Origin of the sequence: Methyloversatilis discipulorum, assembly GCF_018780585.1 — a bacterium.
GTDB lineage: Bacteria > Pseudomonadota > Gammaproteobacteria > Burkholderiales > Rhodocyclaceae > Methyloversatilis > Methyloversatilis discipulorum_B.
Window position 1 is genome coordinate 180,880 of record NZ_JADMJL010000019.1, and the last position, 52,496, is coordinate 233,375.

The 52,496-nt window shown below is 66.0% G+C and carries 30 protein-coding genes and 3 tRNA genes; 28 read left to right on the forward strand and 5 right to left on the reverse strand.

Annotated elements, in window-relative coordinates; genetic code table 11:
• The first annotated feature begins 206 nt into the window (after positions 1-206).
• The 10 genes from rimP (at position 207) to IV112_RS10220 (ending at position 9,222) form a co-directional block, all read left to right on the forward strand.
• Complete coding sequence (rimP, locus tag IV112_RS10175) at positions 207-659, forward strand: ribosome maturation factor RimP (protein ID WP_304003401.1); 453 nt, start codon at positions 207-209, stop codon at positions 657-659.
• A complete protein-coding gene (nusA, locus tag IV112_RS10180) occupies positions 656-2,128 on the forward strand; it encodes a transcription termination factor NusA (protein ID WP_019918077.1) in 1,473 nt (490 codons plus the stop codon). The genes rimP and nusA overlap by 4 nt, the downstream gene beginning before the upstream one ends.
• A gap of 11 nt (positions 2,129-2,139) precedes the next feature.
• Positions 2,140-4,902: a translation initiation factor IF-2 gene (gene infB / locus IV112_RS10185; protein WP_304003362.1), complete on the forward strand. Its 2,763-nt coding sequence runs from the start codon at positions 2,140-2,142 to the stop codon at positions 4,900-4,902.
• A gap of 18 nt (positions 4,903-4,920) precedes the next feature.
• Positions 4,921-5,292 (forward strand): 30S ribosome-binding factor RbfA, encoded by a 372-nt coding sequence (gene rbfA / locus IV112_RS10190; protein ID WP_304003363.1) that lies wholly within the window; start codon positions 4,921-4,923, stop codon positions 5,290-5,292.
• A gap of 1 nt (position 5,293) precedes the next feature.
• Positions 5,294-6,223 carry a tRNA pseudouridine(55) synthase TruB gene (gene truB / locus IV112_RS10195; RefSeq protein ID WP_304003365.1) on the forward strand — a complete coding sequence of 310 codons (930 nt, stop codon included), beginning with the start codon at positions 5,294-5,296 and terminating at the stop codon, positions 6,221-6,223.
• 67 nt (positions 6,224-6,290) lie between these two features.
• On the forward strand, positions 6,291-6,560 hold the full coding sequence (gene rpsO, locus IV112_RS10200; RefSeq protein WP_020164862.1) for a 30S ribosomal protein S15: 270 nt from the start codon (positions 6,291-6,293) through the stop codon (positions 6,558-6,560).
• A gap of 162 nt (positions 6,561-6,722) precedes the next feature.
• On the forward strand, positions 6,723-8,810 hold the full coding sequence (gene pnp / locus IV112_RS10205; RefSeq protein ID WP_304003402.1) for a polyribonucleotide nucleotidyltransferase: 2,088 nt from the start codon (positions 6,723-6,725) through the stop codon (positions 8,808-8,810).
• Between the two features lie 100 nt (positions 8,811-8,910).
• Positions 8,911-8,987, forward strand: a tRNA-Pro gene (locus IV112_RS10210).
• A 29-nt stretch (positions 8,988-9,016) separates the two neighbouring features.
• Positions 9,017-9,093, forward strand: a tRNA-Arg gene (locus IV112_RS10215).
• A 53-nt stretch (positions 9,094-9,146) separates the two neighbouring features.
• Positions 9,147-9,222 (forward strand) — tRNA-His (locus IV112_RS10220).
• Positions 9,223-9,366: 144 nt separating this feature from the next.
• Here IV112_RS10220 and bfr read toward each other — a convergent pair.
• A complete protein-coding gene (gene bfr / locus IV112_RS10225) occupies positions 9,367-9,834 on the reverse strand; it encodes a bacterioferritin (protein WP_020164860.1) in 468 nt (155 codons plus the stop codon).
• A gap of 158 nt (positions 9,835-9,992) precedes the next feature.
• On the reverse strand, positions 9,993-10,889 hold the full coding sequence (locus IV112_RS10230) for a recombination-associated protein RdgC (RefSeq protein WP_304003368.1): 897 nt from the start codon (positions 10,887-10,889) through the stop codon (positions 9,993-9,995).
• 163 nt (positions 10,890-11,052) lie between these two features.
• Between IV112_RS10230 and IV112_RS10235 the strand changes: the two genes are divergently transcribed.
• Both IV112_RS10235 and parC read left to right on the forward strand, forming a co-directional pair.
• Entirely contained in the window at positions 11,053-12,984 is a 1,932-nt protein-coding gene (locus IV112_RS10235) for a DNA topoisomerase IV subunit B (RefSeq protein WP_304003370.1), read from the forward strand.
• Positions 12,985-13,162: 178 nt separating this feature from the next.
• Positions 13,163-15,415, forward strand: coding sequence for a DNA topoisomerase IV subunit A (parC, locus tag IV112_RS10240; protein ID WP_304003371.1), 2,253 nt, complete (start codon positions 13,163-13,165; stop codon positions 15,413-15,415).
• A gap of 105 nt (positions 15,416-15,520) precedes the next feature.
• On the opposite strand, the gene IV112_RS10245 is transcribed toward parC, so the two are convergent.
• Complete coding sequence (locus IV112_RS10245) at positions 15,521-16,897, reverse strand: sensor histidine kinase (RefSeq protein WP_304003373.1); 1,377 nt, start codon at positions 16,895-16,897, stop codon at positions 15,521-15,523.
• On the opposite strand from IV112_RS10245, the gene IV112_RS10250 reads away from it, so the two are divergent.
• The 4 genes from IV112_RS10250 to IV112_RS10265 all read left to right on the forward strand — a co-directional run bounded on the left by IV112_RS10250 (position 16,896) and on the right by IV112_RS10265 (position 36,517).
• The gene (locus IV112_RS10250) at positions 16,896-17,546 is read left to right on the forward strand and encodes a response regulator (RefSeq protein ID WP_304003375.1); all 651 of its coding nucleotides are present in this window, start codon (positions 16,896-16,898) and stop codon (positions 17,544-17,546) included. The two genes, IV112_RS10245 and IV112_RS10250, sit on opposite strands and share 2 nt — an antisense overlap.
• A gap of 229 nt (positions 17,547-17,775) precedes the next feature.
• Positions 17,776-18,384, forward strand: coding sequence for a PEP-CTERM sorting domain-containing protein (locus tag IV112_RS10255; RefSeq protein ID WP_304003376.1), 609 nt, complete (start codon positions 17,776-17,778; stop codon positions 18,382-18,384).
• Between the two features lie 179 nt (positions 18,385-18,563).
• A complete protein-coding gene (locus IV112_RS10260; protein WP_304003377.1) occupies positions 18,564-34,823 on the forward strand; it encodes a leukotoxin LktA family filamentous adhesin in 16,260 nt (5,419 codons plus the stop codon).
• The gene (locus tag IV112_RS10265; RefSeq protein WP_304003379.1) at positions 34,820-36,517 is read left to right on the forward strand and encodes a ShlB/FhaC/HecB family hemolysin secretion/activation protein; all 1,698 of its coding nucleotides are present in this window, start codon (positions 34,820-34,822) and stop codon (positions 36,515-36,517) included. Before IV112_RS10260 ends, IV112_RS10265 begins: the two co-directional genes overlap by 4 nt.
• 293 nt (positions 36,518-36,810) lie before the next feature.
• Here IV112_RS10265 and IV112_RS10270 read toward each other — a convergent pair whose 3' ends face one another.
• A complete protein-coding gene (locus IV112_RS10270; protein WP_304003381.1) occupies positions 36,811-37,146 on the reverse strand; it encodes a cupin domain-containing protein in 336 nt (111 codons plus the stop codon).
• Between the two features lie 251 nt (positions 37,147-37,397).
• A complete protein-coding gene (locus IV112_RS10275; RefSeq protein ID WP_304003383.1) occupies positions 37,398-37,937 on the reverse strand; it encodes a CHRD domain-containing protein in 540 nt (179 codons plus the stop codon).
• A gap of 333 nt (positions 37,938-38,270) precedes the next feature.
• Between IV112_RS10275 and IV112_RS10280 the strand changes: the two genes are divergently transcribed.
• From IV112_RS10280 to IV112_RS10335, 12 genes are all read left to right on the forward strand, one after another.
• Complete coding sequence (locus tag IV112_RS10280) at positions 38,271-38,969, forward strand: CoA transferase subunit A (RefSeq protein ID WP_019918094.1); 699 nt, start codon at positions 38,271-38,273, stop codon at positions 38,967-38,969.
• Between the two features lies 1 nt (position 38,970).
• Entirely contained in the window at positions 38,971-39,618 is a 648-nt protein-coding gene (locus IV112_RS10285; RefSeq protein ID WP_304003385.1) for a 3-oxoacid CoA-transferase subunit B, read from the forward strand.
• Complete coding sequence (locus tag IV112_RS10290) at positions 39,612-40,052, forward strand: hypothetical protein (RefSeq protein ID WP_020164849.1); 441 nt, start codon at positions 39,612-39,614, stop codon at positions 40,050-40,052. The genes IV112_RS10285 and IV112_RS10290 overlap by 7 nt, the downstream gene beginning before the upstream one ends.
• Positions 40,049-40,645 carry a peroxiredoxin gene (locus IV112_RS10295; protein WP_019918097.1) on the forward strand — a complete coding sequence of 199 codons (597 nt, stop codon included), beginning with the start codon at positions 40,049-40,051 and terminating at the stop codon, positions 40,643-40,645. Before IV112_RS10290 ends, IV112_RS10295 begins: the two co-directional genes overlap by 4 nt.
• Positions 40,646-40,668: 23 nt before the next feature.
• On the forward strand, positions 40,669-41,298 hold the full coding sequence (locus tag IV112_RS10300) for a glutathione S-transferase family protein (protein ID WP_304003387.1): 630 nt from the start codon (positions 40,669-40,671) through the stop codon (positions 41,296-41,298).
• 109 nt (positions 41,299-41,407) lie between these two features.
• Positions 41,408-42,034 carry a glutathione S-transferase family protein gene (locus IV112_RS10305; RefSeq protein WP_304003389.1) on the forward strand — a complete coding sequence of 209 codons (627 nt, stop codon included), beginning with the start codon at positions 41,408-41,410 and terminating at the stop codon, positions 42,032-42,034.
• 889 nt (positions 42,035-42,923) lie between these two features.
• Positions 42,924-45,071, forward strand: coding sequence for a hydantoinase/oxoprolinase family protein (locus IV112_RS10310; RefSeq protein ID WP_304003390.1), 2,148 nt, complete (start codon positions 42,924-42,926; stop codon positions 45,069-45,071).
• A gap of 83 nt (positions 45,072-45,154) precedes the next feature.
• Positions 45,155-47,479, forward strand: coding sequence for a hydantoinase B/oxoprolinase family protein (locus IV112_RS10315; protein ID WP_304003391.1), 2,325 nt, complete (start codon positions 45,155-45,157; stop codon positions 47,477-47,479).
• 38 nt (positions 47,480-47,517) lie between these two features.
• Positions 47,518-48,021, forward strand: coding sequence for an acetone carboxylase subunit gamma (locus IV112_RS10320; RefSeq protein ID WP_019918104.1), 504 nt, complete (start codon positions 47,518-47,520; stop codon positions 48,019-48,021).
• A gap of 236 nt (positions 48,022-48,257) precedes the next feature.
• Positions 48,258-49,268 carry a WD40/YVTN/BNR-like repeat-containing protein gene (locus IV112_RS10325; RefSeq protein WP_304003392.1) on the forward strand — a complete coding sequence of 337 codons (1,011 nt, stop codon included), beginning with the start codon at positions 48,258-48,260 and terminating at the stop codon, positions 49,266-49,268.
• A 21-nt stretch (positions 49,269-49,289) separates the two neighbouring features.
• The gene (locus IV112_RS10330; protein WP_304003393.1) at positions 49,290-51,668 is read left to right on the forward strand and encodes an efflux RND transporter permease subunit; all 2,379 of its coding nucleotides are present in this window, start codon (positions 49,290-49,292) and stop codon (positions 51,666-51,668) included.
• Positions 51,669-51,759: 91 nt separating this feature from the next.
• A partial coding sequence (locus tag IV112_RS10335; protein ID WP_368500437.1) for a DUF1302 family protein occupies positions 51,760-52,496 on the forward strand: 737 nt, incomplete at its 3' end.

Sequence of the window (52,496 nt, forward strand, 5' to 3'; positions counted from 1 at the left end):
CCGTCGCCGCTCGTCGGCCAAGCCTGCGACAGGCGGCGGAGAGGCCTGACGACATACCACCGTTGGGCGGGGCCGTCCATCCTTGCAGCTTGAGGGGATGGATGGCCTCTGTTACACTCCTCGGCTTGTTGCGCTGGCCCGGCCGGCGTTTTTCGATGGGCGGTCAGCCCATTTTTTATTTGTACATCCGGAAGTGTGTTGCTGGGATGAGTGTTGCGGAACTGATCGAGCAGGCGGTAACTGGGCTCGGCTACGAATTCGTCGATCTTGAAACCTCGCCAAGAGGCCGTCTGCTGCGTGTCTTCATTGACACCGACAAGGGCATCATGGTGGATGACTGCGTGACGGTGAGCAATCACCTGACCCGCCTTTTCATGGTCGAAAACGTCGATTACGACCGTCTTGAAGTGTCCTCCCCGGGGCTTGATCGCCCGCTGCGCAAGACCGCCGACTTCGTTCGCTTCACCGGGCAGGAGGCGCAGCTGCGCCTGCGCGTGCCGGTGGGCAATCAACGCAATTTCACCGGTCGACTGGCCGGCGTGGCCAACGACCGGCTCACCCTCGAGATCAAGGGCGAAGCCCACGAGTTCGAACTGTCGCAGATCGAACGTGCCCGCCTGGTGCCGGACTTTGAACGCAAGCAGGAGTTGAAACGATGAGTCGCGAGATTCTGTTGCTGGTCGATGCACTGGCACGCGAAAAGAATGTGTCCCGCGAAGTGGTTTTCGGCGCTCTCGAAACCGCACTGGCTTCGGCCACCAAGAAGCGCACCCATGACGACGCCGACGTGCGCGTGTCGATCGACCGCGAAACCGGCGAGTACGAAGCCTTCCGTCGCTGGCACGTGCTGCCGGACGAACTGGTCGAGAACGACGAGGCCGAGATCGGCCTGATCGACGCCCGCGAGCAGATCGCCGACATCCAGGTCGACGACTACATCGAAGAAGCCCTGGAGCCGGTCGATTTCGGCCGCATCGGTGCGCAGGCCGCCAAGCAGGTCATCCTGCAGCGCATCCGTGATGCCGAGCGCGAACAGATCCTGAACGACTTCCTTGAGCGCAAGGACCATCTGGTCACCGGCACCATCAAGCGCATCGAGCGCGGCAATGCCATCGTCGAAGTGGGCCGCCTGGAGGCGCTGCTGCCGCGCGAACACATCATTGCCCGCGAGAACCTGCGTGTCGGCGACCGCGTCAAGGCAGTGCTGCTGCGTGTCGATCGGCAGGCGCGTGGCCCGCAGATCATCCTGTCGCGTACCGCGCCCGAGTTCATCATGAAGCTGTTCGAGCTCGAAGTGCCGGAGATCGAAGACGGCCTCATCGAGATCAAGGGCGCCGCCCGTGACCCGGGCATCCGCGCCAAGATCGCTGTCAAGTCGAACGATCCGCGCGTCGATCCGCAAGGCACCTGCATCGGCATGCGTGGTTCGCGCGTGCAGGCGGTGACCAACGAACTGGGCGGCGAGCGCGTCGACATCATCCTGTGGTCGCCTGATCCGGCGCAGTTCGTCATCGGCGCGCTGGCGCCGGCCGAAGTCGCCTCCATCGTGGTGGATGAGGACGCACACAGCATGGACGTGGTGGTCAGCGAAGACAACCTCGCGATTGCCATCGGTCGCAGCGGCCAGAACGTGCGCCTCGCGTCCGAGCTGACCGGCTGGAAGATCAACCTGATGACGGTCGAGCAGTCGGCCGCCAAGTCCGACGCCGAGAACGCCGCCATCCGCCTGCTGTTCATGGCCAAGCTGGACGTGGATGAGGAAGTGGCGGACATCCTGATCGAGGAAGGCTTCTCGACGCTGGAGGAAGTGGCTTACGTGCCGCTGGCCGAAATGCTCGAGATCGAGGCGTTCGACGAAGATACGGTGAACGAACTGCGTACCCGCGCACGTAACGTGCTGCTGACCGAAGCCATCGTCGACGAAGAGCAGCTGGAGCAGGTCGATGATGCCCTGCTGGCGCTGGACGGCATGGACAAGCAGCTGGCGGCGCAGCTGGCGCGTGCCAATGTGCGCACGCGCGATGATCTGGCTGATCTCGCTGTTGATGAACTGGTCGAGATCGCCGGCATCGATGCTGCGCGCGCGACATCGCTGATCACCACTGCGCGCGCGCACTGGTTTGAATAATTGAGGATGGTATGGCGTTGATGAGTGTTTCCCAGTTTGCGACCGAGCTGAAAATCCCCGCGGCCGCGCTGCTTGAGCAGCTGAAGCAGGCCGGTGTGGACAAGAAGAGCGAAGGCGATTCGCTGACCGAGCAGGACAAGACGCGCCTGCTCGACTACTTGCGGCGTCAGCACGGCGATACGGCGGGAAAGACCAAGATCACGCTGACCCGTCGTCAGACCACCGAGATCAAGGCGACCAATTCGTCCGGTCAGGCGCGTACCGTACAGGTCGAAGTGCGCAAGAAGCGCGTGCTGGTCAAGCGCGATCCGGCCGAACTGCTGGCTGAAGAAGCTGCGCAGGCAGCGGCGACCGAAGAGGTCGCGGCAGACGTCGTGGCGGAGGAGGCGACTTTTGTCCCCGAGCCCGAGCCGACGCCGGTGGTGCCGGAACCGGTGCTCGAAGTGGCGCCGGAACCTGAGCCCGAACCCGAGCCGGAACCTGAGCCCGAACCCGAACCCGCGCCGGTTGAGACGCCCGAGCCGGTGGCCGAAAGCGCCCCGGAAGCCGTGGCCGAGGCCGCTGCGCCGACCGAGCCGCGTCCGCTGACCGCGCGCGAACGCGAAGCCAAGCGCCACTCCGAACTGCTCGCCCATCAGGCGCGTGAGCTCAAGGAGAAGCAGGAACGCGAAATCCGCATGCGCCAGGAGACGGAAGCCCGTCTGGTGCGCGCGCAAGCCGAAGCCGAAGCGAAGGCCAAAGCGGAGGAAGAGGCGAAGGCTGCGGCCGCGAAGGCGCCTGCCGGAACGCTGCACAAACCGGCCAAGCCGGACGACAAGGCAGCCAAGAGCAAGCCCGCTGCGCCCGCTGCAGCCAAGGCCAAGCCGGGTTCGAACTGGAAGGACGACGCCGCCAAGCGCCGTCAGATCAAGACGCGCGGCGACGCCGGTACCGGCGGCTGGCGTGGTGGCCCGAAGGGCCGCAACCATCGCGACCACGATCAGGGCCAGCAGCAGGCGCCGATCGAGGCCGTCGTGCGCGAAGTGCTGGTGCCGGAAACGATTTCCGTCGCCGACCTCGCCCACAAGATGGCGATCAAGGCGACTGAACTGATCAAGGTGCTGATGAAGCTCGGTCAGATGGTCACGATCAACCAGGTGCTGGACCAGGAAACCGCAATGATCCTGGTCGAGGAAATGGGCCACGTCGCCAAGCCGGCCAAGCTGGACGATCCGGAAGCCTTCCTCGGCGAAGCCGACGAAGAGCACAAGGATGTCGAACTGCTGCCGCGCGCACCGGTCGTCACCGTCATGGGTCACGTCGATCACGGCAAGACCTCGCTGCTCGACTACATCCGCCGTGCCCGTGTGGCGGCCGGCGAAGCTGGCGGCATTACGCAGCACATCGGCGCCTATCACGTCGATACGCCGCGCGGCATGATCACCTTCCTCGACACCCCGGGCCACGAGGCCTTCACGGCGATGCGTGCCCGCGGTGCGAAGGCGACCGACCTGGTCATCCTGGTGGTGGCCGCCGACGACGGCGTGATGCCGCAGACGCGCGAAGCCATCCATCATGCAAAGGCCGCCGGCGTGCCGATGGTTGTCGCGATCAACAAGATCGACAAGCCGGAAGCCAACCCGGACCGCGTGAAGCAGGAACTGGTGGCCGAAGGTGTGGTGCCGGAAGAATACGGTGGTGACTCGCCCTTCATCCCGGTGTCGGCGAAGAAGGGTACGGGCATCGACGAACTGCTCGAGAACGTGCTGCTGCAGGCCGAGGTGCTGGAGCTGAAGGCGCCGAAGGATGCGCCGGCGCGCGGTCTGGTCATCGAAGCGCGTCTCGACAAGGGCAAGGGTCCGGTCGCGTCGGTGCTGGTGCAGTCCGGTACGCTGAAGCGCGGCGACATCCTGCTGTGCGGTCAGGTATTCGGCCGTGTGCGCGCCATGCTGGACGAGTCCGGCAAGGCGATCAGCGAAGCGGGTCCGTCGATCCCGGTGGAAATCCAGGGTCTGTCCGACGTGCCCGCCGCCGGTGACGAGGCGATGGTGCTGGCCGACGAACGCAAGGCGCGTGAAATTGCACTGTTCCGTCAGGGTAAGTTCCGCGACGTGAAGCTGGCGAAGCAACAGGCCGCCAAGCTGGAATCGATGTTCGAGCAGATGGGCGAGGGCGAAGTCCGCGTGCTGCCGCTCATCATCAAGGCTGACGTTCAGGGTTCGCAGGAAGCGCTGGTGCAGTCGCTGATGAAGCTGTCCACCGACGAAGTGCGCGTGCAGGTGATTCACGCCGCGGTTGGTGCGATCTCGGAAACCGACGTGAACCTGGCGCAGGCTTCCAAGGGCGTCATCATCGGCTTCAACGTCCGCGCCGATGTCGGTGCGCGCAAGCTGGCCGAGAACTTCGGTGTCGATCTGCGTTACTACACCATCATCTACGAAGCGGTCGATGAGGTGAAGGCTGCGCTGTCGGGCATGCTGGCGCCGGAGAAGCGCGAACACGTGCTCGGTACGGTGGAAATCCGCCAGGTGTTCCGCGGTACCAAGATCGGCACGATTGCCGGTTGTATGGTGCTTTCGGGTCTGGTCAAGCGTGGCGCCAGCGCCCGCCTGCTGCGCAACAACGTGGTGGTGTGGACCGGCGAGCTCGATTCGCTCAAGCGCTTCAAGGACGACGTCAAGGAAGTCAAGGAAGGTTACGAGTGCGGCTTGTCGCTGCGCGGTTACAACGAGATCGAAGAAGGCGACCAGCTCGAGGTCTTCGAAATCCAGGAAATCGCGCGCAAGCTCGCCTGAGCCTGACGCCCACACGCAATGGCCGAACGTTATGCACGCAGTGACCGAGTGTCGGAAGCGATCCGCCGAGAACTGGCTCAGCTGATCGCGACCGAACTGAAGGACCCGCGCGTCGGCATGGTGTCGCTGACCGCGGTTGAACTGACGCCGGACTATGCGCACGCCAAGATCTACTACAGCACGCTGGCCGAAGGCGATGCGCAGAAGCTGATACACGAAGGTCTTGTGCGCGCGTCCGGCTTCCTGCGCCGGGAGATCGGTCGCCGCGTGCGCATACACACCACGCCGCAGCTGCACTTCGTGCATGATCAGACGATGGAACGTGCCGACCAGCTGTCTCGCCTGATCGACAAGGCCCTGCATTCCGGCCCCTCCACCGGCGAGGATTGAGTTGCAGCCACGCTCGCGCTGGAAGGCGATCAACGGTGTGCTGTTGCTCGACAAACCCATAGGTCTCAGTTCAAACGACGCGCTGCAGAAGGCGCGTCGTCTGTTTCAGGCCGCCCGTGCCGGGCACACCGGTACGCTCGATCCGCTGGCCAGTGGTCTGCTGCCGGTCTGCTTCGGCGAGGCGACCCGCTTTGCCGGGCTGATGCTGGATGCCGACAAGGAGTATGTCGCCCAGGTACGGCTCGGTGTGCGGACGACGACCGGGGACGCCGAAGGCGAGGTACTCGAAACCCGCACAGTCGAGATCGACGAAGCTGCGCTGCGCCGCGCCGTCGATGCGCATACCGGCGACATCGAGCAGATTCCGCCGATGCACTCTGCGCTCAAGCACGCCGGCAAGCCGCTCTACGAATACGCCCGCGCAGGCGAGACCATCGAGCGGGCGGTGCGCCATGTACGCATACACGAGATCGAACTGCTGGATGTCGCGCTGCCGTCATTCTCGATGCGCGTGCTGTGCAGCAAAGGTACCTACATCCGTATGCTGGCCGAAGACATCGGTGCGATGCTGGGCTGTGGTGCGCATCTGACCGGACTGCGCCGCACGCGCACCGGGCCCCTGCGGCTCGATCGTGCGGTGACGCTTGAGCAGATCGCCGCGCTCGACGAGGACGCGCGCGCGTCGCTGTTGTATCCCGCCGACATCCTGTTGCAGGACATGCCGCTCTGCCGGATTGCCGACGCGGATGCGCAGCGCCTGATCAACGGTCAGTCGGTGCCGCTTTCAGCGGTCGACACGGACATTGCGTTGCAAGAAGAAGGCGTGTTGCGCGCCTATGCCGGACCGGTTTTTCTCGGTCTGGTCGTTGTACGCGGCGCCCGCTTGCGGGTGAAGCGTCTGTTGCCACAGGAAAGTGCGCAAAAGCCTTGAAATGGGCTTGAGATTGCGCAACTGTGGCGTATAATTTTGGGTTTTCCAAACGAGAGAGTTTAGATCAATGGCTATCGTTTCCGCCGACAAAGCCCGCATCGTGGCCGACTTCCAGCGCGCGGCCGGCGATACGGGGTCGCCCGAAGTTCAAGTCGCCCTGCTGACCGCACGCATCAACGACCTGACCGGTCACTTCAAGGAACACGTCAAGGACCACCACTCGCGTCGTGGTCTGCTCAAGATGGTGAGCCAGCGTCGCAAGCTGCTCGACTACCTGAAGCGCACCAACGCCGACAGCTATCGTTCGCTGATCGGTCGCCTCGGTCTGCGCAAGTAATTGCATCCGCAGGCAATGTCCAGGCCTCCTGAGGCTTGACACCACATACCGGCGTGAGTCCTTGGCGGCTCCGCCGGTTTGTTTTTTCTGGCGGGCGGACGATGCCCGTCACTTATCGAATCGAAAGGAATCGACTTGCTTAACGCTACCCGCAAGGAATTCATGTTCGGCACCCAGAAAGTGGTGCTGGAAACCGGCGAGATCGCGCGTCAATCGAGCGGCGCCGTCATCGTAAACGTCGAAGAAACCGTCGTGCTGGCGACCGTCGTGGCCCAGAAGTCGGCAAAGGCCGGCCAGGATTTCTTCCCGCTCACCGTTGATTACGCAGAAAAGTTCTATGCCGCCGGCCGTATCCCCGGTGGTTTCTTCAAGCGCGAAGGCCGCCCGACCGAGAAGGAAACGCTGACCTCGCGCCTGATCGATCGCCCGATCCGCCCGCTGTTTCCCGAAGGCTTCTACAACGAAGTCCAAGTCATCGTTCAGGTGCTGTCGCTGAATCCGGAAGTCGATGCCGACATCCCGGCCATGATCGGTGCATCCGCCGCACTGGCGATCTCCGGCATCCCGTTCAGCGGTCCGATCGGCGCCGCTCGCGTGGGCTATATCGACGGTCAGTACATCGTGAACCCGACTGCCTCGCAGCTGAAGGACAGCAAGCTGAATCTGGTCGTCGCCGGCACCGAAGCAGCCGTGCTGATGGTCGAGTCGGAAGCGATGGAGCTGTCGGAAGAAGTCATGCTGGGCGCTGTGGTCTATGGCCACGAGCAGATGCAGGCCGCGATCAATGCGATCAATGAACTGGTCGAAGTCGCCGGCAAGCCGGAGTGGGACTGGCAGGCGCCGGCCCGCGACGAAGCGCTGTGGAACCGCATTTCCGAGCTGGCCGAAGCCAAGCTGCAGGATGCCTACCGCATCACCCAGAAGCAGGTGCGCAGCCAGAGCGTGAACGCCCTGCGCGACGAAGTGATCGCCGCTCTGACTGCCGACGCTGCGACGGCGCCGGACGTGAACACGATCAAGAACTACTTCTTCGACATGGAAGCGCGCATCGTGCGCAGCCGCATCCTGAACGGCGAGCCGCGCATCGACGGTCGCGACACGCGCACCGTGCGTCCGATCGCCATCCGCAACAGCGTGATGCCGCGCACCCACGGTTCGGCGCTGTTCACGCGCGGCGAAACGCAGGCGCTGGTCATCGCCACGCTGGGCACGGGTCGTGACGAGCAGATCATCGACGCGCTGGGCGGCGAGTACCGCGACCGCTTCATGCTTCACTACAACATGCCGCCGTTCGCCACCGGCGAAACCGGCCGTTTCGGCGCACCGAAGCGTCGCGAGATCGGCCACGGCCGTCTGGCCAAGCGCGCGCTGCTCGCCGTGCTGCCGTCGCCGGAAGAGTTCAGCTACTCGATGCGCGTGGTGTCGGAAATTACCGAATCGAACGGTTCGTCGTCGATGGCTTCGGTGTGCGGCGGTTCGCTCGCACTGATGGACGCCGGCGTGCCGCTGAAGGCTCATGTCGCCGGCATCGCGATGGGCCTGATCAAGGACGGCAACCGTTTTGCCGTGCTGACCGACATCCTCGGCGACGAAGATCACCTCGGCGACATGGACTTCAAGGTGGCCGGTACCGACAGCGGCATCACCGCGCTGCAGATGGACATCAAGATCCAGGGCATCACCAAGGAAATCATGCAGGTTGCGCTGGCCCAGGCCCACGAAGCGCGCAAGCACATTCTCGGCATCATGCAGCAGTCGATGTCGGGCGCCCGTGAGGGCGTGTCGACCTACGCACCGCGCCTGTTGACGATGAAGATCAATCCGGAAAAGATCCGCGACGTGATCGGCAAAGGTGGTGCAGTGATCCGCGCGCTGACCGAAGAGACCGGTGCAACGATCGACATCGGCGACGACGGCACCATCACCATCGCATCGGTGAATTCGGAAGCGGCCGAGCACGCCAAGCGCCGCATCGAGGCCATCACGGCCGAAGTGGAAGTGGGCAAGGTCTATGACGGCACGGTGCTGCGTCTGCTGGACTTCGGTGCCATCGTCAGCGTGCTGCCGGGCAAGGATGGTCTGCTGCACATTTCGCAGATCGCCAACGAGCGCATCGCCAACGTTGCCGATCACCTGAAGGAAGGTCAGCAGGTGAAGGTGAAGGTGCTCGAGACCGACGAGAAGGGCCGCATCCGCCTGTCGATGAAGGCACTGCTGGCTGCGCCGGAGGCAAACGGCGAGCAGGGCTGATGTACTGCGGGGCGTCCGGCGAATTTCTTTGAAGATATTTCGCTGAAACGCTCTGCAGGCATTGACCGCACCCCGGTCGGCCGGTAATATCTCGGCCTCTCGGGGTGTAGCGCAGCCCGGTAGCGCGCTTGCTTTGGGAGCAAGATGTCGGGGGTTCGAATCCCTCCACCCCGACCATAATCGGTCCGCAACACCGTTCTTAGTACCTGCCCGTAGCTCAACTGGATAGAGCAACGGCCTTCTAAGCCGTAGGTTGCGGGTTCGATTCCTGCCGGGCAGGCCAGCAAAGGCCTGAGAGAGTTTCAAAGCGGTTGCCGTTTGGCAGTCGTCCCAGTGGTGGCTGTAGCTCAGTTGGTAGAGTCCTGGATTGTGATTCCAGTTGTCGTGGGTTCGAGTCCCATCAGCCACCCCACCAAATTCCCCTGTTGTTGATTGTGCGAGTCCTTCGCGCCGGCATTCGCCGCGCGCGAGGCGCTCGTCGTCATGGCATGTGCGGAGGCATCGCATCGTGCGGCGATGGCGGAGCGCACTCCCCGGCCATCGCCGCCGTCGGCGTTCAGCCCGCAGCGCTCTGCAGGTAGTTCTGTTCACCCATCAGCTTGATCAGGCGCAACTGCTGTTCCAGCCAGTGCGCGTGGTCCTCTTCGGTGTCCTTCAGCATCGGCAGCAGCAGATCGCGGGTGACGTAGTCCTGCTCCTTCTCGGTCAGCGCCATCACTTCGCGCAGGTGCTTCACGACGGAGATCTCGACCGCCAGATCGTTCTCGAAAATGCTGACGACGTCGTGTCCGACGTTCAGCGGGGCGGGCTTCATGTCGGGCGTACCGCTCAGCATCAGGATGCGGCGTATCAGCGCGTCGGCGTGGCCGGTCTCGTCATCCATTTCATGCGCGATACGCGCGGCGGCCTTACCGAAGCCCCACTCGTCGAGCATGCGCGAATGAATGAAGTACTGGTCGCGTGCCGCCAGTTCGTAGACCAAGAGCGCGTTCAGCGCGTCGAGGATGACCTGCTTTCCTTGCATGGCTTATCTCACTTCCCGGATGTCCGGCGCATACGAAGATTGTTCGATGATGCGCCCATTCTGGCTTCTGTGCTGGGTTTGATGGCAACCGGCGAAATCGTGGCGCAAACCGTTTCCATTCGCAGTCGCCATGTCGGTCGTGCTTCGCGGCGGTGCACTCAGTTCGACGCGACGCCGCCCAGCGCTTCTTCGAGGTGATCGATCAGGCGGCTGACTTCGCCGGTCATCAGCGCGAAATCGGTGTCGAAACGCTCCGCTTCGTCGCCGCTGCCGTCGTCGTTCTCGGTCAGCACGTCCAGCGGCGTGACCCGTTTTACCGCGAGGTTCTCGGTCAGCGTGAATGAAACACGGTCCATCCAGCTCAGCGCTAGACGGGTGCACTGCTTGCCGGCTTCGATGTGACGGCGCAGGTCGTCCGCTTCGAGCGCGTGACGCACATAACGCACGGTGGCCTTGGATTGGGTGCTGGAGCGCAGTTCGGTGTCCTGGTCGATGCTGAAGCCGGCAGGCGCTTCGTCGGCGGCCAGCCACGAGGTCATCGCCGACACCGGTGACAGTGCGGTCTGCAGCGGGCGGGCCCCCAGTTGTTCGACGCACTCGTTCAGCAGCTGCATCACCTCGTCGCCCTTGGCGCTGGCGGCCGCGTCGACGACGATGCGGCCCTTGACGGGATCGATCCACACCTGGGTGTCGCGCCAGATGGCGAAGGCGCGCGGCAGCAGTTCGTTGGTCACGCTGTCCTTCAGTTCGCGCATTTCCTTGCGGCCGGGCTTGTAGCCCTGCTTTTCCTCGATTTCCTGGGCACGGGCCTTGGCCACCTGATTGATGACGGTGGCCGGCAGCAGCTTCTTTTCGGTGCGCAGCGTGATCAGCATCTGGCCGCCGACCGCGTGCACCAGCGTGCCGTTGTCGCGCGGCGACATCCAGCCCATGCGCTGCATTTCCACGCTGCTGCCCGGCTGGAAAGCCTTGGCTGCGAGCTTTTCGTCGAGTTGCTCAGGGGCGAGTGCGAAGGGGGCGGTGAGACGGTAGATCTGCAGGTTCTTGAACCACATGGCGTCGGGCAAAAAGGGACGCAGTGTATATGAGTGGCTCAGGGCGGCAGGCGCTGCCGCGTCGGCGGGTGCATGTCAATATCGACGGCCGCGGCCCTCTCCGTGCACACTAGCGGCCTTCCGCGCGGCGCGTGCCGCGCTCCCGTTCCGCTGATTCACTCCGATGACGACTCCCAGCTACAACGCCGCTGAAATCCAGGTGCTCGAGGGCATCGCGCCGATCCAGAAGCGGCCGGACATGTACACCCGGACCGAAAGTCCGAACCACATCATCCAGGAAATGATCGACAACGCCTGCGACGAGGCGCAGGGCGGCTTCGCCGACGGCATCCGCGTCGTGATGCACGGCGACGGCTCGGTGTCGGTCGAGGACAACGGTCGTGGCATTCCGGTCGATATCCACCCGACCAAGAAGGTGCCGGCGATCGAGGTCATCTTTACCATCCCGCACTCGGGCGGCAAGTTCGAGGGCAAGGCCTACAAGATCGCAGGCGGCCTGCACGGCGTAGGGGTGACGGTGACCAATGCGCTGTCGACGCGACTGGAGGCGACGGTCAAGCGCGGCGGCAAGGAGCATTCGATCACCTTCGATCACGGCATTTCGCAGGGGCTGACCGAGGTCGGCAGCTGCCCGAAGTCGCACACGGGTACCCGCGTGCGCGCCTGGCCGGACCCGAAGTACTTCGCCAGTTCGAAGGTGAAGCGTGCTGACATCGAGCATCTGCTGCGCGCGCGCAGCGCCATGCTGCCCGGCGTGCGCATCCGCTTCGAGGACGAGGAGAGCGGTGCCGTGCAGGAGTGGCAGTACGCCAACGGTCTCGAAGGCTATCTGCGCGAGGAGATCGGCGACGCCAAATGCGAGCTGTTCTGCGGTGCGCGTACGGCCATCGCCGGTTACGACGAAGGCGAGGGCGCCGAATGGGCGATCGCCTTCCCGGAAGGCGTGTCGGTGCGCGAATCCTTCGTGAACCTTATTCCGACGCCGGGCGGCGGCATGCACGAATCGGGCATGCGGCAGGCGCTGTTCGAATCGGTGAAGGACTACGCCACCCACCACGGCCTGATGCCGGCCAAGCTCGCGCTGCAGTCTGAAGACGTGTCGCAGCATGCGAGCTATGTGCTCAGCGCCAAGGTGCTTGAGCCGCGCTTCCAGGGTCAGACCAAGGACAAGCTGAACAACCGAGAGGCGGTGAAGCTGGTGTACGAGGCGATCAAGGACACGCTGGACCGCTGGCTCAATGATCACGCAACCGAAGCGCAGCGCATCGCTGGCCTGGCGATCAAGAGCGCGCAGACGCGCGCGCGCGCCGGCAAGGTGGTGGAGAAGCGCGCCGGCTCCGGCGTCACGCTGCTGCCGGGCAAGCTCACCGACGCCACCGGCACCTCGCCGGAGCAGAACGAGATTTTCCTGGTCGAGGGCGACTCGGCCGGCGGCAGCGCCAAGCAGGCGCGCGACCGGCAGTTCCAGGCGGTACTGCCGCTGCGCGGCAAGGTGCTGAACACCTTCGAAATCGACTCGTCGGAAATCTTCGCCAACAACGAAGTGCACGACATCGCGGTGGCGCTGGGCATAGACCCGCACAAACCGGATGCGCCGGGCGCGGTGCTGGACGGCCTGCGCTACCACAAGATCATCATCCTGTCGGACGCCGACGTCGATGGTGCGCACATCCAGACGCTGCAGCTCACGCTCTTCCTGCGTCACTTCCCGAAGCTGATCGAGCGTGGCCACGTGTTCATCGGTCAACCGCCGCTTTACTGCGTGAAGATCGCGCCGACCAAGACGCGACCGGCGCGCCGCCTTTACGCACTGGACGAGGCCGAGCGCGACACCATACTGGCCAACCTGATCGCCGACGGCATCAGTGAGAGCGCGCTGACGGTGAGCCGCTTCAAGGGCCTGGGCGAAATGAACCCGGACGAGCTGAAGGAAACCGCGATGAACCCGGAAACGCGGCGGCTCATCCGCATCACCCAGGGTGCCGACCCCGATCTGGTGCTGAACACCTTCACCATGCTGATGGGCAAGAAAGAAGCCGAACGCCGCCGCCGCTGGATGGAACTGGAAGGCGACAAGGTCGTGCCGGATGCGTGAGGAGGGCAGGGGCTAGGGACTAGGGGCGAGGGGCTGGAGCGCCGCGCGGTGTTGCGTTCATCCCGTGTGGCGAAGCCACACCTCTTCCCTAGTCTCTAGCCCCTCATCCCCAGCCCCTGGTCTCTGACCCCTAGCCCCTCCGCACCACCACAAACAACGAAACCCCCGGAGCACTCCGTTGACTGACAACCTGTTCGAACCCGACATCGCCGACATTCCGGTCGATGCGCACGCGGCGCAGGCCTATCTGACCTATGCGATGTCGGTGGTGACCTCGCGCGCGCTGCCGGGGCTGGAAGACGGCATGAAGCCGGTGCAGCGTCGCATCCTTTACGCGATGGACGGTTTTGCCCGGCCGGATGCCGCGCACAAGAAATCCGCACGCGTGGTCGGCGACGTGATCGGCAAGTACCACCCGCACGGCGATTCGTCGGTGTACGAAGCCATGGTGCGACTGGCCCAGCCCTTCACGCTGCGCTATCCGCTGATCGACGGTCAGGGCAATTTCGGCTCGATGGACGGCGACAACGCGGCGGCCATGCGTTACACCGAATGCCGGCTGACCCCCTTCGCGCGGCACGTGCTGCTGTCCGAACTGAACGCCGGCGTGATCGAGTTCCAGCCGAACTACGACGGCACGCAGCAGGAGCCATCGCTGCTGCCGGCAAGGCTGCCGGTGGTACTGGCCAATGGCGCCTCCGGCATCGCGGTCGGCATGGCCTGCGAAATCCCGCCGCACAACCTGCGCGAGATCGGCGACGCCACCTGCAAGCTGCTGATCGATCCGCGCATGCCGGACGACGACGTGATCGACTGCTTCCAGGGGCCGGACTTCCCGAACGGCGCCACGCTCATTTCGTCGCGCGAGAGCATCGTCGCGGCCTACAAGGAAGGGCGCGGCTCATTCCGCATGCGGGCCAATTACGAGGTCGAGGCGCTGGCGCGCGGCCAGTGGCAGATCGTGGTCACCGCACTGCCGCCCGGCGTGAGTACCGGTGCCGTGATGAGCCGCATCGACGACCTCGCCAATCCCAAGCCCAAGGGCGACAAGAAGAAGATCAGCGACGACCAGGCGCGCACCAAGACGCTGGCCACCTCGCTGATCGATTCGGTGCGCGACGAATCGGACGCGCGCCATCCGGTGCGCCTGGTGATCGAGCCGAAGTCGCGCGCGGTGAGCCAGGAAGACCTGCTGGCCTTCCTGTTCGCCTATACCGACCTCGAGTGCAACGCGAGCCTGAACCTGACGCTGCTCGACACCCACCGCCGCCCGGGTCAGATCGGCCTGCCGGCGGTGCTGCGTCAGTGGTGTGACTACCGCCTCGCGGCGGTGTCGCGACGGCTCACGCAGCGCATTGCCGACATCGACGAGCGCATGCACATCCTCGATGGCCGGCTGGCCATCCTGCTCGACATCGACCGCGCGATCGCCATCATCCGCGCCGCCGACGATCCGAAGGCCGATCTCATGGCCGGCTTCGGCATCACCGAGCGTCAGGCCGAGGACGTACTGGAAATCCGGCTGCGCCAGCTGGCGAAGCTGGAGGCCATCAAGCTGCAGGGCGAGCGCGATGCGCTGGATGCGGAGCGCACCGGGCTGCTCACCATCCTCGGCAGCGATGCCGCACTGCGCACCTTCGTGCGCGACGAAGTGCGCGCCGACGTCGAGCGTTTCGGCGACGAGCGCCGCACGCTGATCAATGCCGATGCGCAGGCGACCCGCACGCGCGAAGTGCCGCAGATCGACGAGGCGGTCACCGTCATCGTGTCGCGCGGCGGTTTCGGCCGGCTGCGCTCCGGCCATGACGTCGACGAGGCCGCGCTGACCTGGAAAGCCGGCGACGGTCCGCTCGCGGTGCTGAAGTGCCGCACCGTGTGGCCGGTCGTGCTGATCGACGGCGACGGCCGCAGCTACACCATCAAGCCGACTGATCTGCCCAGCGGCAAGGGCGACGGCGTGCCAGTGTCCTCGCTGGCCGATCTGGCCGGCAAGAAGCTGGTGGCGGTGCTGACCGGCGAGCCGGGCAGCCGTTTCCTGGTGGCGTCCGACGGTGGCTACGGCTTCGTCTGCGCGATCGAGGACATGGTGAGCCGCCAGCGCGCTGGCAAGGCCTTCCTCAACACCGACGGCAGCACTGCGCTGCCGCCGGTGAAACTGCGACCGGGCGACAAGTGGGTGGTCGCGCTGGGCGGCGACCGCCTGCTCGCCTTCCCGCTAGAGGAGATGAAGGAGCTGTCGGGCGGCAAGGGCGTCAAGATCATGACCTTGCCCGACGGCGAGTTGCTACAACTGCTCGACGTGTTCCGCGAACGTCTGGCGCTCACCGTACCCGGCTCGCGCGGCCGGCCGAAAACGCTGAACATCGACGAAGCGTCGCTGATGAACTGGCGCGGCGTGCGGGCGACCAAGGGCAGGAAGCTCGAAGGCTGAACGGCACGCAGCGTCTGCAGGCTCCCGTGGGAGCGAGCTTGCTCGCGATTGCAGCGGTTGATGAAGGGGGGCGCTCTGTAGATGCAGCATCGCTGGCGGCGTCAGTCACCCGCGCGGCGCTGACCCCGCACGCGGCACCGTGACGGTGAACGCGCTGCCGTGACCGGGGCGTGAGCGCACCTCGAGTGCGTGGCCGAGTGCGTCGGCTTGACCGCGCGCCAGCGCCAGTCCGAGGCCCTGTCCTTCGTCGTGACGGGCGCTGCGGTCGTCGAAGCGGCGGTAGGGAACGAAGATGAGCGGCAGATGTTCGGCGGCGATTCCGGGCCCGGTGTCCCATACCTGCAGTTCGACGTCGTTGCCGCGTGGCCGGGCGGCGACCAGGACGCGGCCGCGCTCGGTATAGCGCACCGCGTTCGACACCAGGTTGTCGAGAATGGACTGCAGCATCATCGCGTCGCTGTCCACCACCCGCGCCGTCGGACGGAAGCGCAGGTCCAGCCCCTTTTCCTGCGCCAACGGCACGAACTGCGCGGCGCAGGCTGCCCACACCTCGGACAGTGGCACTGCCCGCCGCAGCACACGGGCCTCGCCCGCTTCCAGGCGCGACAGTTCGAGCAAGCGCGTGAGCTGTCTGCTCATGGCACGCACCGCGGCGTCCATGCCGCCGCAGACTTCGTCCAGCACATCGCGGCTGAGACCGGTGGGGTCCTGCGAGCGCAGGTAGCGCACATGCAGCCCGACCGCATGGACCGGCTGGCGCAGGTCGTGCGTGACGCCGGCCAGAAAGAGGTTCTTGGCGCGCATCGCCGCCTGCACGGCGTCGCGTTCCTGTCGCAGATCGTCGGCCAGCCGGGCATTCTGGCGCGTCAGCATCAGCGCGTTGCGCATCGTTGCGTGCGCGTTGCGGCCGAAGGACACCAGTACCAGCAGGTAGAACAGGAAGGTGAGGCCGCCGCCGATGTTGATCAGCCCGCCCATCAGCCACGACTTGACGATGAAGGGCAGTAGCGCGCACACGAGGTAGAGGTTGAGCGCGCGCGGCAGGGCGGTGGTGGCGGTGACCGCGCCGCCGGCCATGCCGGCCAGCATGGCGACGCTGAAGAAGTCCATGAAAGGGTCGCGCCCCTCGTAGCCGAGCCAGGGCAGCAATCCCCAAGCCAGACCGGTGAGCCCGGCGACGGCGGTGTAGGCCGTCTCGGCGCGGTCGAGGCCGTCGCCCTGCAGCGTGGGCAGCTGCGGCCGCGACTGGCGCACCAGCGCGTAGCGCAGGCCGACCAGCAGCCAGATCGCGGCCAGCCAGAGCCAGACGATGCCATGACCCTGGGCGCTGACCAGTACCGCGGACGCGGTCAGCGACACCGCCAGATTGCCGGCGACGATGGTGGGCGTGTGACCGAAGAGCACGCCCAGCAGGTCGCGCCGGACGGCGTCCGAATCGCCGGGCGACGTGGCGTCGTCGAGCGTGGCGGATGTTCCGGTCATGGTAGTTTCCGCAGTCATGGACGCCCGCGAGATTAGCATCGTCGTTGCCGAAGACCACGCGCTGGTGCGCCAGGGCTTGCGTCTGATGCTGTCGGCCGAACCGCGCGTGCGCTGGCTGGGCGACTGCGGCGACGGCGAGCGGGCGCTCGAGCTGGTGCGCAATCTGTCGCCCGACGTGCTGCTGCTCGATCTCGGCCTGCCCGGTCTGGACGGCCTTGGCGTAATGCAGGCCATCGCCGCCGCGGGTCTGGCGACGCGGGTGCTGGTGGTGACCGCGCGCCAGGACGCCGCCTCTTTCCAGGCCGCCCTGGCCTTCGGCGCCCAGGGCTACATGCTGAAGACGGACGACGCCGACGCGCTGGTCGCTGCAATGATGACGGTGTCCGAGGGCGGCTATTACGTGAGCCCGGAACTGGCGACCCTGTTCGGCCACGGCATGGACGCCGCGCACGAGGGACTGACCTCGCGCGAAATGGACATTGCCGGGCGTGTCGGGCGCGGTCTGTCGAGCAAGCAGATCGGCGTCGAACTGGGCATTTCGGAACACACCGTGCGCAAGCACCGCGAAAACATCGCGCGCAAGCTCGGACTGCGCAATGCAGCCGAACTGGTGGCCTGGGCCGTGCGACACCGGCTGCCCGAAGCGTGAGCAATTCCCTGCCTGCCCGCTGATTGCCGGCGCGCTACGCGCTTGTGCGTATTTACCCCCGCCGGGTGGGCGCGCTCCAATGCGGTATGGATTTTCCGGGCACCCGGGGCATTCCTCATTCCGCATCCTCCCGTCGGCGCCGGACGCCGCTGCGGACGCGCAGCGCGACGGCGGCAACGGCGGGGTCTGCGTCCGGGCCACGTACAAGACCAATACAAGGGGGTTTCAGATGACCAACCGTTTCCCGGCGGCAGCGGCGCTCGCCTTCGGCCTGTGCGCCGGCGCCGCGCAGGCGGCGCCGATCAGCTTCAGCACCACCGGTTCCCCGGTGCATACCTATTTCCAGTCCGTCCCTGCCGTCTCCGCCACCGTGCAGTTCGTCGGCCTGAGCGCGGCGCTTGACCTGACGCCGGACGTCGGCCAGCAGACCCGGTTCTTCACCTTCTTCGCCGGGACCGGGCCGGCAGACCCCGGAATGACCGGCATCGAGTACCAGCCGTACTCGCTCGGCCTCACGGTGCTGGGCATCACGAAGTACTTCGAATTCGATCTGGGCGTGCAGGAGATCGCCAACGACCAGTATCAGATCCACGCCTTCGACATGCCGTCGCTCACCTTCGACCTCGGCGCCACCGGCACGCTGACGGTGACGCCGAATGCGTTCTACACCCAGGCGGTGCAATTGCGTGCCGATACGCCGGCCTACCACCTGCGCGATCTGTACGCGACCTTCCTGCTCACCAGCGCCACGGTGACGCCGGTGCCAGAGCCGGACGCTCTGGCACTGACGATGCTGGCCGTCGGTGCGCTGTGGTTGAGCCGACGTCGCCGCGGCTGACCTCACGACCGTGACGGATGGCTCGGAATGTTGACGAAAGTCAAAGAAAACAAGTGGGTCGGAGGGGCGATGGCGGACGCAATGCACATCATTCCGGTCACATCGGCTTACACTTATGTAAGAAATATTCCTACACGCGGACAGCAACCGCGGGCGCTGCAGCATTCAGGAGTCAGGTCATGAAAGCCACACAACGTCGCCGCAGCCAGCCTCGGTTGCGCACCTTGGTTGCCAACCTGCGCAACGGGTATGGACTCATGGTCGGGGTGGCAAGCCTGCCACTGCTGATGTCGCCATCGGCCTGGGCGCAGGCGATCAAGGCCGATGGCCAGACCTTGACCACGGTGACGACGGCGGGCGCGGTGACCGATATCCGCACCGGAACGGTGTCCGGCAACACCGGCTTCAACTCGTTCAAGAGCTTCAGCGTCAACGCCGGCCACACGGCCAACCTGCACGTGCCGGGCGGGGCGCTGAACCTGGTCAACATCGTGCGCGACACGCGCACCGACATCCACGGCACGCTGAACGCGATCCGCGACGGGCGCATCGGCGGCAACGTCTATTTCGCCAATCCGCATGGCTTTGTCGTCGGTGCCGGCGGCATCGTGAACGTCGGCGCGCTGTCGGTGAGCACGCCCACCCAGGGCTTCGTCGATCGCTTCTTCACCGCGCCGGGCGTGGTCGATGCCGGCGCGCTGGGCCAGCTGCTGAACGGCACGGCGCCGCTGTCGTCGGCAGCCATCCGCATCGACGGGCGCATCAACGCGATCGACGCGGTCGAACTCGCGGCCGGCACGGTGAGCGTCAAGGGCGCCGTGCTGACCGGCGCCCGCTTCGAAGGCCAGGCGCCCGATTTCACTGACGTCGTCAATGCACAGGGCCTGGCCATCGGCAGCCGGGTGGTCGAGCGCGCCGGCCGTATATATATAGCGGCAGCCGAGGACATCGAGATCGCCGGCACGCTGGATGCGCGCGGCGGCAGCGGTACCGACGGCGGCGATATCCGGCTGCGCGCCGGCCGCGACATCGTGGCCGACATCGACGCCATGGTGACGGCGGCCGGTGACGGCGAGGACTCGGACGGCGGCCGCATCGATTCGCTGGCGCAGCGCAATGCGGTCATCCGCAGCGGTGCGGTGATGGACGCCAGTGCGGGCACGCGCGGCGACGGCGGCTTCGTCGAGTTTTCGGCGAAAGACACGGTCGAGCTGGCCGGCGGGCAGTTCTATGCCGACGGACGTGGTGGCGGCGCGGCCGGCCTGGTGCTGATCGACCCGCTGAACATCTTGCTCAGCCAGAACCTGCTGCGCGGCGCCTCTGCCTACAGCGGCGTGCCAGGGGGCGCGGACAGCGGCGTCACCGTCAATGGGGCGAACCTGCTGCTGCAGGCGACCCACAGCATCACCGTCAACGACAACATCGTCGTATCCAGCCGCCTGGTCGGCAGCGACCACGTGAATGGGGTGTCGACCGGCCACTCGGGCAACATCACCTTCGAGGCACCCAATATCCTGCTCAAGTCGGGCAGCAAGGTGCTGGCGCACGGCGGCGGCATCTTCGACGGCGGTGACGTCACCTTCACCGCGCACAAGGTGTCGTCGGTGAGCATCCTGGGCTACCGCGAAGCCAGCGCGTCGATCGAGCTGGACAACGCGACGGTGAAGGGCCGCAACGTGTCGATGACCGCGTCGACCGACGTGCAGAACCGCTGGGTCTTCGATGAAGGAAGTTTCGAGCAGAACGCCGCCAACTTCGCCACCGAGGGGGCCACCGGCCTGCTGGGCATCGGCGCCACGCTGCTCGGCCTGAACATCGTGCATTCGCAGGCGGTCGGCACGTCGACCATCACGCTGAAGGCCGGCTCGGTGGTCGAGGCCACGCAGGATCTGACGCTGCTCGCCGACAACCTCACCTCGGCAGGCGCTGCGCCGGACACCGGCATCAGTGGCCCGGGTACCCAGGTGAACACGCCGCTGGGTCTGGGCGCGCTGTATGCGCGCAACAGTTCGACCGCCACCGTGGACGTGAAATCGGGTGCCACCGTGCGCGCCGCCAATCTCAACGTGCGCGCCAACAACGACGCCACGCTGGAAGCGTCTGTCGAAGCGGCCGACCCGGGCGAGGACGCCAGCTCGCAGATGAGCTTTGCGCTCGGCCTGACCTTTGCCGACGTGCGCGCAAACGCGACGGTCGAAGCCGGCGCCACCGTGCAGGTGTCGGGCGACGTGACGGTGGCAGCGACCAACCGCAACACCTTCGCCAATTCGGTCACCGCCTCGCTCGGAAACGAAGGCAAGGCGGCCGCCGCGATCGCGGTCAGCCAGTTGTCGTCGGAAGCGAATGCGTCGCTGAACGCCAACGTGGCCGACGCGACCAAGGTGCAGGTGCTGGCGATCAATGACAACACCTCGAACGCCACCACGGCCGAGGCCAAGGTCGGCACCTCGCTGAACGACGCCATCCTCGACGCGGCGAAGGAGAAAGCCAAGCCGATCACCGACACCGGCGGCTTCATCGAGGAAAAGCTGTGGGAGAAGCTGCTCGCCGGTGCCGAAACCGACCAGAAGGCGCAGAAGCCGCAATCGACCTCGCTGCGCGTCGGTGGCGCCATCGCCTGGGTGGACAGCGACGCCTCGGCCTCCGCCAGCATCGGCCCGAACGCCAATGTGCATGCGAGCGACCGCGCGGTCGTGGCGGCACGCACGCTGGGTTCGGACATCCAGGTGATGGCCGAGGCCTCTGCCATTTCGCAATCGAAGGACCGTGCCACCGGCAACACCGCCCGCAACACCTTCTCCGCCGGCATCGCCATCGGCAACTTCAGTCACGACGCGCTGGCCTCCATAGGCCGCAGCGCCACTGTCACCGCGCCGCGTATCGCGGTGGCGTCCGACGTGATCATCCCGGTGCGGGAGTCGCAGATCACCGGCGGCAGCTTCACGCGCTGGGACGGCCTGTCCACGGTGAAGGACTGGTTCAACGACCTCACCGGCATCCTCGACGTGTTCAACGGCGCTTCGGCCGCCAAGTCGACGTCGGACAACTCGAACAACGCGATCTCGCTGTCGGGCTCGTTCAGCCTGCTGCAATTCGACCACGCGGCGAAGACCGAGGTGCAGGAATCGGCGAAGCTGAATCTAACCGGCAACGCCAGCGGCGCCTGGACCGCAAGTTACGAAACCGTGGCCGACGACAGTTCGACCTCGGAAGACGAACAGGTACTGCAGGACTGGTCCTTCGGTGCGCCAGCCGACATCAGTGCGAAGCGCGACGTGACGCTGCTGTTCCACGGCGGCCACTTCCTGCCCGGCGGCACCGGTGGTGGCAGTGGCAGCAAGGGCCTGGGCATGGCCTACACGCAGGAAATCCTGAATGGCGACAGCCTCGTGTTCGTGCGCGAAGGCGCCGCCATTCAGGGCGTAACAGAAAGCGTCAGCGGCAGTACCACCGGCCAGCGCAGCTACACCGTCACCGGCACGCGCGCGACCGACGAAGTGAACATTGCTGCCGAGGGCAAGGACCTGGTCATTTCGCTGGCGACGATCGCCGGCTACGGATCGAGCTTCGGCATCAATGGCTCGGTGTCCATCGTCGAAGTGACGAACAACACGCGGGCGCTGGTCGACGATGAAGCCACGCTGCGCGCCGGCACGCTGTCGATCACCGCGCTCGACGAACCGGTGCTGTGGTCCATCGCCGGCGGCTTCAACAAATCGGAATCGGCCGGCGTCGGCCTCGGCATCGCCTATAACGGCGTCACCGGCACCACCGAGGCGCTCGTTGGCGACAACGACAGCGAGGCGCTGAACGAAGGCGACACGCGCAGCAGTCAGCGCAGCATCACGAATGCCGTCATCCAGTCCGGCGACGTGACGGTGGAGGCGCGCGCCAGCGGTCGCATGGAGGCGATCGCGGTGACCGGCGCGGTGGCGGTCAGCGGCAGCAGCAGCGAGAGCAGTTCCCAGGGCGGCTTCTTCGGCAGCATCAAGAGCAAGTACGAAGAGGTGCAGACCAAGATCGCCGGCATGGTCGAACTGAAGCCGACCTCGACTTCGAAGCAGGGCAATACCAGCAGCCAGGGCACGCAGTCCAAGCCCAGCTTCGGCCTGTCGGCAGCCGGCAGCGCGGCGGTCAATGACGTGACGCTGGTGACCCGCGCCAAGCTCGCCGGCGTGACGGTCGATCAGGCGGATGGCGGTACGGCGGCGACGCTGACCGTGCTTGGCGTGTCTGACCTCGACATCGTCACCGCCTCCGGTGCGGCCGCCTTCACCCGCGCCAACAACCCGAGCCAGAACAAGTCGGCAGCGGTCACCGGCAGCGTGTCGGTGAACCTGATCGACAACACGGTCGAAGGCCTGGTCGAGAACGCTGACCTGAACAACACGCAGGACGTGACGGTGCAGGCGCTGGCCGGCGGCGAGCAGCTGTCGATCGCCATCGGTGTTGCCGCCAATGCGAGCAGCAACCAGAACCAGAGTTCGTACTCGCTGACCGGTTCGTTGTCGCTGTCCATCATCGACAACACGATACGTGCGGCGCTGAATTCGACCGATCTGACCGGCGCGGCCGGCAGCGGTCGCGCGCTCGACGTGACCGCCTACAACCGCATGTTCATCGGCACTGGCGGCGGCACGCTGGCGCTTGGCGGCAAGACCGGCGCTGGCGGCGCGGTCACCTATTCCGACGTGGCCAACGTCGTCACCGCCGAGATCGCCGGCGGCTCGGCGGTGAGCGGCGTCGACAGCGCGGCCGTGCGCGCCTTCAACGCGACCGAGATCGGCGCCGGTGCGGCGCACGGCCAGGCGTCGGCGTCGAACAACGCGAATTCGATCGGCGGCGCGGTCGTCATCACCGAGATCGACAACGACACGACGGCGCAGATCGTCGGCCTGTCCTCGGTCACGGCCACTGGCGCGGTCGACGTGCTGGCGCAGGACCGCGGCGCCGATGCCGCGCTCGAAGACACGATAGAGCCGGGCAACCAGCGCGAGAACACAGCCAAGGGCCTGGATTACTGCGGTCGCAGTGGCGCTGGCGCCACGCCCAGTGGCAACTGCATCACCTCGGTGGCCGGCATCCTGCAGGTCAACATCGGCAGCAACAGCAATGCGGTCGGCGCTTCGTTCAACTGGAGTTCGATCGACAACGACCTGACGGCCAAGGTCGAGGACTCGAAGGTCGATGTCACCGGCTCGGCTGGCCGGCTGAACGTGAAGGCGGAATCCGACGTGCTGATCACCTCGATCGCGGTCGGCGTCGGCGCGTCGAGCAAGGTGTCGGGTGTGGGCTCGGTGTCGGTCAATTTCATCGACAACGATCTGCTGGCCAACGTCAGCGCGCCGCAGGGCAACACCGCCTTCGACGACGTGTCGGCCGCCAGCGTCACGATAGAGGCGAAGGACCGCTCGCGCATCGATACGCTGGCCGGCGGTTTTTCGGCCAGCATGAACAGCGTGGCCATCGGCGCCTCGGTCGCCTACTCGGAAATCTTCAACACGGTGCAGGCGCAGATCGACCGCGCCCATGTCGACGCCGCGGGCACGCTGAGCCTGACCTCGCTGTCGGATGCGCGCATCCGCAGCCTGTCGGTGGCCGGCGGGCTGGCGCTGGGCAGTTCGCCAGCGGTCAGCGCATCGATCTCGGTGAATTTCATCGGCAACCGGACCGAATCGACGGTCGATGACGCGCTGCTGGAAGACAGCGGCGACGGCAACACGGTCACCGTGAGCGCGACCGACAGTTCGCGTCTGCAGTCGCTGGCCGGTGCCGTCGCTGTCGGCATCGGCGGCAGCGCGGTCGGCGGTGCCTTCGGCTACAACAAGATCGGCAACACGACGCTGGCCTCGATCGATGAAGCGACCGTGCGCAACGCGTCGGCGCTGAGCCTGACCGCACTGGAAACGGCCACCATCGAAACGCTGGCGCTGGCCGCTGGCGGCGCGCAGAGCGTGGCGCTGTCCGGTTCGATCACGCTCAACCACATCGGCATGTATTCCGGCGACACCAATGCCGGTGGCGAAGGCGGCAACGTCACCACCGCCGAAATCGTCGGCAGCACGCTGGAGAACGTCGACAACGACTCGGCCATCACGCTGCAGGCATCCGACACATCGACCATCAAGTCGCTGGCCGGTGCGGCCGCCTTCTCGGGCAATGCAGCGGTGGGCGGAGCGGTCGGCGACAACTGGGTGCGCAACACGGCGAAGGCGCGCGTTCATGACAGCACCATCGGTGGCGCGGCGTCGCTGACGCTGACCGGCAGCAACACGGCGCTGATCGAGTCCGGATCGGTCGCTGGCGCTGGCGCGGCCACGGGTGCCTTTGCCGGCTCGGCATCGAGCAACCGCACCGACAACAAGACGGTCGCCGAGGTCACCGGCTCCGACATCAGTGGCGGCACCGCTGCGGTGTCGGTCAACGCGGTCGACAGCGCACGCATCAATGCGCTGGCCGGCGCGGTCGGCATCAGCGGCTCGGCCGGCGTCGGCGCCGCCATCGCCGTGAACAAGATCGCCAATTCGACGCACGCCACGGTGTCCGGCCTGAAGAGCAGCGGCTTCGACGTGACCAACCTGATCCTCAGCGCCGATTCGCTGGCGACGATCAAGACCGCGGCAGTCGGTATCGGCGGTGGCGTCGATGTCGGCGTCGGCGGATCGGTGGCGGTCAACCTGATCAACTCCGACACCCGTGCGGTGATCAAGGAAGGCGCCGACATCGAGGCGCGTGACAACGTCGCGGTGCTGGCCGAGTCGGACGACAGGATCACGGTGCTGGCCGGCGCGGCCGGCATCGGCATCACCGCCGCCGGCGTCGGCGCGTCGGCCACGGTGAACGAGATCGGCGGCGCGACCGAGGCAGCGATCCGCGACAGTTCGGTGGCGGCGCGCGCGCAGCAGGGCAGCGGCGTCAGCGTGAACACCGGCGAGATCGGCGGCGTGAACCTGCGCGCCAGCATCGACCGGATGAACCAGAGCGGCGGCGGCTATTCCTCGTCCAACCCCTTCGTCGCGCCCGACCTCGTCGCGTCGCGTACGCGCGAGAACGTGCGCGGCATCGCGGTCAATGCGACCGCCACGCACCAGACCACGACGGCGGTCGCCAACGTTGCCGGCGGCAGTTTCGCCGGTGTCGCGGCCACCGTGAGCATGAACATCATCGGCGGCGAAACCACCGCCACGGTGACCGACTCGGTACTCAACGGCGGCGACAACAGCACGGCCAGCAACGCGCAGGCGGTCAGCATCAAGGCGGCGGACCATGCCTACGGCAACACCTTCATCGGTTCGATTGCAGTCGGTCTCGCCGGCGTCGGCGCGTCGGCCGACGTGAACGTGTTCGATCGCGATACGCGCGCCGGCGTCAGCGGCAGCACCAGTTCGGTCACCGCCAAGGGCGCGGCGACGGTGAAGGCGCGCTCCAGCCAGGGCGTGTCGTCCATCGTCGTCGGCGCCGCCGGCGGTGCGGTGGCGGTGGTCGGCAGCGGCTCGGTGGCCAAGTTCACGAGCACCACCGAAGCCTATTCGGACGACGCCGTCTGGCGGGTCGGCGCACTCGACATCCGCGCCGACCACGACTCCGTTTTCCTGGTGGCCGGTGGCGGTCTGGCGGCCGGCGGCGTGGCCGGTTCGGGCACCTTCGCGGTGGGCCTCGATACCAGCACGACCGAAGCGCGCGTCGACGGCGGCAGTATCGATGCCGACGGTCAGGTCAACGTGATGGCCGACAGTTCGACCGAAATGCGTACCTGGGCCATCGGCGGCGCAGGTGGCGGTGCGGCTGGCATTGCCGGCGCAGTGGCGGTCGGCATCATCGACAGCACGACCAGCGCCGAGGTGGTCGACAGCCGGGTCGGCAGCGCAGCGGACCGCAGCGGCGGACTGGCGGTGCAGGCGACCGACAGCGTGGTGACCGAAAGTCGCGCCGGCGTGGCCGCGGTCGGCGGCATCGGTGGCGCGGGTGCGGGTGCCTCGGTGACCAAGGTGGACAACACGACGACGGCCACCATCCAGGACAGCAATGTCCACGTCGACAACGACATCGCGGTTACCGCGCGTGCCGAGCGCAATCTGTCGAATGCGGCGGTCGCCGCGGCGGCCGGCGGCACCGTCGGCATCGGCGGTGCGGTCGCGGTCACGGTGATGAATGCCGGCCTGAGCGGCGACGCATCGGGCGAGGCGGACAAGGACAACAACGGCACGCTGAGCAAGGCCAACGCCTTCTCCAGCGGTGACCAGCTCAAGACCGGCGATGACGACGGGAACATCAGCACCGGCAGCAATTTCTCGCAGTCGGACATCACGCGCATCAACGCCAGCGGCAAGGTCGCGGCCAAGGCCGACGTCAATGCCGCGCCGGATGGCTCGACCCGTGCGACGGTGGTCGATACGGCGAACACCGCAGCAAACACGCTGCGCGCCGGCGGCAATATCCGCATCACGGCGTCCGAGAAGGACAAGGTGGACGTGCTGGTCGGTGGCGGGGCGCTGGGCGGCATCGCCGGCGTCGGTGCAGCGGTCGGCGTGCTGAATGTGCGCCACGACGTGCGCGCGACCACCGACGGCGCGATCACGCTGCGTGCCGATACGGGCGACATCGAACTCGACGCCAGCACCGGACGGCTGGAGGCCGGCACGGCGGCCGTGAACGTGAAGAGCTATCAGGCGGCAGGCGGTCTGGTCGGCGTCGGCGCTGCGGTGGCGACGGCCGATCTGGCCAATACCGTCGTCGCCAAGCTGGGTGACGGCACCCAGGCGACCGTCGGCAGCGCGGCCGGCGACGTGCGCGTGCTCGCCGGTGATGCGATGGACGCGAGTGCGCACGCCGAGGGCTACGCGGTGGGCGTGGTCGCCGCCGGCATCGTCATCGCGCGCGCCGACAAGGCTGGCAGCAGTACGGCGCAGATCGGCGAAGCCGATACCACCACTCAGGCGGCTGCGACTTCGGTCACCCTGGGCGGTGGCGCGCTGGCCGTCGAGTCGACGCGCAGCGACGCCGTCAGCGCCAGTTCGAAAGCGGGCTCCGGCGGCGTTGCGGCCGGTTCGGGATCGGAAGCGACGGCCAGCGCCACCGGTGCCGCACGGGCGGCCATCGCCGACCGGGTGACGGTCAATGCGCCGGGTTCGGCGATTTCGGTCGCGGCGCGCAGCACGCCGAAAGTCAGTGCGGTCTCGCGCGGCTATAACGGCTCTCTGGCCGTGTCGATCGGCGTGTCGCTGGCGGAAGCAACGGCGGCCACACAGTCCTACGCGACGATGGGGCGCAACAACAGCATCACCGCCGGCAGCCTGTCGCTGAACGCCGCGACGCTGCTGCCGACGCTGGGCGAAACGGCCTACTCGTACGCGAACGCCACCGGCGGCTCGCTGCTGGTCGGTGCCAACGGCAGCGATTCCTGGGCTGGCAGCACGGCGCTGGTGAACGCGACAGTGGGCGGCAACAACAGCTTCGCCATCAGCGGCAGCACCAGCCTGAACGCGTCGAACCAGACGCGTCAGACGGCGGAAACCAGCGGCGTCACGATAGGCGGTCTGCTGGCCATCGGCGCCAATCTCGCGTCGGCCAACGCGGGCTCGGTCACGCTGGCATCGATCGACAACGGCAACACCGGCAGCGTCGGTACGGCGCTGTCGGTGGTGGCGACCGGCCATGACCAGACCTATGCCGACGCCGAAGCCGGCTCCGGCGGTGTCATCGCCGGTGCCGTGGCGGTGGCGTCGACGCGCAACCTGTCCAGTACGCAGGCGCTGCTCGGTGGCGGCACGTCGACGTCGGCGCTGAGTACGGCGACCGACGGCCGCATGGAAGTGCGTGCCGATCACATCGCCACCTTCAATTCGCGCGTCGACTCGCTGTCGGCCGGTGTCGTCGGCGCCAGCGGCGCGCAGGCGCGCAACGACATCGATGCACGCGTGGTGGCCGGCATCAAGGCCGGTGCCAACCTGCGCACCTGGGATCTGGACGTGCTTGCGCTGAACCAGACGCGCAAGCCCTGGCTCGCCGAATTCAACGTGTTCGCCGGCGCCGGCGGCCTCGCTGGCGGCGCGGCCGGTTCGAGCGAAACGACGGTGGACAACATCACGCTGGTCGAGGTGGGCGACGGTGCGCGCGTGCGCGTGCTCGGCGACGAGGACGACCCCGGCCGCACCAACTTCAACGCGGTGTCCGACGTGATGCTGCGCGACCGCGCCAAGCTGGAGGCGGGCGGCGCGATCAGCGCCGCCGACGCCGAGGCCAAGGCCTGGCTCAACGCCACGCCGCTGACGCCATCGGCGGACAACATCGGCAGGACCGAAGCGCGCGTCGGCAACAACGTGGTGATCGACACCGTGGGCGACTTCAACCTGGCGGCGCGCGATGTGGCCGACGTCGAGGTGCGCGCCAATTCCAAGACCTGGGGTCTGGCTGCCTACGCCGACGGCTACTCGCTGTCCGACCTGCGTGTCCGTTCGCGGGCCTCTGTCGGCAGCGGCAGCGACATCCGCGCGGATGGCTTCATCAACGTCGGTGCCGGGCGTGATGCCAATGGCGCGCGCAACACTTTTTCCACCGTTGCGACCGCCGACCTCTACAACAACGCGGCGGTACCGATCTCCAGTTCGGACTGGGGTGCCGACGCACTGCTGAATCAGGACAACCAGATCACCATCGCCGGTACGCTGCGCAGCGTGAAGGACGTGAACCTGAGCGCCGACAAGGGCTTCGGTCACCGCGTCGACGGTCAGGGCGTGGCGCGCGACCTGTACAGCCAGGCCGCCAGTGCGATCGCCAGCGGGGTGAGCAATCTGTTCGGCGGCGGCGACGTGTCGATCGAACAGAACAGCGGCCGCAGCATCGAACAGTCGCGTGCCGGCGTGTCGGTGAGCGGTCTGGTCGATGCCGGCATCCAGAACCAGCAGCTGATGACGATCAACGAAAGCGGCAGTGGTTCGCCGACGCTGACGCTCAGCGTGCAGGTGCCGCGCGAGGGGCAGGGGGCGGAGTGCCGTACTCCGGGCACCGCCGGCTGCACCTATGACACGGTGACCAAGCAGTACTGGATCACCCGCTCGGACGGCATGGAGCTGCCGACGCTGAGCGTGGAGAACCTGCAGGACAACCTGCGCACGCGCATCAACGCGCTGAAGGAGATCCGCGGCAACTACCAGGGCACGACCAGCACCGGCGGCGATGCCAGCAACCCGGAAACGGTGGCTGCACTGACCGCGGAAATCAATTTCCTCGAACAGCAGATGGCCGACCTGTTCCCGGCCGGTGGCGCCAACGCATCGATCGCCAACGCGGCCTTCATCGTGATGCCCGAGGTCGACGCGCGTGGCGGCAACATCAACGTGATCGGCGACAACCTCGCCGGCAACGGTCGCCTCAATGCGCGCGGCGAAGCGAAGATCGAAATCATCAACAACAGTTCGGCCTTCCTGCGGACCGATGAACTGATCATCCCGGAGGACGCGACCGGCCGCCTCACGCTGAACGGCGTCGCCATCCTGAACACGCCGGGGAGCAACCCGACCACCGGACAGATCAACGCCGCGCTGAACGATCGCAACCAGGGCGGCACGGCCGCCTTCGCCAGCGTCGGCATCGCACCGAACTCGCCGGCGCCGTCGATCACGGTGCGCAACACCTACGTTCCGGCCGATGGCGATACGCGTGCGCCGGACATCGAGGTGGTTGGCAATATCAGCAACCTGCTCGGATCGGTGACGCTGGAGAGCGAGCGCGGCAGCGTGCTGGTGCAGCCGAAGGACCCGCTGAACCCGCTGACCGCACCCAATATCCAGGCGGCAGACATCAACATCACCGCCGGTCGCGACTTCGTGTTCAGCTCGCCGTCGGCCTTCTATCACACCGCAGGCAATCCGCGCGACATGTGGGGCGGTACGCGCACGCCGAGCGGCAACAGTGGTGGTCTGGCCAACAACTACGAGGACGGCACCGCGTCGTCCGGCTCCAGTACGGAAGCACGCAATGGCACCGGCGGCCCGACCATCGCCGGCAACAACATCTTCATCAGCGCGCGCTACCTGAACATCAACGGGCTGCTGCAGAGCGGGCTGCCGGACCGCAACATCGTCATCGGCGACAACGCGCGGGTGAATCTGAACATCGGTCCGTACAAGACGGCCACGACGCTGGCGGAGGCAAAATCCAACTACGACGCGCTGGTGGCGGCGGGGATGAAACCGTCCGATCCGCGCTTCCGCATCAGCAACACCGAAGGCAACATCGTGGCCTTCTTCAATGCGGAACTGAACCGCGTCGAGCTGGAACCGGTGAAGGTCGAGGGGGGCAAGCTTGAGCTGCTGGGCGAGATCCTGAACACCGGCGGTGGCCGCATCGCGGCGATGGACGGCTACGGCCGCTTCAACATCGACAACCGCAGCGGCTACGACATCGTGATCACCGGCCTCGATACCGGCAACGACATCGAAGGCAAGGTGCGCATCACCGATTACCTGCGGCGCTGGGATCCGCTGGCCAACGGCGGCCAGGGCGCCATCGTCACCAACGCATCGCAATCCAGCACACAGACCGTCGCCTACTACAACAGCCTGACGCCGGTGACGCGCGAAGTCACCCGTCTGGGCAACGCCGTCAAGACACGCGACCTCATCACCACCACCGATGCGCAGAACAAGGTGAAGGAAGTCGAGGTCGAGCACTACGACGACGTGGCCGGTCGCAGCACGGGATACGCACCGGTGACCGGACAGACCTATACCTGGGTCACCGGTCAGCGCAACACGACCAACACCTATTCGCGGTACGAGAAGGAAACCAAGTTCTGGTTCTTCCCCGGCAGCTGGTCGCTGGCCGATCGCACCGCCTACCGCACCTGGGACGATCCGACGCCGCTGTCCGAGGGCGAGTATACGAAGATCGACACCGGCATGGGCAACACGACCTACCGCTACCAGCGACGCGACGTGACCACCGCGTTCCGCTCCTGGGATCGCGAGGATTCCGAGTGCTCGGCCTTCCTCTGCATCTGGAAGTGGCATACCTACGAGGTGTGGACCGAAACCGGCTCCAAGCGCTACAACACGCACACGGTGAAGGCCGACCACTCGATCCCGATCAACTTCATCGGTTACGACAGCGGCCAGGTCGACATCCGCAGTCGCGCCGACATCATCTTCGCCGGCAGCCTGACCAACCGCACCGGCACGACGACGGTGGACGCCACCGCCGGCAACGGCCTGCCGGGGGGCGCCATCACGGCGGAAAGCGTGCGCGGCGTCATCACCGCGCAGAACCTGACCCTGCGTGCCGCCGACGGCATCGGCAACACGCTGACGCCGCTGCAGATCGACATGCTGGGCACCGGCGCGGTGACGGCCATCAGCGCGCACGGCGACATCGGCCTGCGTGAAATGAGTGGCGACATGCGGGTGAGCGAAGTGCGTACCGACAACAGCGGCCGCGTGTTCCTGCAGGCGGACCGCGACATCGTTGCGGCCGGTAGCGGCAACGCGGTACGCGTGCAGGGTGGCGGCGTGGAGCTGGTGTCCAGCTCGGGCCAGATCGGCACCGACGCGCAGGCGCTTGTGGTGCAGACCCAGGCCACCGCGCAGGGCGGTCTGAGTGCGACCGCCAGCGGCGACATCCATCTGATGCAGCCGGACGGCGACATGCAGCTGGACAAGATCGAATCGCAGTCGGGCGACGTGACGCTGACCGCGCTCGGCGGTCGCATCACCGACGGCAACCGTAACGAAACGCGCGATACCCGCGCCGAAGCCGAACTCGACGCGCTGTGGAACGACCTGCGCCTGCGCGAATCGGATGGCGCGGCCGACAGTCTGGCCGACGCGCTGAAGGGCCACCGCTCGCAGATCAGCCGCGAGTACCAGGAGTACTGGTCGCTGCGCAACGTCGAACTGATCGAGGATCCGCAGAACGCCGGCAGCTTCGTCTATCGCGCCGACAGCTACAACGCGGCTACCGCGTCGACGCGGCTGCGTACGCTGCACGACAAGCTGAGCGGACTTGGCATCTCGCTCGGCAGCACCGGTGCCAGCTACGACAGCAGCTTCAGCTACGTCGGCTCGGCCGCGACCGACACCGTCATCGCCGGCATGTCCGACGGCACCCATGTGTGGACCGACAACCAGGTGCGTTACGGCGTCAGCGCGGCGATCTACAACAAGTCGACGTCGGACACCGAAACGCGCGTCGAACAGCCCAATGTGGTCGGTCGCCACATCGTGCTGAACGCCAACAGCGCCAATGGCGGCGTCGGCCGCGACGAGGGCCAGTTCACCGTCAGCATCGCCAGCCTGACCGCGCTCACGCCGGATCAGCGCCGCGCGCTGTCGGCGGCCGAGGCTGACGACGTGGCGATCGACACGGTGGCCAAGACCGCGACCGTGCTCAAGCGCGACGACGTCGACATCGCCACCACGGCGGGAGGCTCGGTCACGGTCAATGCACGCGGCCACGTCTTCCTCGGGGCTGACGATTACGACCGCAACGGCACCGTGCTGCCGGGCGACATCAATCTGGTGTCGCTGGACGCCACCGGCGGCGGCGTCGACTTCAGCAAGACGATCCGGCTCAAGGTGTCTGGCGGCATCGTCGATGCCAGCACGACGAACGCGCCGAACCTGCGTGGCGGCAGCACCATCATCGAAGCGGGCAGCGGCAGCATAGGCAGTGCAGCCAGGCCGATCACCCTCGATCTGGGCGAGGCGGCGACGCTGACCGCGCGCGCGTCGACCGGCATCTGGCTGAACGAGATGAGCGGTTCGATGCGGGTGGCCGAAATGTTCGCCGGCAGCGGCGGCATCCATCTGACGAGTGCCGGCAGCATCGTTGATGCCAGCGGCGCCCAGCGTGCGGTGGCCATGCAGACGGCCGCTGGCGACATCGACCTGGTGGCGCTCGGCGGCAGCATCGGTGCCGACGGCCAGCCGCTGCTGATCGCGCAGGGTGCGGGCGGGCTGGTCAATGCGCAGGCCAGCGGCGACGTGCATCTGTCCGGTACGCGAGCGGTCGAACCGGGTCTGTCGCCGGCGCTGACGATCGGTACTGTCAGTACCGGTGGTTCGATGTCCCTCGCCGCACCGGTCGGCGATCTGCGTCAGACCGGCGACGCCGAGGCAGTGGGTGATATCGCGGTGCAGGCAGGGCGTTACCTGATGGACGACGGCACTGTGCTGCGCGCCGACAGCGGCACCATCGCGATCGACGCCACCGGCGACGTCGTGGTCGGCCGTATCGAGGCGACGAACAACGCCACCGCCGACGCCATCCGCATCACGACCGGCAGTCGAATTCTTGATGGTGGCGACATCGGCACCTGGGATCTGGTCGCGGCCACGCCCGGTGCCGGCGTCACGCTGGATGCCGCCGGCGGCGTCGGCAACGCAAGCTGGAACAACGGTTCGCCGCGCGCGATCGCCGATGCGCTGGAAACCGATATCGCGAAGATCGACGCCATCAGCACCGCCGGCGGCGTGCACATCGACGAGCGCGACGACATCGAGATCGGCCGCATCGAAGTCCGCGACGACGCCTGGGTACGTGCCGCCGGCGACATCGAGAACGGCACGGTGTACGCGTCGCGCGGCAATATCGACCTGCTGTCCGGCGGCAAGGTGACGGTGGTCGACGCGACGGCGGACCTGGGCAGCACGACGGTGATCGCCGAGGACGACATCCTGATGGACGCGGTTACTGCAGGTAACGGCGTGACGCTGGAGTCGAACAACGGCAGCGTCAGCGTGTCGCGCATCACCGGCGACATCCTGTCGCTGTCGGCGAAGAACGATCTGAACCTCGGCACGCTGAGCGTCGGTCGCTCGCTGTTCTTCAATTCGCAGTCGGTCACTGCCCGCATCCTGCACACCCGCAACGACGCACCGCTGGCGATGCGCGCGGTCGGTCGTGGCGGCGTGCCGGCGCGCTGGGTCGATCTGACGATCAACAGCGAGGTCGGCGTGCGCTTCGACCGCTTCAGCGCGCTCGACGCCGAGGTCACGATGGAGCGCGGCTTCCTGCGCATTGACCAGGGCCGCATCGAGAACCGCGCGCGCTTCATCAACCCGGTCAGCAATGTCTACATGGACAACCTGACCACGGTGGTCGAACCGGCCGACGTGCAACTGCATCACCCGGGCAAGGTGTTCGGCAACATGCTGCTCGACGAGTGGCTGCTGGTGACCGACCCCTACGTCGTGATGCGCGATCCGCTGCACGAAGTGGTGATGAACACTGTGCTCGATTACAGCGGCCGCGAGCAGTCGCGAGAACTCATCGTCACCCGCGTCAATACGCCGGACAAGCAGTCGGCAGCGGGTCAGGTGCCGCAGATCGCGTCGGTATCGATCAACGTGCCGCTCGACATTCCGGCCGTGAATTCCGGTGAGGAAGAGAGCGAAGAAGAGGCCGAGGCTCGTCGTCGGGCCGAAGAGGAGGTTGTCGAGTGAGTCTTGCTCAGCGTCGGACGAAGGTGGGACAGGGCGCTGCGTGCGCACTGGTTTCGGCATTAAGCCTGCTGCTGCCGCTGCAGGTGGATGCGCAGGCGGTGCCGCAGATTCCGGCGGCCGCCGATCCGGGCGTGATCCAGGAACGTTCGCGTGACATCGAGCGGCGACTGCGCGAGGAGCGGGAGCGGCGTCCTGATGACACGCCCACCATCGACGACGACGCGCTGAAGCCGGCGCCGGTCAAACCGGCGGCCGGTGCGCGTTTCATGCTCCGGCGCATCGATTTCACCCGCTCGGAACTGCTGGAGGAGGCGACACTGCGCGGCCTGGCGGCCGGCCTCGAAGGGCGCGAGGTCACGCTGGGCGAGGTGCAGGAACTGGTTGATCGCATCAACGCGCTGTATCGCGACCAGGGCGTGCCGACCGCGCAGGCGGTACTGCCGGCACAGGAAGTGGCCGATGGCGCGATCACCATCAAGCTGGTCGAAGGCCGCGTCGGCAAGGTGGTGATGAGCGGCAACGACAGCACTTCGGAGGCCTTCATCCGCGAGCGGCTCGGCCAGAGGCCGGGCGAACTGGCCGACGTGGCCGCGCTCGAGCGCAGCATGATGCGCTTCAACCGCACCCAGGACGTGCAGTTGCGGGCCGAGCTGAAGCCGGGCGCGAAGTTCGGCGAAACCGATTTCGCGCTGTCGGTGAAGGAACCGCCAAAGCATGAAATGCGGCTGTTCGCTGACAGCAGTGGCAGCCAGGCGACTGGCGTCTACCGTGTCGGCGCCTTCTACCAGAACCGCAGCCTGCTTGGTTTCCGCGATGCGCTGGGCGTCACGTTGGTGGGCGCCGATGGGCACGAGGGCAGGGCGATCTCGTACAGCTTTCCGCTCGGCACACTGGGCACGCGGCTCACGCTGTCCTGGTTCAACGACCACACGCGCATCATCGACGGCCCCTTCCGGCCGCTGCGCATCCGCGGCGAATCGACGGCGTGGACTGCGCTGCTGCGGCATCCGGTGCTGATTGGTGGCAATTACCAGCTCGATCTGCTCGGCGGCGCGAAGAAGCGCAAGACCGAGAGCTGGATTTCCGGGCGGCTGTTCCAATCGACCGACATCGACGATCTGTCGCTCGGCGTCGATGGCCAGTGGTGGGAGAAGGACCGCATCTGGACCGGCTCGCTGACCTACTCGAACGGCAAGGCCGACCCGATCGACGACATCGTCAGCACATCGTTCTCGATCTGGCGTGGCTCGCTGCGCCGCGTGCAGGATCTGTCGGACGGCTGGTCGGTGCAGAGCAACCTTGCCTTCCAGTACACGCGCGACGAGAACCTCACGTCGAGCGAGCAGTTCCTGATCGGTGGCGACAACAGCGTACGCGGCTACCAGACCGGCCTCTTCAGCGGCGACAAGGGTCTCGCCGCGTCGATCGAACTGCACCACCCGCTGCCGCAGCCGCCGGTGGCGCCGGTGCGCACGGCCGGCTTCCTGTTCCTCGACTACGGCGCAACCCAGCCTTTCCGTCCGGTCGGTTCGACGCGCGGCACCGACACGCTGGCCAGCTACGGCTGGGGCGTGAATGCCAATATCAACGACCGCGTGTCAGCCCGCTTCACGCTGGGCCTGCCCATCCGCGACCGCGTGCAGGATCCGCGCAACTACTACGTCCACTTCCAGATCGTCGCGCAGCTGTTCTGAGCAACGGCGCAGGCGCTCTCCGGATGGTGCGCCCGCCCCGTCGCTGGAGCCCGCACCGGGGTTCTGTGGGAGGGGTCCTCCGACCCCGACAGCGGCCTGGCCCGAAGCCCACAGGGGCTTGTCGCGGCCAAGGCCGCTCCCACAGGCGGTGCACGAGATCCGCGACCTGAGCCTGGGCCGGGGTTCTGTGGGAGGGGTCTTCTGACCCCGACTGCAGTCTGAATCGAGGCCGGCAGACCGCAGCTGCCGCGTCGCGGCCGAGGCCACTCCCACAGAAGATGCGCCGGAGCGACTCAGACCGCGACGAAGTCCAGTGTTTTAGACAGCATGAACATGACGGTGCAGCCGGTGTCCGTCTCGTGCGGTCCGTGCACGGTGCCGGCCGGCGCGGCGAACACGGCGCCTGGCCCGTAGCGGCGGCCGTTCTCGATGAACTCGCCGTCGAGCACGTAAGCCACTTCGTCGGCCTCGGTGTGCAGGTGGTTCTGCACCGCCGATCCGGGATCGAAGCGATAGACAACGACTGAAGCGCCTTCGGCGGGGTTGCCGTCGAGCACCTTGTAATGCACGCCTTCGATGCCGCTGGCCTGCCAGCTCAGATCGTCGGCGTGGAACTGGGTGGTATACATTCGGGGCTCCGGAATGGCCGGGTCGGATTGACCCGCACGACGCTGCGCACGGACCATGCCATCCGTCCCGTCGGCCACACCCGAGCGACGTGCCCCCGCACGATGGCGTCGACACGCCGTTTGCTGCGCATCGACGCCATCCGGACATACCTCCGAACGCCGCGGTCAGCCGTTCCTCAGACTGAAAGTCGAACCGCCCGCCGTCGGGCGGACGAATTCCGGACTGTGCCGATCGCTCGCCGGCAGCGTGTTCAGACGCGCCGGCGTGCGACCAGCGTGACCAGACCCAGGCCCGCGGCCAGCATGGCCCAGGTGCCAGGCTCCGGTACCGCCGTCACCTGCAGCAACTGGCCGCGGATCTCGCCGCCGGGAAAGACCGCGTTGTGGATGTTCACGTAATACCCCCCCGCCAGCAGATCGGTCAGATCGAGCGCGCCCGGCCCACTCCGGCTGAATGCGGCGGCCGTCCAGCTGCCGTCGTCCTGCATCGCCTGCAGGATGTCGTCAGCGAAATCGAACACCACCGGTCCGTTGCTGCCGGCTGGACCTTCGTGAATATGGGCACCCGTCACCGACGCGGCCAGACCGCCAGCGCCGAAGATGAGCTGGGTGATGCTGTTCGTGCTGTCGTCGAACGTGAGGTAGGCGCTGCCGGACGCCATCGAGGCGTTGGCGGGCACCTGGCTTGCGCCCGACAGGTTGGCGACGAACTGGAAGGTGGCGGCCTGTGCGGTCGAGGCGGCCAGGGCGAGGGCGGCAATGACGACTTTGCAGGCTTTCAGACGGGTCATGACGAAATCTCCGTAACGGTTGTCGGGAATGTTCGGGCCGGACACGGGATGCATCCGCGGCGGTACCCCTCGTGCTACACGGCAGGTGCCGTTCCGGATGCAGGCATCGCCTGAAAGTCGGACCGCCCGGTCGACGGGCTGCGGCCGATTTTCGGACTTCCCGTGTGGTGCGCCGCAACGTTTCCCGATAAGCAGTCACTTCATCCCCCTCCGGACTGTCGTTTCCGGCGATGGTGCGACGCACACGACGCGCGCCGGCACAGGCTTTGCTGAATCTCCTCCGGGCAATTCGCGGCGACGTCGCGAAACACCGATGCAACAAGGAGGAGGCAGATGAAAAAGCTCTACCCGGACGCCAAGAGCGCGCTCAAGGGTTTGCTCAAGGACGGACAGACGCTGGCGGTCGGCGGCTTCGGGCTGTGCGGCATTCCCGAGCAGCTGATCGACGCGGTGGCCGACAGCGGCACGCACGACCTCACGGTGATCAGCAACAACGCCGGCGTCGATGGCATCGGCCTCGGCAAGCTGCTGGCCAATCGTCAGGTGCGCCGGATGATCGCGTCCTACGTCGGCGAGAACGAGGAGTTCGAGCGCCAGCTGCTGTCGGGCGAACTGGAGGTCGAACTGACGCCGCAGGGCACGCTGGCGGAAAAGCTGCGCGCTGGCGGGGCCGGCATCCCGGCGTTCTACACGCGCACCGGCGTCGGCACGCCAGTCGCCGACGGCAAGGAAACGCGCGATTTCGGCGGCCACCGCTATCTGCTCGAACATGCGCTGCTGGCCGATGTCGCGCTGGTCAAGGCGTGGAAGGCCGACGGTGCGGGCAATCTGGTCTTCCGCAAGACCGCGCGCAACTTCAATCCGATGATCGCGACTGCCGGGCGCACGACGATCGCCGAGGTCGAGGAGATCGTGCCGACCGGCCAGCTCGACCCGGACCAGATCCATACGCCGGGCATTTTCGTGCAGCGCGTGATCGTCAATCGCACCCCTTCGAAGCACATCGAAAAACGCACGACGAGGACCGCCTGACATGGCCTGGACACGAGACGACATGGCGCGCCGCGCGGCGCGCGAACTGCGCGACGGCTACTACGTGAACCTCGGCATCGGCATGCCGACGCTGGTGGCCAACCACATTCCGGAAGGCATGGACGTGTGGCTGCAGTCGGAGAACGGCCTGCTGGGCATCGGCCCCTTTCCGACCGAGGACGAGGTCGACGCCGACCTCATCAACGCCGGCAAGCAGACGGTGAGCACGCTGCCGGGCAGCAGCTTCTTCAGCAGCGCCGACTCGTTCGCGATGATCCGCGGCGGCCATATCGACCTCGCCATCCTCGGCGCGATGCAGGTGAGCGAACGCGGCGATCTGGCGAACTGGATGATTCCGGGCAAGCTGGTCAAGGGCATGGGCGGCGCGATGGATCTGGTGGCCGGTGTGCGCCGTGTCATCGTCATGATGGAGCACTGCAGCCGCAGCGGCGAACACAAGATACTGAAGCAGTGCGACCTGCCGCTGACCGGGGTCGGCGTGGTGAGCCTCATCGTCACCGACCTGTGCGTGCTGGCGGTGACGCCGGACGGTCTGGAGCTGCGCGAACTGGCGCCTGGCGTGAGCATCGACGAGGTGCTCGAAAAGACCGGTGCGCCGGTGCTCACTGCGCCGGTGGTGCTGTGCTGACGCCGGGCGGTGCGGCGCCTGCCGCCGCCGCGCGTCGCAGCGCGCGCGCCAACGTGATCACGCTGCAGCAGCTGGTGCAGGGTTACGGCATTCCGCTGGCCCGGATTTCCGCCTTCGAGGAACTCGGCATCATCGATGCGGCCGGTGCCGACCGTTACAGCTGCGAGGACGACGACCGACTCATCATCGCCGCGGCCGCCGTGCAGCTCGGTTTCACGCTGCGCGAACTGCGCGAGCTGATGGACCTGTACGACGAAGCGTCGCCGGCCCGCCGCGCCCTGCCCAACTTCATGAAGCTGCTCGCCAGCTACCAGCGCCTGATGGCCTGGCGCCAGCCCGAGGGCTACGACCCGCCGCCGGCCGGACGTCAGCGCAAGCCTTTCCGCGCCCGGCACTTCCGCCCGGAAATCGTCTCTTCAAAGGAATCGACATGAGCATCCTGGTTGGCCAGACGGCGCCGGACTTCACCGAGAACGCGGTGTGGGGCGACAACGAGTTCCGCCCCTACACGCTGTCGGACGGTCGCGGGCGCTACACCGTGCTGTTCTTCTATCCGCTGGATTTCACCTTCGTCTGTCCGTCGGAACTGATCGCCTTCGAGCGGCGCATGCCCGAGTTCGCCCGCCGCAACGTCGATGTCGTCGGCTGTTCCATCGACTCGGCCTACACGCACCTCGCATGGAAGAAGACCTCGTATGCAGAGGGAGGCGTCGGTCCGCTCAGCTATCCGCTGATCTCCGACATGACGCACGCCGTGTCGCGCGCCTACGGCGTCGAAGGGCCGATGGGCATTTCGCTGCGCGGCACCTTCCTGATCGATCGCTCCGGCGTGGTGCAACACCAGATCGTGAACAACCTCGCGCTGGGCCGCGACATCGACGAGCTGCTGCGCGTGATCGATGCGCTTCAGCATACGGAACTGCACGGCGAGGTCTGCCCCGCCGGATGGCAGAAGGGCAAGGCCGGCATGACGCCGACCGATCGTGGTGTGGCGAGCTACCTCGCCGAGCATTCGGACATGTTGTGATGGCACCCTGGGAGAGCGGACACATGAAACTGTACGACTGGCACGCAGCCCCGAACCCGAAGCGGGTTCGCATGTTTCTCGTCGAGAAGGACCTGGACCTGAACATCGTCGAGGTGTCGGGTGAGAACCTGCGCCTGCGGGCCGACTACATCGAGAAGTTTCCGCAGGCCATGGTGCCCATGCTGGAACTGCCGGACGGCCGCCAGATCGGCGAATCGATGGCGATCTGCCGTTACCTCGAAGAACTGCATCCTGCGCCGCCGCTGCTCGGTCGCAACGCCTACGAGCGCGCCATCGTCGACATGTGGGAAAGGCGAGCCTTCGACGAAGGCATGATGGCAGCCGGCGAGGTGTTCCGGAATACCGCCGACGCCTTCCGCGACCGCGGTCTGCCGGGCTTCGCGTCGCCGGTGGCGCAGATTCCTGCCCTGGTCGAACGCGGCCGCGAGCGGCTCGGTCACTTCTTCCGCAAGTTCGACCAGCAACTGGGCAAGCATCGCTACGTTGCCGGCGAGACCTTCTCGGTGGCCGACTGCACCACCTACTGCAGCATCGAGTTCGCCGGCTGGTCGGACATCGGCATTCCGGCCGACTGCAGCAATCTGCTGCGCTGGCACAAGGACGTGAGCGCGCGCCCGAGCGCGCGCGCCTGAGGATCGCCGACATGCGATGCCGGATATGGGGCGACACGCTGCAGGGCAGGGCGGCGCGCGCATCCGGATCGCATCGAGGCCACTGAGCACTGCATCGGGGGATGCGCGAATGATCGACCTTTACTCTGCACCGACACCTGATGGCTGGAAGGTTTCGATTGCGCTCGAAGAGCTGCGCATCCCCTATGCCGTGCACCCGATGGAAGCCTGCAGCGGCGAACGCCTGGCGCCGGACTTCCTGCGCGTCAGCGCCTGCGCCTGTTCGCCCACCATCGTCGATCACGACGCAGCGGGTTTCTCGGTCAGCGATGCCGGTCCCGTTCTGGTCTATCTCGCCGAACGCAGCGGCCAGCTGATGCCGAGCGACGCCATGGGTCGCTCGCGTGTGATGCAGTGGCTCATGCTGCCGGTCGACGCCGCCGACGCGGCGAAGACGGGTGATGCGAAGGCAGCACGGGCGGAGATGTTGCGTCTGTTCGCGCTGTTCGACCACCACCTACAGGGCGCCGACTACCTTGCTGGCGCGTTCAGCATTGCGGACATCGCACACTGGGCCTGGATGCGCATGCATGCGTGGTCCGACGTGGATATGCATCGCTTCAACGCGCTGGCGCGCTGGCTTCAGCGTGTCGCGGCGCGCGACGCCACGCTGCGCGGCCTGCGTGCGCTGCCGTCACCGTCGCTCGAACGGCCGGCCGAGCATGTGTGGAAAGTGAAATCCATCCTGCTGCGTTGAGCGCGCGAGCTCGGCTCTCGCACGCTTCGCTCGAGGAACCGAACGAGAGCGCTCTGTGCGATGCAGTCATGACTGCCGCCTGGGCCTGAACCGGGCGCCGCGCAATGCCCGCCGTTGCTGTCGGGGTCAGAAGACCCCTCCCACAAAAAGCCCAAACTTCGGCCGAGGTTCCGCGCATTCCCTGTGGGAGCGGCCTTGGCCGCGACGCCGCTTTTGCCGGCCGCCGGCTTCGGTCAAGGCCGCAATCGCGAGCAAGCGCGCTCTCCCACGCTTCGCTCGAGGAACCGAACGAGGGTGCTCTGCGGGATGCAGTCATGACTGCCGCCTGGGCCTGAATCAGGCGCCGCGCACTACCCACGGTCGCTGTCGGGGTCGGAAGACCCCTCCCACAAAAAAACCAAACGACGACCGAGGGTCGCTCGCATTCCCTGTGGGAGCGGCCTTGGCCGCGATGCGGCTTTGGCTGGCCGCCGGCCTCGATCAAGGCCGCAATCTCTTGAGCAAACCGGCCCACACCGATGCTCAGCCACGCCGCGCGAGCCACGGTGTTGACGCCGTCCGGAAGTTGTTGCGACGCAGCATATCAAAACCGTCCGAAACGACCGTCCGACGCGGGTTTCCGGACAGTCCGATCGCACTACGGTCGCTTCATACGATGCCGTCCGAATTCCATCCGTCCGATGCCCGTCGGCATGTTGTCACCCGACAGGCGAAGAAAATTATCCATATATAAATCAATCGCTTGAGAGATTGCCGTGTGCCGGAATCCGCACTGGCACCGTCCTTGCACCTAGAGGCTTGTTCGATCGCGGCCAGATCGATCAGGAAACACCGGCCCACGGGGGTCGGAGGCGAAGAGCAGTTGGACTATTCAAATGGAGACGTGGAGATGACGATCGATAACTCGTCGGTTCAGGTGCTGGGGATTGATGCAGGCGGCACCATGACCGACACCTTCTTTGTCCGTGCGGACGGCCGCTTCGTGGTCGGCAAGGCACAGAGCAATCCCGGGGACGAATCCCTGGCGATCTACAACTCGTCGGTCGATGCACTGGCGCACTGGGGCCGTGAGGTCGACGACGTGTACCCGGAGCTGGTGACCTGCGTGTACTCCGGTACCGCGATGCTGAACCGCGTTCTGATGCGCAAGGGCCTCGACGTCGGCCTCATCTGCAACCGCGGTTTCGAGCAGGTGCATTCGATGGGCCGCGCGCTGCAGAGCTATCTGGGTTACGCGCTGGAGGACCGCATCCACCTGAACACGCACCGCTATGACGAGCCGCTGGTTCCGGTGTCGCGTACCCGTGGCGTGACCGAGCGTACCGACGTGCAGGGCAAGGTCGTCATTCCGCTGCGTGAAGCCGAAGTGCGCACCGCGGTGAAGGAGCTGGTCGAAGCCGGTTCCCAGGCCATCGTCATCTGCTTCCTGCAGTCGCACAAGAACGGCACCAGCGAACAGCGCGCCCGCGACATCGTCAAGGAAGAACTGAAGAAGCTCGGCTCCAGCATCCCGGTCTTTGCCTCGGTGGATTACTACCCGCAGCGCAAGGAAAGCCACCGCATGAACACCACCATTCTCGAAGCCTATGGCGCGGAACCGTCGCGCGAGACGCTGAAGAAGGTGAGCGACCGCTTCAAGAAGCACGGCGGCAAGTTCGATCTGCGCGTGATGGCCACGCACGGCGGCACCATCAGCTGGAAGGCCAAGGAACTGGCCCGCACCATCGTGTCCGGCCCGATCGGCGGCGTGATCGGCTCCAAGCTGCTGGGCGAGGCGCTCGGTGACGAGAACATTGCCTGCTCTGACATCGGCGGTACCTCGTTCGACGTGGCCCTGATCACCAAGGGTTCGTTCGCCATCAAGTCCGATCCGGACATGGCCCGTCTGGTGCTGTCGCTGCCGCTGGTGGCGATGGACTCGGTCGGTGCCGGTGCCGGTTCCTTCGTGCGCCTGGATCCGTACTCGAAGTCGCTGAAGCTGGGCCCGGACAGCGCTGGCTACCGCGTCGGCACCTGCTGGCCGGAAAGTGGCCTGGACACCGTGTCGGTGTCGGACTGCCACGTCGTACTCGGTTACCTGAACCCGAACAACTTCCTCGGCGGCGCGATCAAGCTCGACGTGCAGCGTGCGCGTGACCACATCAAGGCGCAGATCGCCGACCCGCTGGGCCTGTCGGTCGAAGACGCGGCCGCTGGCGTGATCGAGCTGCTCGATCTGACGCTGTCCGAGTACCTGCGCGCCAACATCAGCGCCAAGGGTTACAACCCGGCTGAATTCACCTGCTTCTCCTACGGCGGTGCCGGCCCGGTTCACACCTACGGCTACACCGAAGGCGTCGGCTTCAAGGACGTCGTCGTACCCGCCTGGGCGGCCGGCTTCTCCGCCTTCGGCTGCGCCTGCGCCGACTTCGAATATCGCTACGACAAGTCGGTCGACCTCGGTGTCGCCCAGCTGGCCAGCGACGCCGACAAGGCGGCCGCATGCCAGACCCTGCAGGCGGCCTGGACGGAGCTGGCGGGCAAGGTGATCGAGGAGTTCGTCATCAACGGCTTCAAGCCGGAAGACGTGATGCTGATCCCCGGCTACAAGATGCAGTACATGGGTCAGCTGAACGACCTGGAAATCATCTCGCCGGTGTCGACCGCTGCGACCGCGTCCGACTGGGACAAGATCGTCGAAGCCTTCGAGAACACCTACGGCCGCGTCTATGCGAGCTCCGCACGTTCGCCCGAACTGGGCTTCTCGGCCACCGGCGCAATCATGCGCGGCACCGTGGTGACGCAGAAGCCGGTGCTGCCGGAAGACCCGGACTGCGGCCCGACGCCGCCGCCGGAAGCGCGCATCGGTACCCGTCCGTTCTATCGCCACAAGAAGTGGGTCGATGCGGTGATCTGGAAGATGGAAGCGCTGAAGTCGGGCAACCACATCGTCGGCCCGGCCATCATCGAATCCGATGCCACCACCTTCGTCGTGCCGGACGGTTTCGAGACCTTCGTCGACAAGCACCGCCTGTTCCACCTGAAGGAAGTCAAGTAAGCGCCGGCGTCCTGAAGGGCTGTCGGCGCCCACCCGGGCCCGGCAGCGCAGCGATCCGGAAAAAACTCCAAAGGAGAGACTGAATGAACATGATGAGCAACAACGAGACCGGCTTCGCCGATCTCCTGAAGAACGGCCAGACGCTGAAGCAGTTCCGCGACGGCATCATCGAGCGCACCAAGGCCAGCGGCCACTACAACGGCCTGGAGAAGCTCGAACTGCGCGACGCCGACCCGATCGGCTACGAGAAGCTGTTCTCCAAGCTGCGCGGCGGCCTGGTGCATGCCCGCGAAACCGCGAAGAAGATCGCCGCCAGCCCGATCGTCGAGCAGGAAGGCGAACTGTGCTTCACGCTGTACAACGCGGTCGGCGACTGCGTGCTCACCTCGACCGGCATCATCATCCACGTCGGCACGATGGGCGCGGCGATCAAGTACATGATCGAGAACAACTGGGAAGCCAACCCCGGCATCAATCCCGGTGACATGTTCACCAACAACGACTGCTCGATCGGCAACGTGCACCCGTGCGACATCGCCACCATCGTCCCGATCTTCTGGGAAGGCCGTCTGATCGGCTGGGTGGGTGGTGTGACGCACGTGATCGACACCGGCGCGGTGACCCCGGGTTCGATGTCGACCGGCCAGGTGCAGCGCTTCGGCGACGGCTACATGATCACCTGCCGCAAGACCGGTGTGAATGACACGCCGCTGCGTGACTGGCTGCACGAGTCGCAGCGTTCGGTGCGTACGCCGAAGTACTGGATTCTCGACGAGAAGACCCGTATCGCCGGCTGCCACATGATCCGCGAACTGGTCGAGGAAGTGATCCGTGCCGACGGCATCGAGGCCTACGAGAAGTTCGCCTACGAGGTCATCGAGGAAGGCCGTCGCGGCCTGATGAGCCGCATCAAGGCGATGACGCTGCCGGGCAAGTACCGCAAGGTGTCCTTCGTCGATGTGCCGTACAAGCACGAAGACGTGCAGGTGTCCTCCGCCTTCGCCAAGCTCGATTCGATCATGCACTCGCCGTGCGAAATGACGATCAAGCCGGACGGCAAGTGGCGCCTCGACTTCGAAGGTGCGAGCCGCTGGGGCTGGCATACCTTCAACGCCCACCAGGTGGCCTTCACCTCGGGTATCTGGGTGATGATGTGCCAGACGCTGGTGCCGACGCAGCGCATCAACGACGGCGCCTACTTCGCCACCGAGTTCCACCTGCCCAAGGGCACCTGGTGCAACCCGGATGACCGTCGCACCGGCCACGCCTACGCATGGCACTTCCTGGTGTCCGGCTGGGCGGCGCTGTGGCGCGGTCTGTCGCAGTCCTACTTCAGCCGCGGCTACCTCGAAGAGGTGAACGCCGGTAACGCCAACACCTCGAACTGGCTGCAGGGTGGGGGTATCAACCAGGACGGCGAGATCCACGCGGTGAACAGCTTCGAGGCCTCGTCTTGCGGTACCGGTGCCTGCGCCGTCAAGGACGGCCTGAACCACGCCGCCGCCATCTGGAATCCGGAAGGCGACATGGGCGACATCGAAATCTGGGAAATGGCCGAACCGCTGCTCTACATGGGCCGCAACGTGAAGGCCAACTCCGGCGGCTACGGCAAGTACCGTGGCGGCTGCGGTTTCGAGACGCTGCGCATGGTGTGGAACGCCCAGGACTGGACGATGTTCTTCATGGGCAACGGCTTCATGAACAGTGACTGGGGCATGATGGGTGGTTACCCGGCTGCCACCGGCTACCGCTTCGAAGCGCACAAGACCGGCCTGGAGCGTCGCATCGCCAACGGCGAAAGCCTGCCGCTGGGTGGCGACATCGATCCGACCTCGCCGACCTACGAGCACAACATCGACGCCACGGCACGGATCAAGCGCGACAAGCAGTGCATGACCACCGAGGACTGCTACGACAACCACGATCTGTACCTGAACTACCTGCGTGGCGGCCCCGGCTTCGGCGACCCGATCGACCGCGAGCCGAAGGCGATCGAGAAGGATCTGAACGAGAAGTTCCTGCTGCCCGAGTACGCCCAGAAGGTGTATGGCGCCGTCTTCACCCAGAACGCCAAGGGTGCGTACGTCATCGACGTGGCCAAGACCCAGGCCCGTCGCGCCGAGATGCGCAAGGAACGTCTGGCCCGTGCGGTGCCGGTGCGCGAATGGATGAAGGAAGAGCGCGAACGCATCATCAACAAGCACGCGTCGCAGGCCGTCCAGCACATGTTCGCCACCAGCTTCGCGCTGTCCGAGAAGTTCACCAAGCACTTCAAGGACTTCTGGAGCCTGCCGGCCGACTGGCAACTGCTGGAGACCGAACTGGGCGTTCCGTCCTACGGTTCCAAGCACCGCATGGACCTGTCGCTGATGCCTGACGTCACCACCGTCGTCCAGGTCGAAGAGTGACCTCCAACAGACCGATCACGCGAATCAAGGAGCAATAAATGTCGACTTACACCAACGAGCAGGTCGCTCACCTGGCCGAGGGCACGCTGGACTGGGAAACCACTTTCCGCATGCTGTCGATGCCGAAGGACAACAGCCGCTTCAAGCAGTACGTCGAGGCGCTGCAGAAGAAGGTGACCTTCAAGGACAAGATCGTGCTGCCGCTGGCCCCGCACATGTACATCGTGCAGACCGCGAAGAAGCAGTGGGTCATCAAGTGCGATTGTGGTCACGAGTTCTGCGACTACACCGACAACTGGAAGATGCACGCGCACATCTACGTGCGTGACACGGAAGAGGCGATGACCGAGGTCTATCCGAAGCTGATGGCGCCGGATACCAACTGGCAGGTGTACCGCGAGTACTACTGCCCGACCTGCGGCACGCTGCACGACGTCGAGGCACCGACCCCGTGGTACCCGGTGATCCACGACTTCGAGCCGGACATCGAAGCCTTCTACAAGGAGTGGGTCGGCCTTCCGGTGCCCGAACGGGCGTCGTGATGGATAGCCGGGGCGCCCACAAGGTGCCCCGGCGCGACCGGCCGGGGGAGGCCGGTCGCAGCGACAGCGGCCGGTTCCGGCCGGCCGCCTTCCTCCAAACACCCTGACGCGGAATCGGCAGTACCCGTATGCGGCCTTTGGCGGCTGCAGGGGGCCCCTCACGCCGAAATGTCCGTCCAGGTCATGAAAAGCGTCGTGCGCCCAGCGCACGGAACGGCGCCAGAAGGAGACAGAAGATGCTTCACCAGCTCAAGCGGTTCGGCAGCGGCGCACGTGCCGCGGTCAATGTCGTCACCTCGACGCTTCCCATCGCCATCATCGGTGGTCTGCTGTACGCGGGCTTCTTCGTGAAGGCCGAAGCCGTCATCAACAAGGTCGAGCCCAAGGCAGTCGAGCGGCGCGACAACTTCTTCAGTGTCACCGCACCGAGCGAGCAGATCGCCTGGGCTGCCGGTACCGGCGGCAAGATCGTTCGCAGCGACGACGGCGGAAAGACCTGGCACCGCCAGGTGGCCCCCACCTACGAGAACCTGCAGGGCATCGCCGCCTGGGATGCGCAGCACGCGGTGGTCGCGGGCAATCACGGCGTCATTCTCTACACCGCCGACGGCGGCAGCTCCTGGAAGGCCGGGCAGGTGCCGAAGTCGGACAACCCCAACAAGCTGTTCCGCGTGCACATCTTCGACGGCGTGGCCTGGGCGGTCGGCGAATTCGGTTCGCTGCTGCGCTCGGAAGACAAGGGCGTGACCTGGACGCGCGCGATGGAAGAAAAGGACCGCGCCTGGAACGACATCTACTTCCGCGGCCAGAACGGCTGGCTGGTCGGCGAATTCGGCACCGTCATGCGCACCACCGACGGCGGCGCGACCTGGACCGAGAACGAACTCGAAAACAAGGTGAGCCTGATGGGCGTCGATTTCCGCGACGACCAGAACGGCGTTGCCGTGGGCCTGACCGGGACTCTGCTGGTGACCAGCGATGGTGGCGCCAGCTGGCGCGAAGTGCCGCGCCTGACCCGCGAACACCTGCTCGACATCGCATGGGACGAGAACCGCTGGGTCGCCGTCGGCGACAAGGGCGTGATGGTCACGTCGGACGCCGCAGCCTCCGAATGGAAGCTCGGTCGCATCTCCGAGGGTGACGTCTCCTGGCGCACGCAGATCGCGCGTGCCGGCAATCGCTACTACGTATCGGGCGCCAATCTGGGCGTGCTCGAGGGCGGCAAGCTGACCATCGTCGGTCGATAAGAAGCGCAGGGGGAGAATGCTGTGAAAAACGAAACTTTCAGCAAGGTCGAACACGCGTTCGCGACGCTGATCCGTCATCGCACCTGGGTGGTGCTGGCGGTGGCGCTGCTGACCGCCGTCATGGGGTATCTCGCGAGCCACGTCGAAGTGAAGACGGTGTTCAGCGACTTGCTGCCGAAGAACCACCCGTACGTCGCGGTGAACCAGCAGTTCAAGTCCACCTTCGGTGGTTCGAACATGGTCAGCATCATGATCGAGGTGAAGGAGGGCGACATCTTCAAGCCCTCGGTGCTGGCCAAGGTGCAGAAGATCACCGTCGGTCTGCAGCAGGTCGACAGTGTCGACACCTACCAGATCATCTCGATCGCATCGAAGAAGATCAAGGAGGTGCGCGCCTCGACCGAGGGCGTCGAGTCGCGGCCCATCATGTGGCCGGAGCTGCCCAAGGGGCCGGCCGAGATGGCGGTGCTGAAGGAGGCGGTGCTCAACAATCCGCTGATCTACGGCCCCTATGTGTCGATGGATCTGAAGGCCACGCTGATCACCGCCGACTTCCTCGACGGTGACATCAATTACAGCAAGGCCTTCGAACAGATCATGGGTCTGGTCAAGGAGGCCGATGGCGACGGCGTGATGGTGCGCGTGGTCGGCGAGCCGGTGCTCTACGGCTGGGTCAATTACTACCTCGACGAAACCATACAGATCTTCTTCGCCGCCATCGCCTCGCTGGTCATCATCCTGATGCTGATCACGCGCACCTGGCACGGCACGGTGCTGCCGCTGCTGGCCGGTGTCATCAGCGCGATCTGGGCACTGGGCGCAGCCAAGCTGATGGGCTTCCACCTCGATCCGCTGGTGATCGTGGTGGCCTTCCTCATTACGGCGCAGGCAATCTCCAACTCAGTACAGCTGATTTCGCGCTACGACGACGAGATCGCGCACGGCGCGACGACGTCGGCCGCGGCCGCGGTGGCGAGCGCGAAGAACCTGTTCAAGCCTTCGATGCTGGCCATCGTCGCCGACGCGGGCTGCGTGCTGGTGGTGGCGCTGACCCCGATTCCGATGCTGGAAAAGATTTCCTACATCGGCACGGTGTGGATCTTCTCGATCTTCGTCAGCGCGCTGATCATGACCCCGGTCATGCTGTCCTTCTTCAAGCCGGGACAGGGGTTCGTGCATCCGCTGAACATCCGCCCGGTGCTCGAAACCATCCTGCGTGCCTGTGCAGGTGTCGTCACCACGCGCCTGCGCTACGTCGTGCTGGCCATCACCGGCGTCGTGTTCGTGGTGTCCGGCTGGTATGCCTTCAACCTGAAGGTGGGTGACGCCAACCCGGGTTCTCCCATCCTGTGGCCGGACTCGTCGTACAACCAGGATGCGTCCGACATCAACCGCCAGTTCCAGGGTTCCGACCGCATGTTCGTCGTGGTCGCCGGCAAGGAGAAGGGCGCGCTGCGCGAGCCGGAAGTGCTGCAGAGCATGGCCAACTTCCAGCGCTACATGGAAGCCCAGCCCGAGGTCGGCGGCAGCATTTCGCTGGCCGACATCCTGCCGCAGGTGCGCCGCGTGCTGCGCGAAGGCAATCCGATGTACGCCGAACTGGGCAACGACGCCGGCGAGAACTCGGAGCTGACCTATATGTTCGTCTCCGGTTCCGATCCGGGCGACATGGACCGCTACGCCGATGCCGACGCGAAGAACGGCGCGGTCACGCTGTTCTTCCGCGACCACCAGGGTGAAACCATCCGTACCGCGGTGGCCCGCGTGCAGGACTACGTGGCGCAGAACCCGATCGAGAAGGCGGACTACCTGCTGGCCGGCGGCCTGGTCGGCGTGCTGGCCGCGGTCAACGAGGTCATCCTCGCCGGCCAGATCGAGGCGATCGCGCTGGCGCTGCTGGTGCTGGTCGTGTGCTGCACGGTGACCTACCGCTCCACGGTGGCCGGGGTGTTCTTCATGATCCCGGTGATGCTGTCCAACACCATCACCTTCAGCTACATGGCATGGCAGGGCATCGGCATGAACATCAACACGCTGCCGGTGGTCGCCCTGGGCATCGGTCTGGGGGTGGATTACACCTTCTACATCGTCGATGGCATCCGCGAGGAACTGCACCACAACCCCAATGTGGAGCGCGCCATCGTCAAGGCGCTGTCCAGCGCCGGCCGCGGCGTGCTGGTGACCGCACTGACGCTGATCACCAGCGTCGGTCTGTGGAGCTTCTCGTCACTGCGCCTGCAGGCCGACATGGGTCTGCTGATCGCCCTGTGGCTCTTCATCTCGGCCTTCAGCGCGCTCTTCATCATGCCGGCCATCGTCTATGTGTTCCGCCCCGCGTTCATCGTGGGCAGCAAACAGCGCCCGATCGAGCGCGCCGAAGAACCTGCAGTCGTTGTGTGAGGGCAGCCCGTCGCGCCCGTCGGTGTCAGCCGACGGCGACGGGCGTGTGCAGGCGGCTCATGGGTAGTCCCAAACAGGAGGGAGTGGAGACATGAGAAGAAGCAGAACCTTCAGGCGGACCGGCACCGGTCTGGCGGTGGCGGCGGCACTGGCGATGATGGGCATGCCCGTCGCGCAGGGCGCCGAGGAGGCGGCGAAGGAGGGCGGCAACTGGGCGGGTACGGACGATTTCAGTTTCCAGCTGTCGGGTTACGCGCGTGCCTGGGCCTCGTTCAATCTCGAGGATCAACCGGAACTGAGCGCAGTCGGCAAGGACAGCGCCGGCAAGCTGTCGATGTTGCGCGGCTCCGTGCTGCTCGACGCCGACGCGAAGACCGGCCCGGTCAAGTGGAAGGTGATCGGTCGCCTCGACCGCGAGTACAAGACCAACTACCTCGAAGATCTCGAAGACCTGCGTGTCGCCAACGGCACGGCCGGCGGCAAGAGCATCACCGAAAACTACAACAACGGCGACATCCGCGAGTTCTGGGCGGAGATTCCCATTGGTGACCGCATCACGGTCAAGGCTGGCAAGCAGCAGCTGGTGTGGGGCGAGTCGGACTTCTTCCAGGCGATGGATCTGGTGCACGGTTACGACTACAGCTGGCGCCTGTTCTTCGAGGGCGAGAACGAGGAATGGCGCAAGCCGCTGATCATGGTGTCGACCAAGATCCGCATTCCCGAAGCCAAGGGCATGATCGCCGCCTTCGTACGTCCGGGCTGGGACCGCTGCGAGGACATCGGCAACACCTACGATATCCGCGGCGGCCGCTGGTTCTTCCAGCCCTA

Bases quoted from the DNA above. Each gene is read 5' to 3' on its own strand.
- rimP (WP_304003401.1), top strand. From the start codon at position 207: ATGAGTGTTGCGGAACTGATCGAGCAGGCGGTAACTGGGCTCGGCTAC.
- nusA (WP_019918077.1), top strand. From the start codon at position 656: ATGAGTCGCGAGATTCTGTTGCTGGTCGATGCACTGGCACGCGAAAAG.
- infB (WP_304003362.1), top strand. From the start codon at position 2,140: ATGGCGTTGATGAGTGTTTCCCAGTTTGCGACCGAGCTGAAAATCCCC.
- rbfA (WP_304003363.1), top strand. From the start codon at position 4,921: ATGGCCGAACGTTATGCACGCAGTGACCGAGTGTCGGAAGCGATCCGC.
- rpsO (WP_020164862.1), top strand. From the start codon at position 6,291: ATGGCTATCGTTTCCGCCGACAAAGCCCGCATCGTGGCCGACTTCCAG.
- pnp (WP_304003402.1), top strand. From the start codon at position 6,723: ATGTTCGGCACCCAGAAAGTGGTGCTGGAAACCGGCGAGATCGCGCGT.
- bfr (WP_020164860.1), bottom strand. From the start codon at position 9,834: ATGCAAGGAAAGCAGGTCATCCTCGACGCGCTGAACGCGCTCTTGGTC.
- IV112_RS10230 (WP_304003368.1), bottom strand. From the start codon at position 10,889: ATGTGGTTCAAGAACCTGCAGATCTACCGTCTCACCGCCCCCTTCGCA.
- IV112_RS10235 (WP_304003370.1), top strand. From the start codon at position 11,053: ATGACGACTCCCAGCTACAACGCCGCTGAAATCCAGGTGCTCGAGGGC.
- IV112_RS10250 (WP_304003375.1), top strand. From the start codon at position 16,896: ATGGTAGTTTCCGCAGTCATGGACGCCCGCGAGATTAGCATCGTCGTT.
- IV112_RS10245 (WP_304003373.1), bottom strand. From the start codon at position 16,897: ATGACCGGAACATCCGCCACGCTCGACGACGCCACGTCGCCCGGCGAT.
- IV112_RS10255 (WP_304003376.1), top strand. From the start codon at position 17,776: ATGACCAACCGTTTCCCGGCGGCAGCGGCGCTCGCCTTCGGCCTGTGC.
- IV112_RS10260 (WP_304003377.1), top strand. From the start codon at position 18,564: ATGAAAGCCACACAACGTCGCCGCAGCCAGCCTCGGTTGCGCACCTTG.
- IV112_RS10270 (WP_304003381.1), bottom strand. From the start codon at position 37,146: ATGTATACCACCCAGTTCCACGCCGACGATCTGAGCTGGCAGGCCAGC.
- IV112_RS10275 (WP_304003383.1), bottom strand. From the start codon at position 37,937: ATGACCCGTCTGAAAGCCTGCAAAGTCGTCATTGCCGCCCTCGCCCTG.
- IV112_RS10280 (WP_019918094.1), top strand. From the start codon at position 38,271: ATGAAAAAGCTCTACCCGGACGCCAAGAGCGCGCTCAAGGGTTTGCTC.
- IV112_RS10285 (WP_304003385.1), top strand. From the start codon at position 38,971: ATGGCCTGGACACGAGACGACATGGCGCGCCGCGCGGCGCGCGAACTG.
- IV112_RS10295 (WP_019918097.1), top strand. From the start codon at position 40,049: ATGAGCATCCTGGTTGGCCAGACGGCGCCGGACTTCACCGAGAACGCG.
- IV112_RS10300 (WP_304003387.1), top strand. From the start codon at position 40,669: ATGAAACTGTACGACTGGCACGCAGCCCCGAACCCGAAGCGGGTTCGC.
- IV112_RS10305 (WP_304003389.1), top strand. From the start codon at position 41,408: ATGATCGACCTTTACTCTGCACCGACACCTGATGGCTGGAAGGTTTCG.
- IV112_RS10310 (WP_304003390.1), top strand. From the start codon at position 42,924: ATGACGATCGATAACTCGTCGGTTCAGGTGCTGGGGATTGATGCAGGC.
- IV112_RS10315 (WP_304003391.1), top strand. From the start codon at position 45,155: ATGAACATGATGAGCAACAACGAGACCGGCTTCGCCGATCTCCTGAAG.
- IV112_RS10320 (WP_019918104.1), top strand. From the start codon at position 47,518: ATGTCGACTTACACCAACGAGCAGGTCGCTCACCTGGCCGAGGGCACG.
- IV112_RS10325 (WP_304003392.1), top strand. From the start codon at position 48,258: ATGCTTCACCAGCTCAAGCGGTTCGGCAGCGGCGCACGTGCCGCGGTC.